Genomic DNA, 54,871 nt, shown 5'->3' with positions numbered 1-54,871 from the left:
TCGTGAAAGCCGAACGTCGAGGCCCAGAACCGCGCCTTCTCTTCGATGAGGCGCCAGCGCGGGGTCTCTTCCGGAAGCAGATCTTTGACGCCCTTGATGCCTTTGATCATCGTCGATCCTCACCATACGCAAAACGTCGGGACTATAGCGGCGCATTCTGAGCCAAGTCAACGGAGCGGCCTTGCGCCTCAGACAGTCGGGGGGTATAGTTCGGCCCTCGTGATTGTCAGCAGCCTCGTGAGGTCTTCGGGTCGATGAGTCAGGATCAATCCAGCCGGCGCGTGATCGCCGTGGCGCCCATGCCACCGGAGAAATCCGCCTATGCCCTGGCGCGGTACAGCCGCTCGCCCGACTCCATCGAGAGCAGCATCAAGTGGGTCCACGGCCACTCGTCGGAAAAATTCTGGGACCAGTTTTATTTCGATTACGGCCATGCGTCGATCGCCGACCTCGGCCACGTCATCATCTGTTTTGAAAACATTTCCGAACTCGCCGCCATCCGCCTCGAAGACGAACCGTTGTGGGACGGGCAGGCGAAATCGAGCCGCTATCAAAATTTTGCCTCGGGCAGCTGGTATATCCCGGACTCCCTGCGCGGGACGGAGACCGAAGGCACCTACGAAGGGATCTTGCGGAGCCTGTCCGAGGTCTATCGTCTCCTGCATCCACAGCTGACCCAGTTTCTCACCGAGCGCGAACCGCGCCCCGAATCGATGAAGCCGGCCGATTACCAACGCACGATTGCTGCGCGGGCGTTCGACGTCACGCGCTATCTCCTGCCGTTGGCGGCGAAGACCAACGTCGGGCAGGTCGTGAGCATCAGGACGTTGGAAAAGCAGATCACGCGCCTGCTCTCTTCGCAATTGCCGGAGCTGCGCCTCATTGCCGACGACCTCAAGGATGCCTGCCAGCGCGCCCCCATGAACGTGTGGGGCGAGTTGAGCGGCCAGGCGGCGGGCATGACCGAGCCGATGGCTCCGACTCTCGCGCGCCATGCCAAGCCGAACGACTATCAATCCTCGGTGTATCAGGAGCTGGGCCGGTACGCGAAAGGGGCCCTCAAGGGAACGGGCCTGGATCAACCGTCAACCTGGGGCGAACAGGAATCGGTCGAGCTGATCGAAGGCCACGACCCGATCGATGAAATCGTCACGACATTACTCTATCGCGCGACGCACGCGCCGTATCGCAAGATCCTCGCCGTCGTTCGCGACTGGACCGACAAGCAGAAGCAGGATGCCATCGACGTCGGCATGAGTGCACGGGGTCCCTACGACGAACTGATCAAGGAATTCCGCAGCGGCTACGCCTTCACCTTCGACATCCTGATGGACATCGGCGGCTGGCGCGACATGCACCGGCACCGGCGCTGCCAGCAGATCCAGCAGAACTTCACGACGATCCACGGCTACGACGTGCCGCCGCCGTTGGTGCAGGCGGGCCTGGATTCAGAATACCGGCAGGCCATGGATGCCGTCCGCATCGACATCGAACAGCTCAAGAAGACCAGCGCTGAAGGGTCGCTCTATGCCATCCCCTTCGGGTTCAAAGTCCGCTGCCTCTTCAAGATGGACTATGCCGAGGCCGAATACATCGCCAAGCTTCGCTCAGGCGTGAAGGGCCACTGGTCCTATCGCACCGTCGCCTGGCTGATGAAACAGAAGCTGGCCGCGCGGTATCCGATGCTCGGAGACCGTATCCAGGCCACATCCCCCGATATCGAAGACACCTTGACCAGATAGATTCCGATACGCCATGCCCGATCATCAAACACCATGTGAAACAGCGCTCCTCGCCGGGCAATGGGACGTCGCCGAGCAAGAGGCCCTGGCCTGGGCCCGCCATCTTCCGACGGGGGTGGAAAAAGATCCCCGCCCGCATTTTGCGATGAACGCCGTGCATCTCGTGCGCGGACAGTTTGCCGAGGCCTGGCAGGCGCATGCGCGCTGTCTGCACGAAGCCGATGACATTGCCGAGGTCAAGCGGTGGGTGGAAGCCTTCGTCGGGCGGCAGCAGGAGAATGCCCACGCCCATCTGATCATGGGCCTGTTCCTCGCTCAATCCGGCGAGTCGGAACAATCCATGAAGTCCTACAAAGAAGCGGCGAAGCTCACCCCTGAGTCCGCCTACCCGCATTACTTTCTCGCGCAGATCCATGAGCGGGCGAATCATCTCGAAATGGCGATCAAAGAATATCGCGAAGCCGTGCGGCTCGCTCCGGAATACGCCCCGGCCCGCACCAATCTCGGCGTGGCCTATCAGGAGCAGGGCCGGCTCGAAATGGCCATCCCGCAATATCGCGAAGTCATCAAGCTCAATCCAGAAGATCATATCGCCCACGCCAATCTCGCCTGCGCTCTGGCGGAACAAGGCAAGATGGAACCGGCCGTGCAGTCGTATAAGACGGCGTTGAAACTGAATCCGAAAGATGCCGAAGTGCACTTCGCGTTGGGCGGGTTGTATGAAACGCGCGGGCGGTTGGATTTGGCCGAACGGTCTTATCGTGACGCGCAGGAAGCCAATCCCGAGTTCGGTTCGGCGCATTCGGCGCTCGGCTGGCTCGCGCTCAGAAAGCGGCAGTTCCAGGACGCGCAGGAATTATTCAGCCGCGCTCTGAAGTGCAACGACGAAGACCCCCGGGCCTACCACGGCATCGCCGAACTCTACGCCATCCGCGGCAAGCGCCAGAGCGCGATGGAAAACTACACCAAAGCCGTGAAGCACTACCGCGACCCAGAAATGCGCAATGCCATCATGAATCAGCTGTTCCAGGAAGGGCAGGTTCCGGATTAGCAGGACGCTGAAAAAGACCGCCAGCTGCGTTCTCGCATCGAAAGCATTCTCTACGTAGCTTCCTCCTCAACCCCAGGGTCGCAGCATAGAGTCTCCTCAGCGAAAGGATACGTCTTATGCCTGTACCAGATTTCCAGAGCTTTTTCAGACCAATGCTGGATCTTGCTGCGGATGGGAAGGAGCACTCGATTCAGGAGGCTCGCGAGTATATTGCTAAAATTATGGCTCTTTCAGAGGAAGACCTGAACGAGTTACTTCCAAGCGGAACTCAAAGGAAGTTCGATAATCGTGTCGCCTGGGCAAAGAGCTATTTTGTGCAGGCCAAGGTTCTCGATTCATCTCGCCGAGGGTATTTCAAAGTGACTCAGCGTGGACTGGATCTTCATAAGGTAGGGCATAAAAGAATAGACATAAGGATTCTCAACCAGTACCCGGAGTTTGTTGAATTTCATAAACCCAGGGCGGCAAAGGAAGAAGAGGTAGAGCCAACTAGTGAGACACCAGAAGAAACGCTCCAAAAGTCCTACGAAAGTATTCGGAGTGACCTAGCCAGTCAGATCGTCCAGAGAATTGCGAGTAACTCACCACAGTTCTTTGAGAGGCTTGTCGTCGATCTGATGGTTGCAATGGGCTATGGGGGATCTCGTGCCGATGCCGGGAGGTCTATCGGTGGTAGCGGAGATGAAGGCATTGACGGAATCATTAAGGAAGACCGACTTGGGCTTGACTTGGTGTACCTTCAAGCCAAGCGTTGGGAAGGTTCGGTTGGAAGGCCAGAAGTACAGAGGTTTGTCGGAGCACTTCACGGCAAGCGGGCAAAGAAGGGTGTATTTATAACGACTAGCAAGTTTTCAGATGACGCCAAGCGATATGTTGAAACTATAGATCCCAAAGTCATTTTGATCGATGGACGGATGCTTGCGGAATTGATGATTGATCAAGGATTGGGAACAACTACGACTGCGACTTTCGAAATAAAACGGATCGACTCAGATTATTTTACGGAAGAATAAATTAAATGCGGGGTCTTGTGCCTACGCCAAAAATTGCTTTTAAGATCTTCGACATCCCTGCCAGTCGGGCCCGTTTTCAGGCCAGGCCGAGCGAGCGCATGAACCCTTCGACCGTGGTGGTGTAGTCGCTGGGGAGGCCCAGCTCTTTATTCAGCTCGCCGTGCTTCATATCCACCGGTAGCACCACGACTCGCCCGCCTAATTTGACGACCTTCGACGCAAATGGTTGGGCTTGTGGGCAGGCGTCGCTGCGCTGTGTGGGGCAGACCAGCAACATCGGCGCTGGTGCGGTCGTCAGCCGGTGGTAGGGCGACGCCTCACTCCAGAACTTGCTGTCCTTGCCGAATGCACGATCATAAATCCTGTGATGTTTTCCCTGCATGATCTCGACGAGGTCGAAGACGGCGCTGTCGAGCATGATAGTACCAAGCCAGGCTGCGCCGCCGCACGATGCGCCTTTGTCGTCGATGATCCGGCGCTGCATCAAGGGACTCAGGTGCCAGAGGTTGCGTCGTACCCTTAAGGGAGATAGAGTAGCACCCATCAGTTATTAAGGGCTCTCAATGGTCGCAGCAGGAGGAGGAGACATCATGAAGGCAGTATATGTTGCAATGTTGATGGGCATGTTGTCGGGCTGTGCGACGACCCCTTCCGGGCATTGGGAACAGGCGGGGCGAACTGAGGCGGAAACCCAGGCCGACTTTGCCCATTGCGAACAAGTGGCTTATTTGGACTCCCAACGCAACAAGAGTGACGAGCCCTTCAAGGGACCGATCATCGAAAAGAATTGCATGCAACGCATGGGCTACACATACATCAATAACCCGAAGTAAATCTGGGTGGTCTGTTCTTCTTTCTGAATTCCAGCGGCTGCTCAAAATTTCCGCCAGCAAGACCGCAAAGAACTATCGGTTAGTTTGCGGTTGCTCAAACAGGTGGTCAACGAGGCCGCAGGCGAGAAAATACCGGAGGCGTACCCTCAGGGGTACGTTGAGGATTTTTCGAGATGAGAACGAAGTTGGGCGCCTGTTTCAGCAACCGACTTAGAGTTCGCGGATGGCGCCCTGCAGGACTGTGATCTGGGTGACCGGATCGCCGGAGGATTTCAGTTCAGTGCGGATCTGATCTTTGAGGTATGAGGAATAGCCGACGCGGTCGACGAGGAGATCGAGGAAGCGCTCGGCGGGCAGCAGGCTCTGGGTCCGGAGTTCTTCGACCGTATCGTCGCTGACCGGAATGTAGGTGCTTCCGATGTGGAAGACCACGTTGTAGTAACGATTTTTGCCGATGCGTTCGAAGCGTAAGCCCTTCATTGCCGTTTCCCTTCCCTCATGCGAGGGGCCCATTCTAGACAAGTCGAGGCGTGGAAGACAAGGGTAGGCGCTGCCTTTCCAGCTAGGCGCTTTTGGCCTTCTTCCCGAAGTATTCCTGGCGGCTCACCGACACGTCCGTGACGAACATCACGCCGGAGTGCTTTTCAAACAGCGGCCGGAGGCCGGAGAGGATCGGCTCGACCTTGTCTTCGGGGACGACGGTCATGATCATCTCAAGACTTTCCTGCTCACTGAACATGAAATGGGCTTCACGGATGCCGTGATGCCCCTTGCCGGACAAATTGCCGATGATGGTATAGCCGGACGCTTTGACGCGATCCAGCAACTCGGTCACGAAGGCCTCGTGTTCTCCCGCGACGATCACGCGGATTTCCTTCATCGGATGCAATGTCAACGCGCCCATCTGTGCACTCCTTTCCTGGCTCTGTCCATGTGAATTCGTCCGTTACTGATCGCCGTCGAGTCGAACCCATTCGCCCGTGGGGCGATACCGATACCATAGTTGGTCATCGGGGTCGAGGGCGACAAGATGCACCCACTCGTTATGATAATAGTGCCGCAGAATTTCGTGCCGCTCGATCAGCTTGTCGATGCGTTCGCGGGGCGCCTCTACGATGCTCAGGAGCCGCATCGGTTCGTGGTAGGGCACATCGCCGTTCATCACGGTTTGTCTGGCCAATCCAAGACGGAGGTCGCTCCAGGGGCCCGACATGATCCCGATCCGCCCCACGACGTTATGGTAGATCTTGCTGCCGCTGCCGTACACGTCGTTGTCCACCGCGGAAAAATAATGCTCCATGTTGATCCATTGCGCCACGACTTGCGGGCCGGTCATCAACACTTCTAGGAGACGGCCGTTCGAATCCTGACGCGCATCGTAGGATTGCAGGAACACCCGCCCTTCGAGATTGAGCCCCTTGGTCAATTCCCGTCGTCCGATCACAAACGCGGTGTTGCTGGAGAGGCCCCATTCGGGCCGGACCTGACTCCAGTCCACGCTCCGTTTCCGTACGTGCGATTCAGCAGCCTGCTCGTCCAGCGGTTGCTGATTCTCGGGGAAACGCGCACAGCGTTCCTGACTCGTGAGGATGGAGGCTTCCTTGAGATCTTCCTGCAACCGGGCCAGGTCGGCGCGATGCGTGGGAGGCACATCTTCCAGATCGAACAGTCGGACCTCATCCGTTGTCGTATCCATCTGGCCGGCCAGAAAGTGCGTGTCGGACGGAATCACCAGTTTAATTTTGACCAGCCGCTCGCGCACGCGCGGGTTGTTCGCCATCATCGCCAGGACCCGGGCATTGGGCTTTCCTTCGTTGCCGCCGCAGGCGCCGCAATCCAGCGCCGACTCATAGGGATTGTTCTCGGACGTGCTGCCGTGCGCGCAGATCATAACCAGCCGGGCCAGGTTGGTCGTCAGGCCCATCATCCGGAGCGCCGTGTCGACGGTGAGCGCCTGTTCGTCGAGGGTAAACCCGGTCCGGGTGATCCGTTCTTTTTGACGGGAGGCTGCGCGCGCGGTGAGGTCGTATTGGCGGCGCAGGATGTCGACGAGGGGACGCAGCAGCTCGGGTGTCAGGTCGGCGGGCTTCGCCGCGTCCACGAGGGCCGAGTCCAGGTCGGCCTGGCCGTTCAGCGCTTGTTGGCGCAGGGCTTCGACAAGAGCCGGGGTGATGCGCGAGCTGCGCAATCCTGCATGCTCATGCAGCACTTTTCTGACGACGGCGTGGTGCTCGGCCGCCAGCATTTCCGCGGTCTCGGCCGGGGCCATCTTGTCCACGGTCAGCGTCGTGGCGATGGCCGGCACAAACAGGCGCCGCAACCAGGAGGTCCAGCGCTGATAGAGCGACGGCAGGAGGGTCTTGCCGAAGATCGGGAGGCCGTAGAACCAGCCGAGCGATTCCACCATGACGTAGGGGGTCACGACGTTTTCTTTCAAGTCGTGCAGCAGCGTATGGCCCGCATGGACCCACTTGGTGCGGGCTTCGTGCTTCGAGACCTTGTGGTCGAGGTAACTCCGGGGAATCTCCCGCACCTCGTTCTTCGCGCGCATGATGACGGGGAACTGTTCGGTGTCGTGTTCCTTTCCCCAGGCGCGATAGCGAATGAAGGCCGCGAAGAATCCGGCGAAGCCGTAGGTCTCGTGGGGGCCGGTGGATTCCAGGTGCCGGCGGAACGGCTCGGAGCGCACGTCGATACAATAGACCGATTGCGAATAGGGGCGACTCGTGCCCGGCTGATCCGCCGGCAGGGTGCGCTGCTGCGCCGGAGTCCGCAACTGGGCGAGCAGGCGCTGCTGGTAGGCGGTTTCCAACGCTGTGAGCCACACCGGTCCATGATTCGCTTCGGGAAACGACTCCATCCAGTCGAAGAGCTGCTTCAGCGCGGCGTGCGGCGTCTCGGCCAGAACGGAAGGATCCAGTTCCAGCGCGCGCGCCAACGCCACGAGCCGCTTGGCGGCGCCGCGGCGCGCGGCAATTTCCTGCCGCGGGACCACCTCGACCGCGTACCGCTCCATCACACGACCCCAGCCGTTGCCCTTGTGATGCCGGAGCCGGTCCACTTCCTCCGCATACAAGGCCGGCAGCCGGCCGGCGACCCGCTGGCGGCGCAAGTAGTATTCGTCGGGGTGCTCGCGCATATAGGCGACGACGGCGTCGTAACGGCCGTCGATGCCGAGTTCGTCGCGGCAGGTTTTCTGGACCAGCTCGCTGGCGTACCAGAGGCGGATGGCGAGAAATTTTACGAGGCCGACCGGGTAGGCTTTCTGCCAGGGATAATCCCGCTCTTCTGCGCGCCACTTGATGAAGCCGGCCCAGCCCGGCAGCGCGGTCAATTGCAGCGATAAATAATCCTGGCGCAGCGCTGACGGAATGCCGAGCCGGTCGAGACTCTGGAGCAACGCGTCTTCGGGATAGTCGGGCAGTTGCGCGATCTTTCTGCGGCTGTCCGCGATGCCGCAGGGCGACCACTCCTGCGCCGCCAGGTCTTTCCAGGCGTGATACAGCCCTTTCTCCCGTCCCGGCATCGGCCAGGTGGCATGGCCTTCGTCCAGGAAGGCCTCGCACCATTTTATGAGTTCGTGGTTGATCTGCTGGACGATCTGCGTCCCGAAGGTGTCGTCGCACCAATGCGACAGCGTGAGCCACCGGCCCAGCGCCGCCTGGTCCCCCTCCACGATGAGATGAATCCGTTTGCGGAGATCGGGGAATGCCCACTCGGAAGACAGGCTGGCTGCGACGACGTCGATCACGGCTTGCGCCGGATCGTGGAGCTGATCATCCAGCGGTTCCGCCGCAGGCGCACAGAGTCCCTCCGTCAGGCAGGCGCGCAGCACCTCGCCCTGCGTAATCGGGCGCGAGGCGATCGTGACCTCCCGGTTCAAGACGAGCGGCTGCAAGGCGGCGTCGAGATGGGCGAGCTGGATCCGGCCCGATTTCAGATACTCGCGATAGAGCGTGCCGGGGAGATAACTATGTCCTCCCATGAATTGCTTGCCGCGCCGGGCGGTCTCTTCAAACGGGAGATACTCGAGGCTATGGAGGGGATTGTGGTGGACGAAGGTCCGCATCGGCCAGTACTGCGCAATCACTTCGCCAGCGAGCTGGACCACGCCGCGCAGCTCCATCCGTTTGGATTCGATGTCGATCGACGGGTTTATCGGTTCCATACGAGCGATCCTGAGTGGGCGCCGGCCGGAGGCGTTGTCCGGTCCGGTCCGAAGAGGCTGATCGGCATCACGCCCAGGGCGAGCAGGGTCAAGACGAGAATGATCAGGGACACCAGTTCGGTCTGGAGTAAATCGGCATGCCGTAAATCGCTCCGCCGTGCTCCGAACAGCAGCCCCTGCACGAGAGCGAGGATGTACCAGGATGCCGCGAGCCAGGCACAGATGAGGACGATGATGCCGGCGGAAAACGCCGCCGTCGACGAGAGCAGCAAGCCCATGAAGCCCGCGAAGACGCCGAACGGCGGCAAGCCCATGGCCGCGAGAGCCAGAAGCGACAGCAGCACGGCGTATTGCGGCATGGTCGAGGCCAGTCCGCTGATGGCCTGCGGATCCACGTCGTCGCCGTAGCGCGTGCGGATGATCTGCCAGGCAACCAGGAGCCCGCACATGACGAGACCGACGGCGCCGACGAAGAGCGCGGCGCGCGGCGTGGCCGAGCGCGAGGTCACCAGACACCACCAGAGCATCGAAAAGAACGAGAGACTGCTGTAGGCCAGCAGGAGTCGTACGCGCGACTGAGCCAGCGCCTTGATCGCGCCATAGAGGGTGCCGGCGAGGGCCAGGAAGCTCATCATCCAGACGACAGCCTCCGGTAGGGTCGCCGCAAGCGGGGCCAGGCTATGTAGGCCGAGTGCCGGGAAGAGCAGGACCATGAACGACGGCAAATTGCCGGGCAGGCGGGTCAGCGCGGTGAGATGTCCATCGTGAAAGGGCACGACGGGCAGGAGAATCGTACAAGCCAGCAGCGCCGCCATCGACGACAGCGGCGGGGCGGCGACCAGCGTCAGCAACAGGCAGAGGGCGCCGAGGGTGTAGGCCCCGAGGCCCCACCAGGAGATGGGCCAGAGGGGCGTGTGATGGCGATAGAGCAACACAATGACGAAGCCATGGATGGCCATCAGGAACAGTTTGTCGACGACGGGCTGACTGGTCAGCGCGCCGATTCCCAGGCTCAGAAATAGCAGAGTCAGGACCCAGGAGGTCCGATGGTCCGGGTGATGCGGTTGGCCCAGGAGCGACATCCCGGCGGCGAGCGGCAGCAAAAAAAGCAGGAGCAGGCCTTCGGGCGGGGTGGTCAGAAATCCGGCGAATCCCGCGAGGGAAGCCAGGCTGACGGCGCAGACGCCGACCGACCAGGCCATGAGCCGGTGGGGGTGTGCCCAGAGCGCCGGGGTCAATGCCGCGCCCAGCAGGGGGACGCCCGTCACGATCCAAGGGATGAGGGTCGCGTCGATCATCGAGACCACCCGCGTTCGCGTTTGTCGAAGCGATGGACGACGCGCATGACCGTCCGTCCAAGCAGGTGATAGAGTTCGTCGGCGTACAAGCGGTTCATGAACAGGACATACAATCCGTTTCGTCCGCCCTGACTCCAGCGCGAAATCCACTTCGGCATCCGGATCGTCCGGCCGTGAGCCTGCATGTAGAGATAGCACCAGCTGAGGACGGTCATGATCGTCGCCATGAGCACCAGGCTCTCGAAGAGCCACTTGGGCAGATGGGCGGCTTGAAAGTAGGACGCGACTTCGGCCGGATCGGGATAGAGGAAGGCGGTGAACGATTCGACGGCAAACAAATAGACGAAGACGACGAACAGCAGCGTGACGAGCATGGCCGAGGACACTTTCCAGGAGGCGATCGCGCGTAACCGTGTCAGCGTCAAAATGGCCTGTGACGAGGTCAGCCAAATGAAGAAGAGAAAGATGACCGTGCCCTGCGATTCGAGCAGCGGGATGCGCAGGACTCCGTGGGTGACCAGCAAAATGACCAGGGGAATCACGAGCGTCGTGACGAATCCGGTCGACCAGGTGAGCGGAGAGAAGTTTTCTTCCTCCTCTTGCTGATCAACATGGGGGACGTGCGGCTCCTGCCGGGCTTTATGAATGACGTTCCCGCAATTCAAGAAGACCGTCGCCTTGAAGAGCCCGTGGGCGATCAGATGGAACACCGCCAGCGAGAAGGCGCCCAATCCGCACTCCATGATCATGTAGCCCATCTGGCCGATGGTCGAGAAGCCGAGCGTCTTCTTGATGTCGTTCTGCGCCAGCATCATGGTGGCGCCCAGCACCGCGGTCAGCGTCCCCACGACGAAGGCCACATGGAGCGTCGTCGAGCTGAGCCCGAAGAGCGGCGCCAGCCGGTTGATCAGGAAGCCGCCCGCATTGATGATCCCCGCGTGGAGCAGGGCATGCACGGGCGTCGGCGCATAGAGCGATCGGGGCAGCCAGAAGTGAAGCGGAAACTGCGCGGATTTTCCCATGGCTCCGACGAAGATGAGCAGGGTGACGGCCGTCGCGGCGCTGATGTCCATCCCGGGCCAGAGCGAGAGCGCGACCGGCCTTTCAATGGCCCGCGCGAAGAGTTCTTGAAATTCCAGCGTGCCGTAGACGCGATACGCCAGGACGATTCCCGCCAGAAAGGCGGCATCGGCGACGCGCAACAGCGTAAACGTGTTGAAGGCGCCTTTGAGCGTGGCCGCATGCTCATGATTGTGTGCGAGGAGATAGAGCAGATAGCTCAAGATCTGCCAAAAGAGAAAGAGCATCATCAGATTGGCGCTGGAAACCATGCAGATCAGCACAAAATCCGTGAAGCAGATCAGGGCCAGATACCGGCGCATGTGGCGATCCTGATACATGTAGCCGGTCGAGTAGACAAAGATCAGGGTGCTCACGCCCGCGATCAACGTCATCATAATGGCGCTCAGCCGATCGATGTAGAAACCGATCGGGAAAATGAGTGAGGCCATCGACCCCGGATCGTAGAATCGAATGGAAATGGGCCCCTGCACGGCGACGACATAGAGGGTTCCGATGGCGCCGCAACAGGCCGCTCCGATCGGATAGGCGGCGATCTTCGCCCGCAGATCGCGCGTCTCGTCGGGACCGATCAACACGATCAGCGCAGCCGCGAGCAACAACAATGGGATCAGAAGCACGAACGACACGGGCACTCCCTCACACCGGAACGTGTTGATTTCTGGTCAGCCTCCGCGCCGACCTGCTATCGGGCGGTCACAGATCGTTTCAGCGGCTCTCGCGCGGGCTCATCATTAGTACGTTGTCTAGACGATCGTCAAGCACTGCGTCGGCCCGAATCCTTTTCGGCGGACCGGTCGTCGTTCGAAGGCGTTCTTCCCGCGGCGCTTCCGGGGTATCGAAGGCGCTATCGTTCCGAGCGATGGTCGAGACGGCGAGCGGTCTGTGCGATGGTCAGGCCGAGGCGATCGTAGAGCGCGTCCACGTACAGCCGATTCATGAAGAGGACATACAGCCGGATTCGCACGTTTTCGATCCAGGGCGGCATCCAGACCGATCGGCCATGGGCCTGCAGGTAGAGATAGCACCAGCTGAGGACGGTCATGACCGTCGCCAGCAGGATCATGAGGTCAAAGAGCCAGCCGGGCAGCGCGGCGGCTTTGAAATACGATGCGACCTCGTTCGGATCCGGATACAGGAAGGCCGTGAAGGACTCGACGGCGAAGAGATATATGAACACCACAAAGAGCAGCGTGACGAGCATGGCGGCCGACACTTCCCAGGAGGGCACCGCGCGCAGGCGGGTGAGCGTCAGAATGGCTTGCGAGGAGGTGATCCAAATAAAGAAGAGGAAGATGACCGTGCCTTGGGATTCCAGCAAGGGAATGCGCAGGACGCCGTGGGTGATAAGCAGAATCAACAGGGGAATCATCAGCGTGGTCAGGAATCCGGTCGACCAGGTAAGGGGAGAAAACGTCTGTTCCTCCTCCTGCCGGTCGGCATGCGGGAAATGCGCTTCCTGCCTCGCTTTGTGGATCACGTTGCCGCTATTGAGGAACATCGTGGCCTTGAACAGGCCGTGGGCGATCAGGTGAAAGACGGCGAGTGAAAATGCGCCCAGCCCGCACTCCATGATCATGTAGCCCATCTGACCGACCGTCGAGTAGCCGAGGGTCTTCTTGATGTCGTTCTGCGTCAGCATCATCGTGGCACCCACCACCGCGGTCAGCGTGCCCACGACGAAGGCCACATGCAACGTTGGCGAACTGAGTCCGAAGAGGGGCGCCAGCCGGTTGATCAGGAAGCCACCGGCGTTGATGATGCCGGCATGGAGCAGAGCCGTCGCGGGCGTGGGGGCATAGAGATAGTGAGGCAGCCAGATATGCAGGGGGAATTGCGCGGATTTGCTCATTCCGCCGATGAACAGGAGCAGCGTCACCGCCGTGGCGCCGCTTATGTCGAGCCCCGGCAGGGGAGAGAGCATCACGGCCGATTCGGCGGCTCTGGCGAACAGCGCCGGGAACTCCAGGGTTCCATAGAGGGCATGGGCCAGGACGATTCCCGCAAGAAACGCCACGTCTCCGATCCGTAACAACGTGAAGGTCTTGAAGGCGCCCTCCAACGTCCCCGGATGGGTATGGTTATGGGCCAGGAGATACAGCAGGTAACTCAAGAGTTGCCAGAACAGAAACAGCATCATGAGATTGGCGCTGGAGACCAGGCAGAGCAGGACGAAGAGCGCCAGACCGATGAGGGTCAGGTACCGCGGTTCGTGCGGGTCCTGGTACATGTAGTCGATGGAATAGGCGTAGATGACCGTGCCGACGCCCGAGATCAGCACCATCATGACGGCGCTGAGCCGGTCGATATAGAAACCGATCGGAAAGGTGAGTGAAGCCACAGAGGCGGGGTCGTAGAAGCGGACGCTGATCGGCCCCTGAGTCGCCACGAGGTAGAGAGTGGCGACCGCGCCACAAAATGCCGCACCGATCGGGAAGATGGCGAGCTGGATCCGTGCACGACGCGACGCGTCATCACCCACGGCGACGATCAGCGCCGTGAGGAGCGGAAGCAGCGGGATCAATAAGGCATACACATGGACCTCACGGGCTCAGAGAACACAAAAGCCAACCGCGCACCTCGACGAACGGTCGACGTTGCACGGTTGGCTTGTACTGCGTCCGGCCCGAAACGTGCCGGTCACCCTACCGCCTCTGCTTTTTCGACGCGATGGTCCGGCCTATCCCAGGTCAACGCGGTCGACAGGAAACACCATCGGACGCATTCCTGCCCCTTTATCCGGTATCTGTCCCTGGGTAGTCAAGGCATCGGGTACATTGTCCACCCCACCCTAGGCCTTCGGGCCTACGCATCATGCCGTTCGGCCCAACGGGGCGGCTTTATCCTTGTGGCCGCCTCAGCGGCCCCTCTATAATCGGTCTCTACCATCTGGCTGGAAGGGCTGCGTGATGAACAAGGGACTGACCAAAGGCGAGATCGAAGCGGCGATCCGTAATGCCATCATCAAGTTCGAACAGGACTTCATGGGGCGCGGTCCGGAGGATGTGCGGGCCTATATCGTGCGGGATCTCGTTGTCGTTCGCCTGAAGGGCGTCCTGACGCCGGCCGAGCGGCAGCTTGCCAAAAGCGCAGAAGGCGTCGACATGGTCAAACGAATCAGACAAACGCTCATCGCCCAGGGCCGCGATCGGCTCGTCGAGCAGGTCACCGACATCACCGGGGCGAAGGCGCTGGCACTTTTTACCGATATCGATGTCCAGATCGGTGAGAAAGTCCTCGTCTTTACGGTGGATCGTGACTTGGAAGGTCTTGGTCGGTAATGGCTCGCCGTGCGTTGGAAACCCTTTCGTTCGATAACTCCTATGCGCGTCTGCCTGAATCGTTCCATGCCAAACTGAACCCTACGCCGTTTTCGACGGCTTCCTATCTCATCAGCTTCAATCGTGCGGCAGCGGAACTGATCGACCTGGATCCGGCAGAGGCGTTGCGTCCGGAATTCGCCGGGGTCTTCGGCGGGAGCCTGCTGGTACCGGGGATGGAGCCGTTGGCGATGCTCTATTCCGGCCATCAATTCGGCACTTATGTTCCGCAGCTCGGCGACGGCCGCGCGATCCTCTTGGGCGAAGTCCGGAATGAGCGGGGCGAGAAATGGGATCTGCAACTCAAGGGCGCGGGGATGACGCCCTTTTCACGCGACGGCGACGGCCGCGCCGTGCTGCGTTCCACGATTCGCGAATATCTCTGCAGCGAGGCCATGCACGGGCTTGGTATTCCGACCACGCGGGCGCTCTGCGTCGTCGGCAGCGACCATCAGGTCTATCGGGAACAGGTGGAGACCGGCGCGATTGTGCTGCGCATGGCGCCCTCGCACGTCCGGTTCGGCTCGTTCGAAGTTTTTTACTATCGGAAGCAGCACGAGCAATTGAAAGTCCTGGCCGACTATGTGATCGCCCAGCACTATCCCCATCTGGTCGACGCTTCCGACAAGTACGCGCGGTTCTTTACTGAGGTGGTCGAGCGGACAGCAAGGTTGATCGCCCAATGGCAGGCCGTCGGCTGGGCTCATGGCGTGATGAATACCGACAACATGTCGATCCTCGGGATTACGCTCGACTACGGACCCTTCGGCTTTATCGACGACTACGATCCCGGCTTCATCTGCAACCACTCCGACCACAACGGCCGCTATGCGTTCAACCAACAGCCCTATATCGGTCTCTGGAATCTGAGCTGTCTCGCGCAAGCGTTGCTGCCCTTGGCCGGGAAGGACGCGCTGAAAGCCGCCTTAGACTCCTACACGCCGCTCTGCGAGCGCCGGTATATGGAGCTGATGCAGCAGAAGGTCGGATTGATCCAGGAGCAGGACGACGATGCGGCCTTGATTCAGGATCTGCTGGGCCTCATGCAGCAGAGTCATGTCGATTACACCAACTGTTTCCGTGCCCTGGGTGCATTTTCATCGGCCGCGGGCTCGCTCAACGAACCGCTCCGCGATGTCTTTCTGGACCGTGCGGCCTTCGATGCCTGGGCCGCGCGCTATGCCGGGCGGTTGCGGATAGAGCAGAGCCGGGACGAGGAGCGGCACACGCGGATGAACCGGGTCAATCCCAAATATATCCTGCGCAACTATCTCGCCCAGACCGCCATCGAGAAGGCGCAGCAGAAAGACTATTCGGAAGTCGATCGCCTGCTGGCGCTGTTGCAAGATCCCTACAGCGACCAGCCCGGAATGGACGCCTATGCCGCCGCGCCCCCCAACTGGGGCAAGCATTTATCGGTGAGTTGCTCGTCCTGAGGGGGGGCTGCCGGGGCACTCTTTATGCTCTAGCTAGAAGCTGTGTTCGAATGGGGGCTGCTCGACTCACTGGACCGGTGGGTTCATAGGGCGGCCTCCCGCCGCGCAAGGAACATGAGCGTGAAATTTCAGACGACGTCACAGATCAGCAGGAGCTTGCTCGTCTCAGTCTGGTTCCTGATGGTGCTCGCCGCCTGCGCGCAGGACGGGGGCGGCTCAACTTCACCGGCTCCTTCGGTTCCCCCGCCTCCCGTAACCGGGAATCCTGCAACCGTCACGCTTGCGAGTCCGGCGCAGAATGCCACGGTCCCGGTCGGTCCCGTTACCGTCTCATTCGCGACGCAGTTCTTCATGATCGGCACGCCCGGTCAGACCCATCTGCATTTCTACCTCGACAGTGATCTGGTGCCCTACCGGTTCTATGACGGTGCAGGGATCAATGACGGCAACGGCGTGCTCTACAACGGGGTCCATACGCACTTCGTCCATTGGAAATCAGCGACGTCTTTCGAGATCTTCGGCTTATCCTCGGCGAGCCATACGGTTCGGGTCATCCTTGCCGATCCAAGTAACAGTGAGCTGACGAATGCCGAAGCGACGAAAACACTCACCTTCTCAGTCAGTCAACCGCCGGTCGGTGATTTGACTCTTCTGCCCGTCCTGCCGGGGCTGAATTTTCCCGTTGGCCTCTCGCTGGCTCCTGACGGACGGGTCTTTTTCAACGAACGCCTGACGGGGAAGATTCGTATCATCAATCCGCAATGGCAGCTCGTGCCGACGGAGTTTTGCCAGATCGCGATCACCACGAGCGGGGAGCAGGGTCTGCTCGGTCTGACCCTCGATCCGGACTTTGCGACGAACCATTTTGTGTACGCTTATCATTCAGTCTCCGGCCCTTTGCGCAATCGAGTGGTCCGTTACACCGAGTCCGCCGGATCCTGCACGAATCAGCAGATCATTCTCGACAATCTGCCGGCCAGTACGAATCACAATGGCGGGATCATCCAGTTCGGGCCGGATGGCAAGCTCTACGTGGTCATCGGCGATGCGGAGAATACGGCGAATGCTCCGAATCTGACGTCGCTGGCAGGAAAAGTTCTGCGTGTAAACCCCGACGGGTCGGCTCCGTCCGACAACCCGTTCTTCTCAGACCCGAACGCCAATGCGAAGAAGGTCTTCAGCCTCGGTCATCGCAATAGCTACGGATTCACCTTTCATCCCCACACCGGCCATCTGTGGGAAACCGAGAACGGCCCCGGTGATAACGACGAAATCAATCGCGTCGTGGCGGGGGGAAACTTCGGCTGGCCGACGGTCGGAGGAATTGCCAACAATCCGAGCTTCCTCAATCCGATCCTGGCCTACACACCGACGATCGCCCCGACCGGGATCATCGCCATACCCGAAGACTCCACAGTCTATCCTGCGCCCTATAGGAATAATCTGTTGTTCACTGCCTGGAATGATGGACGGATCCGCCGTGTGGTCTTGAGCGGGGCCGATCTCACGCAGTTGGGCAGCACCAGTACGGCCTACAACGGCGGCCTGGGTGGGCTCCTCAGCATGATGCTGGGGGCCGACGGGTCTGTCTACGTCTCCAACGCCGGGGGCATCTTCAAAGTCGTTCCCCAATAACCCTTCGCGCGAGTCTTTCTCGCGAACATCGGCCACACGAGGGGTCTGCCCACGGAGGCAGGTCTTGGTGTACAGTGCCGCCCATGCGACGAGACAAGATCGGTGGATTGGATGTCTGTATCACCGGCGGGCCCGACGGGCAGGGCGGCGGCAGCGGGCCCGTCGTCATTTTATTGCACGGCTTCGGTGCGCCGGGGGACGACCTCGTTCCGTTGGCCGATGCCCTGAATGTGCCGGCCGGTACGAGGTTTGTGTTTCCCGAAGGCCCGCTCTCGTTGAGCTTCGGACCCGGCAATGCGCGAGCCTGGTGGCTGATCGATATGGCGCGCATTGCCCAGGATCGAGCGGCCGGACGGGTGCGCGATCTGTCGCAGGATATTCCCAAAGGCCTCGCGCCGGTGCGTGAGACGATGCTGAGTTTTTTGAAAGAGATCGAGCAAAAGTTCGACGCCGATCCGAAGAAGACCGTGCTCGGCGGATTCTCTCAAGGTGCCATGCTCTCGTGCGACCTCATCCTTCACACCGACCGGCCCTATGCCGGACTTGTCCAACTGTCCGGCAACATCCTGGCACAGCCGATCTGGGGGCCGCTCCTGCCGAAGCGCAAAGGCCTGCCGGTCTTTCAAAGCCACGGGGTGCAGGACGAGATTCTGCCCTACGTTGGGGCGGAACGATTGCGAGACCAGCTGGCCCATGCGGGCCTGTCTGTTGAATGGCACAATTTCCGTGGAGGCCATGAGATTCCGAGAATAGTGCTGCAACGGTTGGGGCTCTTCATCACCAAGGCGGTCACTTCTTCATGAGCGGCCTACACTCGTTCGAACTTGCAGGCCCTGACGGCAAGCTGATTCGCGGCGATCGCGCGATGGGGAAGGATCGGCAGATTCTCTTCATCACGGGATTTCTCTCCAAGCGCTGGGGGAACAAGAGCAAGGCTTTGGCGCAGTGGTGTCAGGAACAGGGTTGGGGATTTTGTTGTTACGATGTGCGAGGATTCGGCGATTCGGAGGGAACGTTTACGGACTACACCCTGTCCGATTGGGTTGCCGATGCACGGACGATTCTCACTACACTCAAAGGCGGTCCACCCGTTACGATCGTTGGCAATTCTCTGGGAAGCTGGATCGCCTGGCTGATTGCGCAAGAGTTCGAACTCGTCGACCGGCTCATTCTCATCGCCCCGGCGTTCAATATGATGGGTGTTCGCGCCACGCAGATTGCGCCGGAGCGACGGCAGGCCTGGCAGAACACCGGCTGGATGCCCTGGGATGATGATCCGTTGCACAAAGATTGGCCGCTGGCATGGAAGTGGGTCGAGGAAAGCGAAGCCTATTGGCGGACCACGTTCAACCGGCTCAGGCCGGTACAGACGACGATCCTGCACGGATTACAGGATACGGTGATCCTGCCAGACGGGAGCCGGGAGTTCGCCCGTCTCCTGTTGGCCAAAGCCCCGACCTATCCGATCGACTTGAACTTGATTCCCGGCGACCATCGGCTGAGCAGCCCCGAGCATGTGAACCTGTGCCGGCGTCTTGTATTGGGCGCCCCGTAAGAGAACCATCACGCGCGAGGGGCGAGACTTGCGGGAAACGCGCGACAAGTTGAGTCAGGTTTTGCTCGTCTCGCGAGACCTGCCCGTCTCGCACGTTCATGCCGCTAACTAGGAGGACGACATGCTGACCCTGATCCATAAAGAGTGCGGCGGACCGGCGCTGGATGAATCACCCGTCGGCGAAGTCTGCGCGATCCCCGTCAATCAGTTTCCCTTTCCCTGCTTTACCTGTCTGGAAGAAATCGTCGACGAATCGGAAGTCCGGCTATCGCAAGAACTGGGAATATGAAGCGATGAACCTGATTCGCGACCTATTACTTAACGAGGTCCTTCCGAGGCTTTGCGCAGTGCTCCGCGCAGCGGCTCGGAGTGGAGATTCTTGACCTCATGTCGGATGACGATGTCGGTCGGGCTGACAGGGCGGTCGTAATAGTTCTTACTCCATTCGTCTCGGGCTGTCAGGACTGCGCCTTCTAATGAAACCCCGGCGAAGAGTCCTTTTGCCCGTACGAAGGACAAGAGATCCGCGCTCAAATTGGGGGTCGTTGCGCCGGCTACGCCGGCCCCTACTGGCCCCACCGCGACCGAGCCGTCCGCCCCGAGCTTGAAGGTCCCGCTCAAGAGCGAATCGACGCCTCGCTGGGTCAGAACCAGCAGCACGACTTCGGACGCCTGCGCCCCGAACTGAAAGCCGAAACTGCCTGCTCCCATGGTAAAGAAGGCGGGTTCGCTCCAATCGCCGGTTTTCCCGTCTTTGGCCAGAAAGACCCCGCTGCCTCCGGCTCCTCCGAGAAAGAACGCGGCTTTCAGAAACTGCGGCACGATAAATACCCCTTTCGCATCTTTGACGTGATCGCGAAACCAGGTCATGTTGGAGTCTGCGACAAAATTTTCGAGGGTTATTCGAGATTGATCCACAAGGTTCCGCGGCTCGCGGTCATCCGCCGCCTTCGCGATTGGAGCGATGAGCGGCAACAGTACGAGCAGCAGCAAGGCCACAAGTCGATGACTGTTTGCCACAGAGGGAGAAACGCGACCATTCATGACGGGACCTCCTTCTTCAAAGGAATGCACCAGGATTATCGGGAGCCATTCTCTCTTGGCCCACCAGAGATCGGCGTTGCATAGTTGTTCTATACAAACAGATACAGGAGCCTTCCATCAAGGCGGACATCGGGGCCCGGTTGTGCATGGTGCCGCGCTTTTGTTATCGTGAACGCTTCATCGTGACAATTTAGAAGGAGAACGGACGTTCCATGGCCACGACCAACGACAAACAAGTCATTTTCTCTCTCGTCAATGTCGGCAAGGTGTTCCCGCCGAAGAAGCAGGTGTTGCGCGAGATTTATCTCGGTTTCTACTACGGCGCGAAGATCGGTGTGCTTGGTTTGAACGGGTCGGGCAAAAGCTCCCTGCTCAAGATCATTGCCGGCGTGGATCCCAATTACACCGGGGAGATCACCCGCTCGAAAGGCTACAGCATCGGCTTGCTCGAACAGGAGCCGCAGCTTGACCCAAACAAGACGGTCAAGGAAGTCGTCGAAGAGGGGAAGGCCGAGCTGGTGGCGTTGCTCAAGGAATATGAAGACGTCAGCAATAAGATGGGTGAGGCCTCTCCCGATCAACTGGAAAAGCTGATCGACAAGCAGGCGCAGATCCAGGAAAAGATCGAGGCAGCCAACGGTTGGGAATTGGAAAACGAACTTGACGTCGCCATGGACGCGCTCCGCTGTCCGCCGGCGGATGCGAAGGTCGGGGTGCTCTCAGGCGGTGAGAAGCGCCGCGTGGCGCTCTGTCGTCTCATGATTCAGGAGCCGGATATTCTGTTACTCGACGAGCCGACGAACCACCTCGATGCCGAATCCGTGCAATGGCTGGAGCAGCATCTGCAGCAATACAAGGGCACGGTCATCGCCGTGACGCACGATCGCTACTTCCTCGACAACGTGGCCGGCTGGATTCTGGAGCTTGATCGCGGACACGGGATTCCCTTCCAGGGCAATTACACCTCCTGGCTGGAGCAGAAGAAGGACCGGTTGGAGAAGGAAGAGAAGGCCGAATCGAAGCGGCAGAAAACCCTTGAACACGAGTTGGAATGGATTCGTATGTCGCCCAAGGCGCGGCAGTCGAAGGGGAAGGCGCGTTTGAACCGGTATGAGGAACTCGTCAATCAGAAGCAGGACCAGGTCGCGGACGATCTCGAAATCTACATTCCGCCGGGACCGCGCTTGGGCGATGTGGTCATCGAAGCCAATGGGATCGGCAAGGCGTTCGGCGACAAGGTGCTCTATGAAAATGTGAATTTCAGTTTGCCCAAGGGCGGCATTGTCGGCGTGATCGGCCCGAACGGCGCCGGCAAGACGACCATGTTCAAGATGATTCTCGGCAAAGAGAAACCGGATTCCGGGACGATCAAGATCGGCGACACGGTGAAGCTCGGCTACGTGGATCAAGATCGCAGCCTCGACGGCAACAAGACCGTGTACGAAATCATTTCCGACGGCCAGGACACGATTAAGCTCGGAAAAGTCGAAGTGAATGCCCGGGGCTATTGCGGACGATTCAACTTTGCCGGGACCGATCAGCAGAAGAAGGTGAAGGAACTCTCCGGCGGCGAGCGCAATCGCGTGCATCTGGCCCGCATGCTGAAAGAAGGGGCCAATCTCATTATCCTCGACGAGCCGACGAACGATCTCGATGTGAATACCTTGCGTGCGTTGGAAGAAGGGTTGGAGAGTTTCGCCGGCTGCGCGGTCGTTAGCAGTCACGATCGATGGTTTCTCGACCGTTTGGCGACACATATTCTGGCCTTCGAGGGCGACAGCAAAGTGGTGTGGTTCGAGGGGAACTACAGCGACTACGAAGCGGACCGCAAGCGGCGTCTGGGCAAAGAAGCCGACCAACCGCACCGGATCCGGTATCGCAAGCTGACCAGGAATTAATCTCGGCTCCCATCCGAACGGCCGGTGAGTCCGTATTGCTAGAAGGATGGTTCGCTCTACGCACAATCATATGGTCTTGAGGTCGACGGGGCGATGAATACCCCGTCGGCCTTTGTCACTCTTCTCCTCCTTGGACTTGCGGGTTGTGTTTCGGTCATGCCAAGTCCCTCCGTACCGGTGGTTGCTTCACCCACCCACGCCAATCAGACACTCGACCAGGAAGCCCAGCGTGACGGGCGATTCGTCGGCTTGGCCATTTCCGGCGGGGGCAGCCGGGCCGCCGTGTTCGGCGGGGCGCTGCTCCTGGAGTTACGCCGGATCGGGTTGTTGCAACAGGTCGATGTGCTCTCCGCCGTCTCCGGCGGGGCGCTGCCCGCGGCCTCCTATGCGCTCGATGGCTATCGCGCGGTCGATTTTTCGAACGGCTTTTTGGAGCGGATGGGGCACGACTTTCAGAGCGAAATGCGCGGTCGCTTCTTGTCGCCGGGTAACCTGCTCGCATACTGGTTCACGGATGCGACAAAGTCGGACACCGTCGTGCATGTACTGGACGACCAGCTGTTTCACGGTGCGACCTATGCCGACTTGAATCCTGCTCGGCCGAAACTCCTCCTGAATGCCACCGATGCTCTCACGGGCGAGCCCTTCGTGATTTCCGACGAGAGCTTTGCCGGGCTTGCGTTACCATTACCGTCCTTCAGTGTGGCTCGGGCGGTATATATGTCGGCCGCGTATCCTGGCGTGTTCAATCCGGTCCCGTTGTATGGCAATACATCCTCGTCCGACTCGGCCACGCGTCCCGCCGTCTTAGCCTATGACGGCGGTCCCGTCGACAATCTGGGGGTGAAGACGCTGGTGAACCTTCTGCGGAACGCCGATCAGGGCGCGCCGATCGCCGCGAGATTTCCCGGGGGCTGTCTGATCATTTCCGCGGATGCCACACCGCGCATCGCCGGCGAGCAGGATCAACCCTTGTCCGCGTCCACCGTTTTGCTGAAAAGTCAGCGCCGTGAAGTGTTGGAGGGTGTCGGGATCGTTGCGGCTCAACAGGACCACCGGATGTTCAGCACGTTTCCTGTGAATGGAAGCCAGAGCGCCTGCACGTTCTGGCATCTCGCGCTGCGGCAGTTGCCGGACACCGATCCGCTGGGCGCCCGGGTGACCAGAATTAAGACGAGTTTCGGATTGGAGTCGACGGATCGAGACGCCCTCATCCGTGCCGCCCATCACCTGATCGAGCAAGGGATCCAGACCCTCCATGACGAGGGTGCTGGTCCGGCATTCTTGCGCGATATCAGCAATCAAACCGCGACGAATCGGTAGGACCATGCCGTCACGTCATGTGGTCGTGATCGGGAGCACGGGTTATCTGGGGTCCCGGCTCATCCCGAAATTGATCGAACGCGGTCATCCCGTCACGGCCATTGTGCGACCCGGGTCGCGCGCACGTACGCTAACGGGTTGTCGGATCGTCCAAGCCGATCCACTCGATGCGGCTTGTCTTCAGCCCCATCTCCATGCCGGCGATACGGTCGTGCAACTTGTGGGTGTGCCAAAGCCGGCTCCGTGGAAAGGTCCGCAATTCAGGGCCGTCGATCTGGTGGCCGGCCGGGCCTCGATCGATGCCGCGCAGGTGGCTCCTGTCGATCACTTCGTCTATGTCAGCGTCGCGCAGCCGGCGCCGATCATGAAAGACTACATTGCGGTCCGGCGCGAGTGCGAAGACCGGCTGCGGGCCAGCCGCCTGCGCGCGACAATCCTCAGGCCCTGGTATATCCTGGGCCCCGGCCACTGGTGGCCCCTGGCGCTGCACCCGGTGTATCGACTGATGGAGATGATCCCCTCAACATGCGAGGCCGCACGGCGGTTGGGTCTGGTCAGCATGGATGATATGCTCGCGGCGCTTCTTTGGGCGATCGAATATCCGCCTGAATCGATTCGGGTGATCGAGGTGTCCGAGATCCGTCGACTAGGAGGCATTTCTTGAAGCCGCTTGTATGGATTACCGGCGCGGGCGGATTGGTCGGGAGCTATCTTCTGCGGACTGCCGACCGGTGGGCGCCCCACTGGGATGTCCGCGGCCTGACGAGACAGGATGTGGATCTCACGGACGAGATGGCAGTTCGCCGCCTCTGGCAGGAGCATCAGCCGGTGGCGGTGATCCACTGTGCGGCGATCAGCCGCCCCGCTGTCTGCGAGCAAGATCCCGGGTTGGCCAGGAAAGTGAACGTCGATGCCACAGCGTTTCTCGTCTCGCTCGCGGGAGACCGGCCCCTGCTGTTCTTTTCGAGCGATCAAGTATTCGACGGCCGGCAAGGCTGGTATGTCGAAACGGACCGGATCAATCCGATCAACCGGTATGGCGAAACCAAAGCCGCCGCGGAGGAGATTGTCCTGGGCAATCCCCGGCACACCGTGATTCGTTTGGCGCTGACGGCCGGGACCTCGGCGACCGGCGATCGGAGTTTTGTGGAAGACATGCGGCGAAGCGCCGGACGCGATCAACGCCTCACGCTCTTTACCGACGAATTTCGCAGCCCGGTGCCGGCCGGGGCTGTCGCGCGGGTGATCTGGGAGCTGGTCGCGCAGAAGCCCTCCGGTCTCTATCATCTTGGAGGAGCGGAACGGCTGTCGCGAATGGAGATCGGCGAGGCGCTGGCGGTGAGCTATCCCGAGCTGGCGTCGCGCCTTCAGCCGGGATCGGTGGCCGCGTATCACGGGCCGTCGCGGCCACCGGATCTGTCGATGCGCTGTGAGAAGCTCCAGCGGCTTCTCTCGTTTCCGATTCCCGGATTCCGTTCATGGCTGATGAGTCGCACATCTCCGGATACGGATGTGTGGGACTATCCGCTGACGTAGGCACGCGTCTTTTCGTGAGGTCTCAATGTCTCATGATCCACTTACGTTGCTCCTTTGGGCCTGGATCGCGATGGCGGGCTGGATGGCTCTGTGGTGGCTGGTCGAGCGCGTCCGGCGTAATGCCTCGCTTGCGGATGTCGGGTGGTGCTTCGGTCTGGTCGCGGTCGTGGCGGGGTACGGATGGTTGGCGACCGGTGAGAGTGAGCGGAAGCTTCTGCTGGTCGTCATGGCATCGGGTTATGGTTTGCGTCTGGGTTGGTACATCCTCTCTAATCGGGTGATCGGAAAAACCGAAGATCAGCGCTATCAACGGTTGCGCCGTGACTGGCGTTTGTCAGAGCCGCTCAGAATGTTCGGATACTTTCAGCTGCAAGCGGCCGCCGTCGTGCTGTTCTCCCTTCCCTTTCTGGCCGTGATGCAGAACCCTCGACCGCCGTTCGGCTTGTGGGAGTTGGCCGGCGTGATCGTGTGGCTGATCGGGATTACCGGGGAGTCCCTTGCGGATCTGCAGCTCGCCCGGTTTCGCTCAAAACCGTGGAATCACGATCGTGTTTGCCGCGACGGACTCTGGTTCTTCTCACGCCATCCGAACTACTTTTTCGAATGGGTGCACTGGTGGGCCTATGTGGTGATGGCGATCGGCAGCCCCGGTTGGCTTCTGGCCTGGATCGGTCCGCTGGTGATGGGAGTGGCGCTGGTCAGGATCACCGGTATTCCCTGGGCGGAGGAACAGGCCATTCGAACGCGCGGCAATGATTATCGTCGCTATCAGGAAACCACGAACGCCTTCATTCCCTGGTGGCCGAAGACGGGTCAGTCTTCCTCTGCGCCATTCAAAAACTGATCGAGCCGGCTCTTTGCCGCTTCATCGATGTGGGACACTTTCCATCCGGCCGTTTTCCCGTCCGACCAGCAGACGGTCGCCATATTCACAATCATGTATTTGTAGACATCGCGATCCGGCAGCGCCAGGTAGACCGTCGTTTCCGATCCGGGAGGAAGAGGTTGTTTGGTGCTGGCGCGCCAGCCGGTTTCCGAGAGATCCCAGACCTTCCCCTGTTCGAGCGTGCCGTTCCAGAAATATAAGAATGTGCATTGAGTGGGGACGCGGTCTGCGCTGCGCACACTGTACGTCTTGACCATGAATGCCTCCTCGCCAGAGTGGATCCTGTTCTGCATCATGGTCTGAGTGTACTCGCAGAACGGCGCCCCAGCGTGCCTCGAAAGGGGGGGAGTGGGAGCCTCTGAAGGGGGGAGAGTATTGCTGCAGACCGGTTAGGGGCTGGTATGTAATTGGGCCAGCCGGGCCCGGGCGATTTCTGCCTGTTTGCTGGAGGGATAGAGGCGGATCACGTCATCATAGAGCTGCTTGGCGTGCGGCAGGTTCATCTGCCGTTCTTCGAACTCGGCGGTTTCCAACAGTTCTTTCGCTTTATCTCCAGAACAGCTCAGCAACAGGCTGCAGCAGAGGGCACAGAGCAGGAAGCGGGTCACCGTCATCGTGGTCCTTTCTCATCGCATCCTATTGAGTCGCGGCGGACTTGTTGTTGTGCGACGGCTGATGATTCTACGAGGTCGATGCCGTAACGCGGTGGGGCGATATCTTCACTGTGGCATTGGGGGCAGCGACTGGGCCTGGTGAGCCGCCGCCGGTCACGAAAGACGAAGTCACAATCCTGACAGCGTGACGGTTCCAGGATGAAGCAACGGGTTTTGTCACGGGCGATGGATTTCACGACGTGTTCGAGATGATCCTCGACCTGCCGTTCGGGAATACCGAGCATCTGGGCCAGCTGGTGGGTCGCCAGGCGCGTGCCGATCAACAGTTCAATCATGCGCTGGCGAGGTGTGCGTGGAGGAACGAGCATGGGGTTATCGTAGGCGAGTCGGCGGTGGAGTTAAAGCGGAATCTTGCCGATGCGAAAGTTGTTCTCTTGGTGAACTGTTACTTTGAGTCTCCCCCAGAGAGAGGACCTCGCTTTCTGTAGCTGCTGGTTCCTACTCGACGATCAGAAGCACCTCTTGAAACCCTGGACGCGATCTATCTCGGCGGGGATGCTGCGGCATCTGGCTCATCGGCCAATCGCAAGGTCAGCGTCGTCTCTTCCCGGCAGGTGTTAGCTCCTAGGCCGCAGTTGACGGTGATTGTCTTTTTGGCGATCACATCGGAGTCACGTACCGGGGTCCAGCCTCCGATCTCGTAGCCTTGCCTACCCGGAGTCCATATGAATGTCCTGAAGCGCGTGACATTGAAAGCTGAGCGCCATCCCCCAGCTTTGCTCACACCGTGCCCCTCACTGCCTTGTACACCTTGTGATGCAAACAACTCCTTTAATTTTTCCGGTGTACTGCCGCTTGAACAGTGGGTCTCTGCCACTTCCTCTGTTTGCCCTGGAAGAATAACGAGTTTCACGGCAAATGGCTCGGGGTCCAGTTTGATCGAGCCTCCGTTCACATGGAAGGTTGTTTTGCCGGTGCCCTGAATGCGGATTTCGCACGAGGCCGGCTGAGTCATTGTGCGAGTTGTGTATTGCATCACGCCTTCCCCAACCCATTCGCCATCGTTCTCTCTGCGCCGAAGGGGGACTGTCGCCTCGACCTGGGCATCGAATCCATTCGAACTCATTTGCATGCCGAATCCACTCACAATATTCAAAGGCTCCTGAACGATGTGCGACTTGAATTCAAGGACATACGCAGAAGGGGCCAATTCCCATTCTCCGTCCTTCGCTTCGCCGACTCCCGCCCGGGAGACCGCCGTCAGCCTAAATCCACTGTGCTGAACCTTTGTAGCCGGGGCCTGGTAGGTGAACGTCGCCGACCTGTTGCTCTCCGATTTGTCCTCCCTCGGCGACACACGACCATTGCCCTCCCTGGGCCGCTCCCTCGCCTCCTTGAACTTCGCCGGAACGACGTTCGATCCCTTTTTGGTGCGCAGTTCCGTCTTCACCGGAGTCGACTCGCTTGGAACAAACTTTCTTGTCTTGGTCGGCGGGGTGAAGGTAATCTCCACGCAGGTATTGGCTGTGGTCCATTCACCTTCAGCAGTCAAGTAGAACGGCCCGGAGAATATCGTCACGGCCAGCAGCAACATGTTCATGGCTTCACTTTGGGCCGTGCCCGCCAGAGCAGAGTCCCATTCCGAGACCGACCAATTGGAAAACTGCGACGGCATTCCTCCCGCTCCCCGATCAGGCACAAACCGGACATGTTGGTGCTGATGAGCAAACGATGTTGGCCTATTCGTCCCTCCGCTCCCGATCACCAGCGACGCGTCAAGATCGACGTACTGGAGCTTCGCATCATCGTCAACGCGGCCTTTCAAGGTGGCGTGAATGCTTCGAGCGTTGTACTCCGTTCGGATGCTCCCGGAATAGTTGATCGTCTGGTCTACGACCATGGAAAATTCATAGTCGCCCTCGACAACATAGGCCCCTTCCTCGCCGGGGTCCGGTGAGGGGCATTTCTTGGCGTAGCCGCCATTGATGAGCGAGAAACCTTTGCGGTCGCCGGCCGTTTGCGGAGTGTTTCCTTCCTCAACTCTCCATTCCCGTGACTTCCTGCCCACCGCATCGGGAGGGATGGGGATGTTCATTGAGCCTTTCGTGATGGTATACCCCTCCCGTTCACCTCCTGGCCCCGTAGCTTGCGCGAGTTGGAAGGACCCATGGGAAGGTCCTGAGGCGAGCACGAGGCGAGGCGGGTTGGTCTCTTCCATGCTGCTCTTGCGCGCAGACGCTGGTGAGGGACAATCGGCGACAGTCGGGCCGAGTTGTGCTTTGAAGTTGTCGAACAACTGCTGATCTAAGGATCGCGCAACCGACTCGGCCCGTGTGCCGAGCGATTGCTTGAGTGACTGTCCTTCTTTCCCGACAAACAGCTGTGCACTGCCGAGGCCTTGGACGATTTTGGTCAAGGCATCGCACGGGCCTTTGATGCTGTTGAATAGTTGCAGCAACTCCGGGTTAACCGGCGTCTTCTTCCACTCGCCCTTTTCATTCGGCTGCGGTTCGAGCGGAGGCAACTGGATTGGCGGTGGGCCCTGTTCTGCCGGTTTTGCAATGGACACAGTCGGTGCGGCCGGTGCCGTATAGACTTTCTTGGGATCGTACTCAGGCGGATTCGAGGACGGCAGGTGCTTGTCACCGCCGCCGCAACTGGCGGTCAACAGCGCGACGCTTACAAGGAGAAACGAGCGAGCTGGCATCGGGGACTCCCTTACAGGAATAGCCAATGGCTCGAATGGCCGCCATGCTAGCCCATGCGTTGGAATTCTTCAATACGGTCCGTAAGGGGAAACGCTCACGGATCTGCCTAATTTCTCCGTTGCTATTCGAGGCGGCCATTGCGTAGAATCCGTCCCGCTTGGTGTGAGGTATCGATGCGATACGTCCTGCTGCTCATCCTGATCGCGCTTCCCGTCAACGCCTACGCCGGTAACATCAAAGATACCGATCTCATCGCCAGTAACACGTTCTTTCTGCCTCCCAGCACGCACAAAACCGTCTTCGTTCAGGCCCGCAATTCATCCGACAATCAGGGTGTCTCATTTCACGATCTGGTATCGCGGTTGACCGCGAAAGGGTATGAGGTCGTGCAGGATTACAGCGCCGCACACTACATCGTGCTGGCGAATATCGTGTATTGCAACATTACGAAACCAGAGATGCCGGTGGAAGCCATGGTCGCGGGCGGTTACGGGTCTGGATTCGGCTCCAAGATGATGTCCGGCCTGCAAGGCCTGTCCGGCATGGCCAGCATGGCGGGACCGCAGGGCGCCATGGCCGGGGCTGCGGCGTCAATGGGGCTGAATGCCATCGAGGGCATCGGCAGTGCGGTCGGGAGTTTGTTCAGTTCCTCCTCCTCTCCGAAGATGCCGGACGATGTGAATTACGCCTGCATCGCGGATATTCAGATTACCGAGCAGGGCCAGGGCGATTCAGCTCCGGCCCCGGCAAAATCCGGAGCGGGGCAGCAGCCAGGTGTGTATCAAACCCGGCTCGCGGCCGATGTGCACCAAAAGAAGTTCGATGAGGCGGAAGCGACGCCTCTGTTGCAACAGAAGCTGAGCGCCGCCGTGGCGGGGAATTTCTAATGAGCTGTTCGTCTGATCGCCTCACGCTTTCCGTTTCACGCCTGACGACGATCCTGTTCCTTCTCCTGCTATCGACCGGCTGTTCCAACATCATCCGTTCCGGCCTCATGAACAGCAACACCATCTTCCTGGATCCGAATACCAACCGGACGGTCTATACGCAGCTCCGTAACGCGTCAGAAAATCAGCAGGTGACGTTGAATGAGCTGAATGCCAAGTTGACGGCGAAGGGGTATCAGCTGGTCAAGGATCCGGAGCAGGCGAACTATTGGATCCAGGCCAAAGTCATTTACTGCCACAAAGCAGCAGACGGGGTCACACCGGAAAGCGTGGCGAAAGCCGGGGCCGGCGCCGGCATCAGCAGCGGCGGTACGACGATGGCCTCTGCCGGTGATATGTCTGGAGGTGGAATGGGTGCGGGCATGATGGGTATGGGTGGAATGGGCGGCATGCCGGACATCAACGCCATGATGAGGCAGGCCATGGCCGGGGGGGGCGGCTTTCCCGGTATGCAGATGCAACAGGCTCCGAAAGAGGATGGCATCACGTATTTGTGCGTGACGGATGTCCAAATTACTGATCGCAAGCTCGGGAAGACGATCGGTGCTCCGGTCGGAGGCCAGCATGCGAGCAGCCCCAAAGTGCAGCAGATGCGTATGGTGGGTCACGTCCGACAAAAGGACCTCGACATTCCTGAGGCCACGCCGATTATTCAGGACAAGGTCAACACCGGTATTGCCGGACTGTTCTAGCCGGTCTTCGCTCCCATCCGTTCCGATCCTCTGCGTGCGCTCCTCTGATCCTGTTATACTGACTTCATTCGAGATTCATTCACTCCTCTCAAAGGCGGTCACGCGATGAGCGCTCCCACGTGGGATGATTTCGCTGAGCTCGCGCTGAAGCGCATCACGTCATCAGGCGCCGAATACGGCGACATCCGCATCGTGCACAGCTCTATGCAAAGTATCAGGGGTGAGGATCGCCGGATCGCGTCGATTCGGGATTCCGATGACGTCGGGTTCGGCGTGCGCATCCTCTATCATGGAGGCTGGGGGTTCGCGGCCAGTTCGATTCTCTCCCTCGAAGAAGTGCCGCGAGTCACTGACCTGGCGATAGAAATCGCCCGAGGGTCCGCGTCGGTCGCGATCGAAAAGGTTATCCTGGCCAAAGAGCCGGTCCATCGCGAGCGGGTTGTCACCCCGGTTCGAATCGATCCCTTCACGGTTCCGCTTCGGCAAAAGACGGAGTTGCTTCTCGCGACCATGGAGTCGCTTCAAGCGCAGTCCGAAGTCGTCCGGAGCAGTGCCGAGCTCTGGGCGAGGCGGGACTGCAAGCTCTTTGCGTCGACTGAAGGGACGCGACTGGAATTCGATCTCCTCGCGTCGAGCGGAGACTGTACGGCGACGGCCCTCCACGACGGGAGATTCGCGAGTCGATCCTTCAATACGCCGCAACTGCGGCGCGGCTATGAATTGATCGAAGAGGCCGGCTTCCTTGGGCACGCGCCGCGCGTGGCGCGCGAAGCGGTCGAGAAGGTGCGAGCGCCGGCCGTGGAGGCAGGCCTGTACGACCTGGTGCTCGACCCCGAACACCTCTCATTGACCATGCATGAATCCTGCGGCCATCCGAGCGAGCTGGATCGGGCGCTCGGGTATGAAGCGAACTATGCCGGGACCAGTTTTCTGACGACCGATAAATTGGGTACGTTCCGGTATGGGTCGCCGCAGGTCAATCTGGTGGCGGATAACACGGAGCCGGAGACCTTGGCGGCCACCGGGTACGATGACGACGGAGTGGCCTGCCAGAAATGGGACATTGTGCGCGAGGGACGCTTCGTCGGTTACTGCACGAATCGGGAAGTCGCGCCGAAGATCGGCGACGCCCGCTCGCGCGGGTCGAATCGTGCCGACAGTTGGGGGACTGTCCCGATCGTGCGCATCGCCAATATCGGGCTGGAGCCAGGCGAGGCGACTGTCGATACGCTCATTGCGGATGTGAAGCGCGGGATCTATATCGAAGGCCACGGCTCCTACAGCATCGATCAGCGGCGCTATAATTTTCAGTTCGGCGGGGATGCCTTCTGGCTGATCGAGAATGGCAGGCGGACCCACATGCTGCGCGACGTGATCTACCACGGTATCACGCCGGAATTTTGGAATAGTTGTGACGGGGTGGCCGACCGGTCGCATCGCCAACGCTACGGTTTTATCACCTGCGGCAAGGGCCAGCCCGGCCAGTCCGGCTGGATGACCCACGCCGCTTCGCATGCCCGTTTCCGCAACATCCGGGTGATTCGTGGCGAGGGACGATCATGACTGTCACCGGCGCCAAGCCTTGGCCGAAGATGACCACCCGCGAGGAGTTTCAGTTTATCGCCGAACTGGTGCTTAAATGTTCGACGGCGGACCACACTCTGGTGACATTGCATGATCAGGATGGCGGCACGACGCGATTCGCGAACAACCAGGTGATCCAAAACGTCAACACGCGCCGGGGAGGCGTGACGGTGACGGTAGCATTCGGTGCCAGGCAGGGCACGGCGACGACGACGGATTTCACGGCCGGTTCGCTGCGCGAGACCGTTAAACGGGCTGAAGCCATCGCGCGCGTGTCTCCCGAAGATCCGGAGTATCTGCCGCCGGTCGGACCGCAGGCATGTGTGGCCTGTCCCACGGCGCGCAGCGAGACGCTCAAAGCCGGACCATCCTTGCGGCTGGAATATGCGAACGAAGCGATCGGTCAATGCCGTATGGAGAATATGTCGGCTGCGGGCATTGTCTCTTCATCCCGCGCGTCGGTCGGGGTGGCGGCGGACACCGGACTCCTTGCGTTTGAAGAGCGTACGGAAGCGCGATTCAGTATTACCGTGCAAGCCGGTGACGCGACCGGGTGGGCCTCGGCTGCGCACCGATCCATCGATCGGCTGAAAGTGCAGGAACGCACGCTGTCCGCGATTCACAAAGCCACCGTGGGGGCCGAGCCGCAGGAGCTGCCTCCCGGCCGCTATCGAGTCATCCTCGAGCCGGCGGCGGTGGCCGGCCTGTGGTCGTGGATCATCTGGATGCTGGACGCGAAGTCGTACCTGAAAGGCACGAGTCCTTTTGCCGGAAAACTGCAGAAGCGGATTCTGGATAAACGCCTCTCGTTGGAGAATTGTCCGGGGCACGCCGATCTGCTCGGTGGCGGCTTTACTGCCGAAGGGCTACCGTCCATGGCGTCGGCATGGATTCGTCAAGGCCTCCTGCAGCAACTGTTCTACGACCGGTTTACGGCCCAGGCACAACAGATCGCACCGATCCCGACTATCGAGGCGCCGCGCCTTTCGATGGAGGGGGCGTCGGCAAGTTCTTTGGCGCAACTCATCAAATCAACCGACCGGGCGATCCTTGTCACCAACTTCTGGTATCTCCGCACGGTCAATCCGACCGATCTGACATTAACCGGCATGACCCGGGACGGAACGTTCCTCGTAGAGAAGGGGGAGATCGTGTCTGCCGTGAAGAACTTCCGGTTTCATGAGAGTCCTCTGCGGGCGTTCCAACACGTTGAGTCTTGGACGACACCGATGGAAGCGGTGACCTCTGAAACGGGAAAGATGCTCGTGCCCGCCGTGGTCCTGCCGGAGTTTCATTTCTCCAGCGTCACGAGATTCTAGGCCTCAGTCGCTCTGATTGTGACGCGCGCTCACGCACCTTGTTTGGGAAAATGATTGACTCACCCTCCCGGTCGGAGTAGACAAGTACGTAGTGGCTCGGAGATATGGCTCTGTCCATGTTCGAGCCTGCACGATGTTCGAATCCCTCCAGTCAGATCGTCGCAACCCGCTCCACGATGTACTGCGGTCTGGATGGTGAAGTTGATAGAGGAGGTTCCGTCATGTCCCGTCGATTTAGCGACCAACCCATTAACCTGATCGCACGCATTCCTTCTCCTGCTCAGATGTCCGCCGCGCGCCCGAAGCAGCGGTCCTTCATCCAACTGGTGATGGAGTCCGGAGCAACCTGTGCGCGCGGAATTGCCGACATGGTGGCGCAACTTCACCGGTTGGGTCGATCGACCGGCGCACCCATGAAGCGCCAGCCGGCCGGGCCTGTCTCACTGGACCAGTCCGGTGGACCAGAGGGCGCGAAGCCTCAGCCTGCTACGGGGACGGTGTATCTGTCCGACGATCGCTTGGCCAGATGGAATGCCCTTCTGGATGCGACGGTCCCGCATATTGAATCAGCGGAGAGGCTGCCGGAGTCCATGCCAGTCCAAGCCGTGACATCAGCACCGCGTGATGAAGTGGTCGCATTGCGCCTGGAGTTGTTGGCTCATCAGCAAGAGGTGGCCCGCCTATCGGTTCAGTTACAAGAATTGAAGGCGATGGTAGGGTCGCAACAGCAGGTCTTGGTCTATATAGGGCAAGAGTTGGAAGCGCAGCAGCAGCCGATGGCCATGGCCGCGGCCCAGGCTGCTCCGTCTGCGAAGAAATCCCGTGTGATGCGGGCGAAGTCCGGCGGGAAAGAGCTGTCTGCTTCACGGAAAGTATCACGCGAGCCGTCACTCAATTTGTAACCCGTTCAGATGGGGACGCGTAAAGCCTCGCGCCCGTCGTCGATAGTGGGTGCTATCCGATCACCTGTTTGGTCCTCGGGTCGACACGATTGATGCATTCGTAGATGAAAGTCGACATGCGGGTCTTCTTCACAACATACAGCCCTCTATCCTCCAATCCACGACGAAGCCTGGTTAGCGGTCCGGCCCGTTCTCATCGACTGATCAGGGGACTGATTCATGCCGTGAGTCTGTGTCTAGCCATGGTTCTTTCGCCTGCTGTGGCCGGCGCGGCTGCCGATACGGTCCCGCTCTTTACGAATCTCGGGACACTTCACCACCCTATTACGACGACCTCGGAACAGGCACAGCACTATTTCGATCAGGGCTTGCGCCTGGTCTACGCGTTCAATCATGAAGAGGCGATTCGTTCGTTCGAGGAGGCGGCTCGGCTCGACCCGACTGCCGCGATGGCCTATTGGGGGATTGCGCTGGCCTTGGGGCCGAATATCAATGCGCCGATGGCCAAGGCCGATGAACGGCGGGCATGGGAGGCGCTGCAGAAAGCCCGGACGCAGGCCGGCCGTGTCAGTTCCGCCGAGCAACGATACATTGAGGCGCTTGGTAAACGATACAGCGCCAAAGGCGGCTCCCGTGTCGCGCTCGATAAGGCCTATGCCTCGGCGATGCGGACTGTCCGGCAGCAGTCGCCGGATGATCCGGATGCCGGAGTCCTCTTTGCCGAGGCGTTGATGGATCTGCGGCCGTGGGATTTCTGGATGTCTGACGGACGTCCGCATCCTGGAACCGACGAGATGGTGTCGACGCTGGAAGCGGTCCTCGCCAGATATCCCGATCACCCCGGCGCCTGCCATTACTACATCCATGTCGTCGAAGCGTCGCCGAAGCCGGAGCGGGCTCTGGCCTGTGCTGAACGGTTGGCCGGCCTCATGCCGGGGGCCGGACACCTGGTGCATATGCCGGCGCATATCTATCTTCGCCTCGGCAAGTATCATGAGGCGGCAGAAGGAAACGCCCACGCGGTCCATGTCGACAAAGACTACCTGGCAGGACGGGCGCTGAGCGGAGACTATGCGGATGGCTACTTCACGCACAATCTGCATTTTCTCTGGGCCTCACTGATGATGGAAGGGCGACAGGCTGAGGCGCTGAAGACCGCCCGAGAATTGACGGGGACCATTACCGAAGCGGAAGCGCGGAAGGAAAGGTGGAAAGAATTCTATCTTCCGGCGCCGGTATTTTCGCTGATCCGTTTCGGCCGGTGGGAGGATCTGCTGCGCGAGCCGGTCCCACCGAAGGGATTACGGGTGCAAGAAGGTATGTGGCGGCTGGGGCGGGGACTTGCCTCGGCGGCAGTAGGCAGAGTTCCGGGGGCCGAAGGCGAGCATTTTGCGCTGGCTGGCCTGGCGAAGCAGTTCCGCCGCGACCGGAGTTCCGAGGACAAGACCGCGCGGACCATGTTAAAAATTGCAGAGCGGCTGCTGGCGGGAGACATTGCCGCACGCCGCCAGAAGTATGACGAGGCCATCAGGATTCTGCGTGAAGGGGTGGCACTGGAAGAATCTCTGGCCTACACGGAGCCTCCCTATTGGCCGATTCCCGTACGCCACTATCTGGGGGCGACGTTGCTGACGGCCGGCCGGCCGGCAGAAGCCGAACAGGTCTACCGGGAGGATCTTCGGCGTCACCCGCAGAACGGGTGGAGTCTCTGGGGATTGACCCAGAGTCTCCGCGCCCAGCATAAAGGGGGCGACGCGGACACGATCGACGGGCAGTTCAAGTCGGCCTGGACCTATGCCGACATCACGCTGACGGCATCACGATTTTGATCAGAGTAGTCTGAAGCGGAGGAGCGAGGCGATTTATTGTGGGCGTATGATCGACGGGCAGGTCAAGGCGGCCTGGACCTATCGGACCCCTGCCGATGTCACACTGACAGCATCACGAGTTTAATCGAGACAGTCTGGAGCGGAGGAGCGATGCGATTCATAGTGGGTGTAATGGGGCCGGCCAAGGCGAAGAAGAAAGATCTGGATAACGCGCGGGTACTCGGCGAATTTATCGCCCGGCGCGGCTGGGTGGTGCTTACCGGAGGACGCGACCTGGGTGTCATGGATGCCGCCTGTGAGGGAGCGAAGCGAGTCGGCGGGAGCCTGACGGTGGGAATTTTGCCCACGGCGAAGGACCGGGTGTCGTGTCATGTCGATGTGCCGATCATTACGGAAATGGGCAGCGGCCGTAACAACATCAACGTGCTCACGAGTGATGTGGTGGTGGCGTGCGGTCTAAGTGGATCTGGCACGGTGTCTGAAGTCGCGTTGGCGGTGAAAGCCGGGAAGCCCGTGATTCTTGTGGACGCCGCTCCGGCCGATGTGGCGTTCTTCCGCAAGCTGGGCAAACGCCTCGTCTCTGCAGCCGGCTCTCCGGAAGAGGCGATCGAGCTCATTATGAAGCAAATGGGCGGCAGGAAGCGCCGGTCTCATTCGGAAGAGCCGACGGAATACGGCGATCTGGCATTGTGAGTGTCCGTTAGGGAGCGAGAACGCCGGAGAGGTCGCCTTTTTCTACCAGCACCCCGCTATTCTCGAAGGGGAGCCGGCCCTCTTTCAGATGCAGCACGCCGCTGATCTCGTAACTCAGGGCCTGAACTTTTCGTAACCCGAGAACCTGTCGCACGACATCGAGGGTAGAGGTCGTCGTTTCAATCGACACGACGCTATCGCTCAGACGCGGGACGGTGAACGCCTGGTTCCCGAGACCGCGGGCCAACCGCTTTCCATTTAAATCCAATCGGATGTCCATGCCGGTCACCTGGAGCTCGTAGTCGTTCGGATTCCGGACGCGCAGATCGATTTTGAGCCGCTGCTCGAATGGCGTGCTATCCAGAGGGGTGATATTGCTGACCAGCACGTCCGGTATTTCCCCCTTCGCGAACCAGGAGGCGCAACCGGACAGTGCGGTGAGGGTCGCAACGAAGAGCAGAAGCTTCGAGAAATGCATGGGAATATCATACCCGAAAATCCATCGGAAGCCGAGCGCCGTAGTAGACTGTAAGAGTTTCGCGTCAGCCCCGACTGACCACAGAGGAGGGTCTTCGCAATGACAAGACGGAATTTTGGACAAGCAGCATTGGCAGGGATGGTCCTGGTGATGGGACTGGGCCTTAGTCTGATCCAACCGGACCGCTCGGCCGCGACCGCTCAGGCCAAGGCCTATTTTGCCGGCGGGTGCTTCTGGTGCATGGAGGAAGCCTTTGAGAAAGTCGACGGTGTCCTCTCGGCGGTATCCGGCTACATGGACGGAACCCTGGCCAATCCGACCTATGAGCAGGTGTCAGCCGGCGGGACCGGGCACGCGGAGTCGGTTGAGGTGACCTACGATCCCGCCAAAGTGAGTTACGAGAAGCTCTTGGATGCGTTCTGGCGCAATGTGGATCCGCTGACTCCGAACGCGCAATTCTGTGACCATGGCAATCAGTATCGGGCCGCGATATTTCCCTCGACTCCCGAGGAGCAGAAATTGGTGGAGGCTTCGAGAAAGCGGCTTGAAGAGTCGAAAAAATTTCACAGCCCGATCGTGACGCAGATCGTGGCGGCCACGGCGTTTTATCCGGCCGAAGAGTATCACCAGGATTTCTACAAAAAAAATCCCGTGCGCTATAAGTTCTATAAATTCAATTGCGGCCGGACCCAACGGCTGGAAGAGGTTTGGGGGAAGCCCTAGGCGATGCCTGTACGTCAGCCCGATACGCTCGAACGACTGATCAAGGGAATTGCGGTGTTGAACGGACTCCATGCGGTCGATCATGTCCTGCGCGGTGATTTCCATTGGCCAATCGATGACCAGTCGATCGGCTTCATCGTCGTGATCGCCTCGATCTATCTCGTGTTAGGGCTGGGATTGATCGGTTACCGGCGAGGAACAGTGGGGCCGAGATTCTGGGCCGGTATCGGGTTGGGTGGATTGGCCTTTGGCTGGCTCTCGCATTTCAGCCCTTTCACGGACCAGCCTGTAGCCGTGATTTTTCATGCCTATCACGCTCCTGTGATGGGCGGGATCGCCGTGGCGCTTCTCATACTGTTGATGCTCGTGGTGCTGGTGGCGACCGTCCAGGCCTTTGTCTATTGGGGCATGGCCAAGAGTGACGGGGCAAGAGTCCTGCCGTAGTTCTCTTGCCGAGAAATGGTCACGATTGTTCGATCTGCGCATCCTCGTCGCAGGATCCATTGAGATAAAGCCTGAATGTCTTCAGTGAGTTGTGAATCGATCTGGACGGCACGGCTCTTGAGGAGATACTTCGGTAACCCGAGTCCACCCCTGCTGAATGGGTCGGCCAGGTTGCTGCGTGACTACTCCAATCTCCATACAGCGGTTTCGCCCCTCCGTTGCGTTTCTGCGCAACGCGGGGATTCTTGTGTTGGCCATGGCGATGGTCGGGGCGATCCCTGTTCCTACGAAGTCGGATTTCGACGGGCGCCCGCGATATGACACACAGGAAATCCGTCGGGCGATCGCGTTCTACGCGAAACGGTACCGACTCGATCCGGCGCTCTTGCGTGCGGTCATTAAGACGGAGTCTGATTTTCGTCCGGACGCGGTCTCTCGGAAGGGAGCGGTCGGGCTCATGCAATTGACTCCCGAGACTGCTGCCACCTTACGCGTGGGAGACCTCCACGATCCCATTCAGAACATCGGTGGTGGCGCGAAACAGCTGCGGCATCTGCTGAATCTCTACGACGGGGATCTTTCGCTGACGCTGGCCGCCTACAATGCCGGGGTACATCGGGTGAAGGGAGGCCGGATTCCACGTATTCGCGAAACCCGGCACTATGTGCGCAAAGTGCTCAAGTACTACGAAAGGTATCGATCCAGAAGTCCCCAAGCGACTCCGGCGGATCATTCAGCCAAGCCCCCTTCAATATCGCTGCCCTCTCCATCGTAGGAGACCGTTCGGAAATCCGGGGGGAAGAATTTCCGCTGCTCCGAGTGATCAAACGTAAGAGGTATCGGTGAGGTCGGAGCCCTCCCAGAGTGATGTCAAGGGGGTGTTATCGTGCTTTCATCACCAATGTCCGCAGCCGCTCCCGCTGGGCCATGGTAATGTCGATGAACTCCAGTCCGAACTCCTTGTGGTCGATCCAGCGAATGAGGGCCTGATTGATGCGTAGCGGCCATTGATGATCGGGCAGGAAAAGAGACAGTCGCAGAATCATTCCGATCTCGAGTGGAATCGACGAACTCGCGCGACAGCCGCTCGCGGAGATGTCCAGTAGCGTGGCCTCACCCTCGAAGTCGTCTTCGCCGAAGAAGAACAGACGGCAGGAGAGCAGCATCCGCCTTCCTCGTCGATCCTTGTGGTGATCGCTTGCCGGGTCCGGGTGCGCAGGCGGTTGTGGTCGTAATTCCATAACCCTCATGTCCTCTCAGAAATTCCTCACGCCTTGACTGTACCGCGTGTTCTGTCTTTCCGCCTTCCCCAGATGGTGTAGTTCGGACGGGGGGCAACGCCTCCGGAAAGATCCTGACGTCACAGAGAATGTCTAACAGAGGCCCACACGAATGCAAGTACAAACGACTAAGAAGTAACTAGAGTCCCATCAAGGGTGGCGGTGTGGCGGGATCCCGACAAGCAGTTGACCTTCGCCGAGGTCTCTGCGAAAAAGATCGGATTGGAATGTGAGAGAGGAGGAGCAGCGATGAAGCGAACAGGGAATCGCAGGATGGCGCAGCTCGGACCGTCGGAAATCCGAGCCATGACTCAGGCCTGTGTGAACGCCAAGGGGGTGAACATGGCCCAAGGGGTCTGTGACACGCCCGTCCCTCTGCCGGTCTTGGAGGGTGCCAAGCGCGCCATGGATCAGGGATTCAATACCTATACGCGATTCGACGGTCTCGCTGAATTGCGGCAGGCGCTGGCCACGAAGCTGGCTCGCTACAATGGCATTCAGGCCGATCCTGAACGCCACATCACGGTGAGTGCCGGGGCGACGGGCTCGTTTCATTGCGCGTGCGCCGCCCTGTTGAACCCCGGTGATGAGGTCATTCTCTTCGAACCCTACTACCAGTACCATGCGACGGCGCTGAAGTCGGTCGATACTGTTCCTGTGCCGGTGCGGATGCAACCACCTGATTGGACCTTCTCGCTCGCCGAGGTGGAAAGGGCCGTCACGAACCGCACCAGAGCGATTGTGGTGAATAGCCCCGGCAATCCATCGGGGAAAGTGTTTTCGCGTGCGGAGCTGGAAGGGATTGCCGAGATCGCGACGCGCCACGACTTGTTCGTCTTCACCGACGAAATCTACGAGTACGTTTTGTATGATGGCCGACAACACGTGAGCCTCGCGACCCTGCCTGATATGGCCGAGCGGACGATCACAATCGGAGGCTACTCCAAGACATTCAGCATTACCGGGTGGCGCATCGGTTACAGCGTCGCGGCGGAGCGATGGGCGCATCTCATCGGGGCGATGAATGATCTGTTGTATGTCTGTGCGCCTGCGCCGTTGCAAATGGGTGTGGCGGCCGGCATTAACGAACTGCCGGATTCCTTCTACCGGGAGATGGCTTGGGAGTATCAACGGAAGCGGGATCGTTTTTGCGAGGCGCTCTCGCGGGCGGGGCTCACGCCGGCGATTCCCCAGGGCGCGTACTACGTACTGGCGGACGCGAGCCGGCTTCCAGGGAGCACTGGCAAGGCTCGCGCGATGGCGCTGCTGGAAATGGCTGGCGTGGCCGCCGTTCCTGGGGAAGCCTTCTTCACGGGGCCGGAAGGTGCGCGGTTTGTGCGTTTCAGCTATGCGAAAACCGAGTCTGATTTTGACGAGGCTTGCCGGCGTTTAGCGATGCTCCATCTGTAAGGCGGACCGGTTCTGATTTTCTTGAAGCGCTTGTCCATCGCGCCGCTGCATGGTAGATAGGGTGAAACATCGGGGAGTCTGTCTGTTTATGCATCTGATGCTATCTCGGAGTCCCGCGCTGATCGTGGGAATGCTGCTGCTGGCCGCGTGCAGTCATCCGCAAGCCTCACACCCTCTTACGAGCTCATCGCCTGCCGGATCGGCCGCGCATGATTCGGGCGATCGCCGCGTCCTCGCCGGCGAGTGGGACTACGAAGAGCTGGCGGTGGTGCTGCTCACGCTCGATGAGACGGGCAACGGGACCTACGGGTGGAAGAAGGGGCAGCTTCGAACCGTCGCTTTCAGGGGCTTGCATTGGGAGGGCACCTGGCTGCAGGAAGAGAATGACCGAGAGGGTAACTTCGTCGTGGAATTGAGCCCGGATCTTTCCGAGGGTGATGGCCGCTGGTGGTACACGCGCATCGGCGATGATCGAGCTCCGACGGCAAAAGGGGGGACCTTCCATCTCTCGCGAAAGACGTCCAGTGTAGCCGCCAGCGATACGCCTCCCGCTCCTTAATCTCTCGGGTTAATCGACTCAAACAGTGCCGAATAGTCCTCATCCCGGTGTCCCTCCTGGATGGCTTGCTCGAGGAGGGCGCGCACGCCTGCGAGGCCGGCCACGTTCAGTCCCTGATGCCGGGCTTCATCCGAAAACAAGTTCACGTCTTTGAGCAGATGGCTGGTTGGAAAGTTCGGCTTGTCGTACTGGCGTGTCAGCAGTCGGGGAAGCTTTTTCTCGAAGGCCGGCGCAAACAGCGCGCTGGATTTGAGAATGGCCATGAACTGGTCGACGGAGATTCCGGCTCGTTGGATAAGCCCTAGACTCAGGGCGAAGGCGGAAAGTTCCGCGGCGATCAGATGATTCAGCGCCAGTTTGAGCGCGGCGGCCTGTCCGACGGGCCCGATAAGGGATGGGGCCGGCGTTAAGGACAAGAACACCGGCTCCCAGCGACGGAGCTGGTCAGCTGTGCCCCCGCCCAAAACGAGTAAGGTGCCGGCCTTGGCCTCGGGGAGGCTGCCCAGGACAGGCGCTTCGAAGTAGTCTCCTCTGCCATCGGCCACCGCGCGTTGGAATGCACGGCTTTCATCCGGGCTGATGGTCCCCATTTGAATAATGGTTCGACCTCGGAGATCTACCGGTCCGGTGGGAGGGAACAGCACAGCGTGAATGGCGGTCGCATCGGTCAAGAAGAGCAACGTACAGTCCGTGGAGGCCACCGCGTCATCAACGGTCGCGGCTACCGTGATGCCCTGCGCGCGGAGGGGATCCGTCTTGGAAGCCGTGCGGTTATGGACCGTGACGGCATGTCCCGAGTTGTGCAGCCGTTCTGCAACGGCTCGTCCGAGTAAGCCAATCCCTACAATTGCTACGCGCATGAGGCCGTCGTCATTCCTTTGTCAGCGGGCTGATCTCGGGAGTTGTCGTACCTGGGCCGTGAGGTGATCGGGAAATCCCTGCACGGTTGCGATGAATCCCCCAAACCGGGGAAGCGGTTGGTTGTATCGGAGTGGCTGTCCCGCGCCATCGTGCGCTGATCCGCCGGCTTCTTCGAGCAAGAGCGTTCCGGCCGCCACATCCCACTCATTTTCCGGCTCGAAGGTGATGACGCCGTGAATCGTCCCACGGGCTGCCTGCGCCAGCGCCCAGGCGATGGAGCGCATCGGGCGACTCGTCATGTGCGACTCGATCGATTTGAAGCGTCCGACATGGAGTTCCCACGGACTGAGCGCGATCGTCAGCAGTTGGCCGGCCTCCGACTCGTGGCGTGGGGCCGGTGCGCCATTCAGATGGAGGCCCTGGCCGCGGATCGCGGTATAGAGCTCGTTGGTCGAGGGATTAAAGATCGCCGCCAGCACCGGCTGTGTGCCTTCCAGCAGCGCCACGGAGATGCAATATTCCGGCTCGTGCCGGATGAAGGCTTTGGTTCCGTCGATGGGATCGATGACCCAGACGCGGGGTTTGGTCAGCCGGGCGTCGGTATCGGGAGTTTCCTCAGACAGCCATCCGTCGTGCGGAAATTGTCCGAGCAGACGATCCATGAGAATGTCATTGACGGCATGGTCGGCCGAGGTGACCGGAGAATCGTCCGGTTTGGTATAGATCTGAAATCCCTCTGCGGCAAGCCGCAAGGCTTCGGCGCCGGCTTCGCGAATCGCGGCGGTGAGGACACGATATTCCTGTTCCCAAGGCATAGTGCAGAGTAGCAAGGTCGCGCTGAGATTGGAAGCCGGCTCATTCCATCGCTTGACCTCCCGGGAGAATCTGCGTACAAGCAGGGCACCTATGAAACTGGTCCAAAAACGTTCGAAGAAAACCGGGTTGCCGCCGGGGACGTTGGTCCACATCGGTGAAAAAAAATCCGACACGGTGACCATGACGGTCTTCGATTATGCCGGCGCGCGCTGCGATGAGCGGATTGTGACCGATCCGGAAGAGTTGCAGCCGCCCGCCGATGAGTCCGTCACCTGGGTGGATATCGGCGGGGTTCATAAACTCGACCTGGTCGAAGCCTTCGGAAAACAATTCTCGCTCCATCCCCTGCTGCTTGAAGACATTGCCAACACCGATCAACGTCCGAAGCTGGATGATTATGAGTCTTACCTGTTTCTGGTCATGAAGGTGTTGTCCGTCACGGAGACGCACGATTTACTGGTCGAGCAGGTGAGTTTCGTCATCGGACGGAATTTCGTCTTGTCATTTCAGGAGAACGGGACCGACGTCTTCAAGCCGGTGCGGGAACGGTTGCGCGGGGGCAAGGGCCGTCTGCGGCAGGGCGGCGCCGACTATCTGCTGTATGCCTTGGTGGATGCGATCGTCGACCAGTACTTTCTGGTCCTCGAATCTCTGGGCGAAAAAATTGAATTATTGCAAGAGAAAGTAGTGGCGGATCCGAGGCCGGACACGCTGAGGGAAGTTCACGCCCTCAAACGACAGCTGCTCTTCCTTCGCCGGGCGGTGTGGCCGCTGCGGGAAGCGACGAACGGCCTCTCCCGTTCCGATTGCCCCTATCTGCATGAACCGACCAAGGTCTTCTTCAGGGATGTGTATGATCATGTCGTGCAGATTGTCGATACGATCGAAACCTTGCGCGAGATGGTCTCGGCCAGCCTCGATATTTACTTGTCCAGCGTCAGTTACCGTCTCAATTCGGTCATGCGTGTGTTGACCGTCATCACAACGATCTTCATGCCGCTGAGCTTTATCGCGAGCATTTACGGTATGAACTTCGAGCACATGCCGGAGCTGAAATCGGAGTGGGGTTATCCGGCGGTGCTGGGAGCGATGGGGCTTATTGCCGCGGGGATGCTGATGGCGTTCCGCCAACGGCGCTGGCTCTAGCAGAGCCGTTGAAGCAGCCTGTTTGCGGGTCGCTGCCTACTCCTGGATTTCGACCCGATCCACAAAATAGTCGGTCTCTCCGAAGCAGGTCGTGGGGAGGTAGCGGTATTCCTTGTAGTGGAAGATCACGCGCTTGCCCAGCACTTTCTCGAGCTCGGCGGCGACCCGTTCGTCTCGGACGGTGAAGCTCCAAAGTACCGGAGCGACGCCCGGCACCGTCGTCATGGCCAGCTCGCCCTCATACGTTTTGCAGACCCATCCCTTTTGAGAGAATTTCTGAATATAACCCGCTCGACTCCCGTCGGAGTAACTCAGGTTGAAGGCGATGAGGAGATAGGCTGCACCGAGAAAGAGGACGATGGTCAGCAGGAATGTGGGACGCAAGAACTTCATGGGCTAGGTCCTCAGTTCATGACGGAATATCGGCGAACAGCCAGGGCGCTTCGGTTTTCCGCTTTTGTTCGTAGGCGGAAATGGCGGACTCGTGTTGCAGCGTCAGGCCGATCGAATCCAGCCCGCGATACAAACAGTCTTTGCGGAACGGATCAATCGCAAATGTGCAGATCTTGCCGGTTGGCGTGGTGACGGTTTGCTTGCCGAGATCCACCGTCAACTGGTAGCCGGGCGCGGCCAGGACCTCGTGCATCATCGCCAGGACCTCGTCGGCCGTGAGGACGACGGGCAGGATGCCGTTTTGAAAACAATTATTGTAGAAGATGTCCGCGAAGCTCGGCGCAATCACGCAACGGAATCCCTGATCGAGCAGGGCCCAGGGGGCGTGTTCGCGGGACGAGCCGCAGCCGAAGTTGTCGCGGGTCAATAGAATCGTGGCGCCTTGGTAGCGGGCTTGGTTCAGGAAAAACTGTGGATCCGGCGACCCGTCCTTCTGCTTCTTCCAGTCGAAGAACAATCCCTCGCGCAGCCCCGTGCGCTTGATCGTCTTCAAGTACTGCTTCGGAATGATCTGGTCCGTGTCGACGTTGACCCGGTCCAAGGGGGCGACTAAGCCGGTGAGCGTGGTAAAGGCTTGCATGATGTCCTCTAACTCCAATGACGAATATCGATAAAGTGTCCCTCGACGGCGGCGGCGACGGCCATGGCCGGGGATACCAGGTGCGTGCGTCCGCCTGCTCCCTGTCGCCCTTCGAAATTTCGATTACTGGTTGAGGCGCAGCGTTCCCCCGGCTTGAGCACATCGGCGTTCATCGCCAGGCACATGCTGCATCCGGCCTCCCGCCACTCGAACCCCGCTTCGCGGAAAATCTTGTCGAGTCCTTCCTGCTCCGCCTGCTGCTTCACGAGACCGGAGCCGGGCACCACCATCGCATGCACCGACTTGGCGACCTGCTTGCCTTTGGCCAGCGACGCGGCGAGACGCAAGTCTTCAATGCGCGAATTCGTGCAGGACCCGATAAATACCTTGTCGATTCTGATGTCCGCGATCGGCATGTTCGCGGCGAGTCCCATGTATTCCAGCGCGCGCTCGGTGGCCTTGCGGGTATTGTCGTCGGTCATCGTGGCTGGGTCCGGGACCCGCTGATCCACTCCGAGCACCATCCCGGGGCTGGTTCCCCAGCTGACTTGCGGGGCAATGTCCTCGGCGCGCATGACCAGCGTGGCGTCGTACGTCGCGTCGGGATCCGTCTTCAATTGTTCCCATGCCCGCACGGCCTGTTCGAACAGCGCGTCCTTCGGGGCCAAGGGACGCCCTTGAATATAGGCGGTGGTCTTTTCATCCGGAGCGACCATGCCGGCGCGGGCTCCGCCCTCGATCGACATGTTGCACAGGGTCATACGGCCTTCCATGCTCAAGGCGCGAATGGCTGATCCCGTATATTCGATGACATACCCGGTCCCGCCGGCCGTGCCGATCTTGCCGATGATGGCGAGAATGATGTCCTTGGCAGAGCAGCGATCTGAGAGGACGCCGTCGACGCGGATCTCCATCGTCTTAGGCCGCTTCTGAACCAGGCATTGCGTCGCCAGCACATGCTCGACTTCGCTGGTGCCGATGCCGAAGGCCAGAGCGCCGAACGCGCCGTGGGTGGAGGTGTGCGAATCGCCGCAGACGATCGTCGTGCCGGGGAGCGTAAATCCTTGTTCCGGGCCGATGACGTGGACGACCCCCTGACGGATGTCGTTCATCCCGAACAACGTAATATTGAAGTCCCGGCAGTTGTCTTCCAGTGTCTGGATTTGTTTGGCGCTGATGGCATCGGCAATACCGAGCCGGCGATCCGTCGTCGGGACATTGTGGTCCGGGACCGCGAGCGTCGCGGCTGGGCGTCGCGGACGGCGACCGGAGAGCTTTAACCCTTCGAAGGCCTGCGGCGAGGTGACTTCATGGACCAGCTGCCGATCGATATACAACAGTGTCGTCCCGTCCGGTTCCTCCCGTACGAGATGCGTGTCCCAAATCTTATCGAATAGTGTCTTGCCTGCCATGACGTGCTCCTCACTAACCGGTACCAGTGGAATGTAAAGGACCGTCATTATACATAGGGCTCAGGCGGCATGCCAGGGAGGGGCGCATGACATCGGTAGACTTCAGAATTTTCCAGGACTGCCGATACGGATTATGATGAGCGACCACACACTCAATCCCGATCATATCTCGATCCCTCGCTGGACCATTGCCCGGGATACCCGCTCGTTGGGCTGTGTGTTCTGCCATTCCATCATCGTGCGGGTGACAACCGATACCCGGCAAGTGGCATTCTGTAGCTGTCGGCTCGTCGAATACCGCTTGCTCCCGAAACCGACCCCCCGCAAGGCCAATTCCGCCAAGCCCTAATTCCCTCGCTTGTCTTGCCCGTTCAGACGTGATAGCAGCATGGCATGTCGACCGATGACGTGTCCCACCGCTTTTTGGTTACATGGTCACAGCTGCTCTTGGATAGCTTTCGGCGCTGGACCGGGCGGGACTTGCTGATCCGAACCGGCACCTCAGACGCGCAGGCGCAAGCGCTATTTGCCGCGCCCTTCGTGGTGGTATCGCATGACACACAGACCGATCCGATGTTGAATTACGGCAACCAGCAGGCTCTCGATCTGTGGGAGTTGTCGTGGGCACAATTGACGAGCACGCCCTCTCGCCTCACCGCGGAGGCCATGAACCGCGATGAGCGCGCCCGCATGTTGGCGTCGGCTGAGCGGCAGGGATATTATTCCGGCTATCGTGGAATCAGAATCTCTTCTACTGGTAAGCGGTTCCTGGTCAAAGACGTCACCGTGTGGAATGTCGTCGATGATCGGGGGATTCGAGCGGGCCAGGCCGCCACATTCGCTCGTTGGACAATGATGGAATAGTGTGGCTCAGCTGGACCGATTCCCGGGAATCGCATCGGCGGTGACGTGATGCGCGCGGTGGGAGGGGAACGGAACGGAATGCGCGGCTAGGTCCAGAGTTCGATGGGGCCGTGGTTGGCCAGACCGCGGAGCAAGTCCTGCTTGGAGATGATGCCGATCGGCTGCCGATTGGCATCGAGGATCGGCAATGCCCCGACCCGCTCGTCCATCATGACCCGGGCGATTTCCCGAATGTCGGTCGTGGGTGCCGCGGAAAGCACGCGAGGGCTCATGATTTCTGCCAACCGTCGATGGGCCGCGGTGCTCTGCACTCCGGCAATGACGAGATCGGGAGCGTGGCGGATCAGATCCCTGTCCGAGACCATTCCAACCAGCGTGCCATGGACTGAGGAAATCGGCAGATGGCGGAAGGATCGGCGTGTCATCAAGGTCCACGCTTCAACAAGGGTGGCGTCGGAGGGCAAGGTGATGACCGGGGTCGTCATCAAGTCTCTGGCCAGAATGGCCGGCTTTGGAGGCCGCGTCTGCTTGGTCTGTTCTTGATAGGCCTGCTGCGCCGCCAACTTCGTTCGATCCCCGGCCGGGTGGCGGGGATCCTCGCCGGCCTGGCTATCCACGGCGTCGACCAGCGGAGCTCGGGGCGTCACCGGTTTGACCGGATAGTTTTCGGCAATTCCAGTGATGGCTTGGACGACTGCCATGGAAGTCTCTCCTCGCCCGTAGTATCGGTGGACTGCGGGAAATACTTAAGCGGAGAAAGCTGAATAGTTGAGGAGGATGAGGATCGAGGTGGAGCTGGGGGGTTAGGCTTTGGGTGGAATGGGGCATTCCGCCACGAATTGGAAACGGGGTTGCGGTCGACCCTCGACCACCACGGTGTCAAGAAACATGACCAGCGGTCTCACCCAGAGCCCCTTTTTCCCATAGAGCGCGCGGTAGACGACGACCTCCTCTTCCGTTTCGGAGTGTTTTGCCACACCCACGACTTCGTAGTCGTTTCCCTTGTAGTGTCGATAGCGGCCTGGTTGGATCATGGTGTATCCTTTCGTGGATCGACTATAAAGGGAAGGTGTATGACAACTCAACGGACACATGACGTGATCGTGATCGGCGGCGGTTCAGCCGGTTATGCGGCGGCACGGACGGCCCGTGAGGCAGGAGCAGACGTGGCGATCGTTGATCAGGGCCCGCTCGGGGGACTCTGCATTCTGCGGGGCTGCATGCCGACGAAGACCATCTTGCGATCGGCTGAGATTGCCGCGGTGATGCGGCGAGCCCCTGAATTCGGCCTATCGCCGGTCGAGGTACGCGCCAGCCTCTCGGCCATTGTCGATCGAAAGAACCGCTTGGTCCGTGAGTTCGCCGACTACCGGATTCAGCAATTGCGCGATCCGGCCTTTGCGCTCTACGAAGCGCCGGCGACTTTTCTTTCACCCTATCGGCTGCAGGTCGGTTCGACGAGTCTGGCCGCGAAATCCTTTATCATTGCCACCGGATCGGTTCCGCGCGAGGTGGCGATTCCGGGTCTGACGGATGCGGGTTGTGTCACCAGCGACAGTCTGCTGGATCGACGGGAGCAGCCGGAATCGCTCATCGTACTGGGGGCCGGACCCGTCGGATTAGAGTTTGCCCAGTTCTTTGCGCGGATCGGCACACGGGTCACCCTCGTGCTGCGGGCATCTCATGTCCTGTCCCGTCTTGATGCCGACGTCGGGGTTGCACTCGGACAGGCACTCGCCGCCGAAGGCCTTCGTGTCATGACCGACACGCAGGCGCTCCGTGTACAGAGAGACGGAAAGAAGATGGCGGTGTCTGTCCTGCACAAAGGGGAGGAAGAGGTCCTGGTTGGCGATCTGGTGCTCAACGCGCTTGGCCGGGTCCCGAACATCGCCGGGCTGAATCTGTCGGCGGCCCACGTGACGGTCGATGCCGGTCGTGTGGTCGTGGATGACGGAATGCGGACATCGCAGCCCCACATCTTTGCCGTCGGGGACGTCACGAATCTCTATGATGTTGTGCACATCGCCATTCAACAGGGGGAGTTGGCGGGGTGGAATGCCTGCCATCCGTCCGATTCTCCCAGACGTTTCGACGATCGGTTAGTGGCGGAAGTCATCTTTACCGAGCCGCAAGTTGCTGCGGTGGGTCTGACGGAGAAATCCTGCCGTGCTCGCGGCCTCTCCTGCCTCACCGGGACCTATCCGTTTGCCGACCATGGAAAGGCCATGTGTCTCGGGAGCACACAAGGGTTTGTGAAATTGATGGCAGACCGCGCAAGCGGGACTGTCCTGGGTGCCGAGATTGTCGGGCCGGAATCCGGGGAGCTGATTCATGAGCTGATTGCGGTGATGTACTATCACGGGACCGTACAGGACCTTCTTCGAATCCCGCACTACCATCCGACGCTGGCCGAGATCGTGACCTATCCGGCCGAATCCATTGTTGAGCAGATGCGACGGTCATGAGTCTTCGAGTCTCACTACGCGTTGTCACGCTGGTGCTTGCGATGGCCTTGGCGAGTTCCTGCGAGCAACAAACCTGGGAGTCGGCGATGGCGGCGGGGCAGCGCGCGCTCCAGAAGGGGGATTACCCTGAGGCGGAGCATATCTTTGCCGCGGCCGTGAAAAAAGCCGAGTCTCAGTATGGACTCTTGGATCGGCATGTGGCCGTCGCGCTGTCGAGTGAGGCGCAAGCCTTCACGGCGCAGGGCAAGTATGTGGAAGCGGAACCGGCCTATCTTCAGGCCTTGAAGATTTACCAGGATGCGCATGGAGAGAATCATGTCGATGTGGCGGCGACGTTGAATAACCTCGGCGTCTTGCATCGGATGCACGGACAATATGCGGAGGCGGAACCATTACTCATGCGGGCGCTCGCGATCAAAGAGCGTCTCCATGGTCCGGACCATCCCGATGTCGCCCTTACCCTGCACAACCTGGGACTGGTCTATGTGTCGCAAGGGGTTCTGGAGAAGGCCGAACCGCTCTATCGGCGCGCGTTGGCCATTCGGGAGAAGGCGCTTGGAGAGACACACCGGGATGTGGAAAAGAGCCTGGGCGAGCTCATCGGCGTCTTGCAGAAATTGCATCGCGACGCCGACGCGACGCTGTTGGAGAAACGGCTGTCGGCGATCAAGCAACGGCGGAGTTGAAGTCCGGTTCCTGTCCAGTGTAGCGTACTCGTATGACGGTGCAGAGACATAAGACAGAGATCAATTGGCGAATGCAGGGCATGATCGCACGAGCGGTCGGTATCGTGGCCATTGCCCTCGGATTTGTATTTGGTATGCACGGACTCGACGATCCCGCCTCCCATTGGCTGCACACGGCGCTGGGCCTCCTCACCACCGGCATGCTGGCGCAAGGCTATGCCCTCTACTGCTCGATCAAACGCATGCAGCAACTGAATTCCCAATCATGATGCGTTACCGGTCAGCTCTTCGCACCGCTATCTGGGGGCTTGTCATGGCCCTCGTTCTCACGTGTACCGCGTGCGGCGGGCCCTGGCGTGACACCTATTTCAAGAAGGGCGTGGATCGACTGGCCCAGGACGATGTTCGTGAGAGGTTGGGCAATCCCCATACCACCAAGACGCCGGCGTTGGGAGGGGACAGTACCTGGACGTACCGGGTCCCGATGGGCGACAAAGAGTTGGAGTCGATCACCTCCCCTGGGATCAGCGGCGCGGGCGAATCGGTCGGTGCGCTCTTGGGAAAGCCGGGAGAGGGGCCGAAACCGACATTGTATTGTTATCGGTATACGCTGACGTTCAACGAGCAGAAAGTCCTCAAGTCCTGGAAGCGTGAGGAGTGCGTGCCAGGCACCCGCGAAACTCTGATGGCGCAATAACCGTGTGGGGCGGCGCCACGGACTAGAGGACTCCCGCCAATCGATTGATACTCAGTGTCGTCTGGCCAAAGAACAGCTGGAAGGCGTGGTAGTCCTTTTGCTGCACCTGCCGGGGGAGTGGGCCGTTGTCGCAATACAGCATGCCGATGGGTCGGGTTCCGACTCGGAGGGGTGCGACGATGGCCGATCCGGGGTTCCACGTTCGGAGAAATTTGGGATTGATGGGGTCCCCGAGAGGGACGGTGAAATCCTCGATCCACACGGCATCGGATCGCTTCATGAGCTGTAAAAAGTGCGGATGCTCCTTCGTCAGCGAGCCGGACAGACTGGCGATATAGGGAGCCGATTCTTCCACTCCGAGTAGCAAGCGCCCCACCAGATGATCAGTATTGTTCGGGTTCAGCAACGCCAGGGCCACCCGGGCAAAGCCGCCGTCCCGGTGCAGGGCATGCACCAGCGTGCTCAGGAGCGTGTTGATATCTTTCGCCTCGCGCAAGGCGGTTTGCAGCAATTGCAGCGTCTCGAGCGGATTCGTCTCAATCGCACTCGGCCCGCGTTTCTGTGGCGCCGCCGTGACGGCGGGAATTTCCACCGGAGGGGCTACGGGAATCGGGCAGCTGATTTCCGGTTCCGCGGGGTCTCCCCAGAGATCGAACGACAAGCCCGCGGAATGGACCAATTGCTTGCCCCGATCCAGTGCGCGCGCCAGGATTTCGCCGAACAAGTGAGATGGCAGACCGCTCCCTGTGAGGAGCCCCCGCTTGGTGGCCTCCATGATGGCTGGGGAGGGGGGACCAGTCATGACATCGATCAATGAAGAGCAGCCGATGACGAGGCCCTTGAACATCTCCTGACTGGAACCCCACCGCTCCTGGCTCTGATGCCCTTCGATTGAAAATAACTCCACGACAAAGGGTGGCAGCGCCCACATCTGCCCGAGAGCTTGCGCAATCCGGAGGCGGGGGACTCCATAGAGTTGCGTTTCTTCGATGATGCGCGCCGCGGGCGTCTTGGCTGTCAGGGGGATTTTGCGGTACGAGACATAGAGATCCTGAGCTTGACTGGCGATGGCAAGGTCACCGATGGAATAGAGCAAGGTGGCGCTAAAGAGCTGGCTCAACGATGGATACTCAAGTGCCATGCCCAGTTCATTGGCATGCACGGCTGCGACGAGGGCCCGAGCGATAACTCCGCTGACGATCTGTTGCTGATTCGGCCATTGATTGAGCTGTTCTACGAGTTGGGAGGCGGTGACGATGGAACGGACCGTATCCAACCCGAGCCAACTGACGGCGTGGGGGATCGAGGTAATGACTTGTTGCGGACTGTAGGCAATGCTATTTGAGATTTGCAGGACCCGGCAGGACAGGGCCGGATCACGACTGATAATCTGAGCGAGGCGATCGGCTCCGGTGAGTCCTCCGGCCAGACTGAGAATTTTCTGGCAGGTTTTCTCCAGGGCTGGTAAGCAAGGGCTAGCCTGGTTGAGGAGTGGCTGCAACGTACTGTGCAGACGGGGACGAAGGGATTCGGCAAGGGCCGACTCCGACGATGTGGACGACGATGACATGGGGCTCCTTCCCAAAAATCCCACAAGTTGTATCGGAGGAATGGCCCTGAATCTTAACCGGTACAGAAGAAAAGACAGAGGATGACTGGTATGCAGCTTGGCTGGATGACTGTTGATAGTTCCGTCGTCTTGGATGGACTCAAGTCGTTGATTCTGCTGGTGTCGGTCATTCTGATCCGGACGTTGGTCGTGCGGGGGATCTCGCGCAACCAGGCCTTGTCGATGGAGGACAAGCGTCGCTGGGTCGTGACGACCAGAAACTCGATGGTCTTCGTCATCCTGATAGGCTTCGTCGTTATCTGGGCGCATGAGCTCGAGGCCTTCGCCGTCTCGATTGTCGCGTTGGCGGCTGCGTTGGTCTTGGCGACGAAGGAGTTGATTCTCTGTTTGAGCGGAGCGGCGTTACGTGTGGGCGGCAAGGTGTACGGCGTTGGTGACCGCATTCAGATTGCCGGACACCGGGGGGTAGTGCTGGATCACGATCTGTTCGCCACAAAATTGTTGGAGATCGGCCCCGGCCAATCTGCACATTTGTATACCGGCCGCGTGACGGTGTTTCCGAATAGTCTTCTGTTTACGAATGCGCTCGTCAAAGAAAACCCGGGACAGGAATATGGCCTCTATACACTTGTCGTGCCCTTGAGGTCGGAGGGTGAATGGCAGCGAGCTGAGCAGGCGTTGTTGGGTGCGGCGAAGGCCGAGTGTGGGCCGTTTATGGAAGAAGCTGCGCGACAGATGAAACTGCTGGAACAGGCCAATCTCTTGGAAGCTCCCTCGCCGGAGCCCCGTATTACCATTCAGCTCCCCGAGCCGGGGAAGATTCAGTTGGTGCTCCGGTTCCCGGCTCCTGATCGGGGCCGCTCGCGAGTGGAGCAAGCCATTCTTCGCCGATACCTCGTCGAGATGAATCAGTCGTAGCTTGAAGCAATAGAAGGGCCCCGTCGATGAAACATCGCGAGGCCCTTCCGGAACTGCCGTACGCCAAGAGTTACTTCGGGAATGTCTTCGGGGCCGTGACCTGCTGCCAGCCTTCGCCGTTCAGTGATTTCAGTAACGCCACGATATCCTGTTGTTCCTGCTCGGTCAGTTCGAGTGGAATGATCGTGTTGTCCTGATGCGGGTTCTTGATGCCCCCCTGGTTATAAAACTGCACCACGTCTTCCAGCGTCTTGAACCGCCCATCGTGCATATAGGGGGCTGTTCTCGCGATCTCCCGCAGCGTCGGTGTCTTGAAGGCGCCGATGTCTTCCGGATTCTTCGTGACCATATAGCGGCCGAGATCCACGGTGTTGGTGTCCCAGCCGATGCCAAGATTATGGAA

At 59.8% G+C, this 54,871-nt stretch carries 59 protein-coding genes (2 of these 59 only partly in view); 35 read left to right on the top strand and 24 right to left on the bottom strand.

Annotated features, from left to right (window positions below; genetic code table 11):
• Positions 1–110, bottom strand: partial view of a histidine--tRNA ligase gene (gene hisS / locus Q7U39_15430; protein MDO9119353.1) — the 5' portion only. The gene continues 1,153 nt to the left of window position 1, outside the view; 110 of the gene's 1,263 nt are visible here — the first part of the coding sequence; it begins with the start codon at positions 108–110; its stop codon lies off the left edge, out of view.
• Between the two features lie 144 nt (positions 111–254).
• Between hisS and Q7U39_15425 the strand changes: the two genes are divergently transcribed.
• The 3 genes from Q7U39_15425 (at position 255) to Q7U39_15415 (ending at position 3,806) form a co-directional block, all read left to right on the top strand.
• Complete coding sequence (locus Q7U39_15425) at positions 255–1,742, top strand: FAD-dependent thymidylate synthase (GenBank protein ID MDO9119352.1); 1,488 nt, start codon at positions 255–257, stop codon at positions 1,740–1,742.
• 13 nt (positions 1,743–1,755) lie between these two features.
• Positions 1,756–2,793 (top strand): tetratricopeptide repeat protein, encoded by a 1,038-nt coding sequence (locus Q7U39_15420; protein ID MDO9119351.1) that lies wholly within the window; start codon positions 1,756–1,758, stop codon positions 2,791–2,793.
• 116 nt (positions 2,794–2,909) lie between these two features.
• The gene (locus Q7U39_15415) at positions 2,910–3,806 is read left to right on the top strand and encodes a restriction endonuclease (GenBank protein MDO9119350.1); all 897 of its coding nucleotides are present in this window, start codon (positions 2,910–2,912) and stop codon (positions 3,804–3,806) included.
• A 76-nt stretch (positions 3,807–3,882) separates the two neighbouring features.
• On the opposite strand, the gene Q7U39_15410 is transcribed toward Q7U39_15415, so the two are convergent.
• A complete protein-coding gene (locus Q7U39_15410; GenBank protein MDO9119349.1) occupies positions 3,883–4,290 on the bottom strand; it encodes a hypothetical protein in 408 nt (135 codons plus the stop codon).
• Positions 4,291–4,396: 106 nt separating this feature from the next.
• On the opposite strand from Q7U39_15410, the gene Q7U39_15405 reads away from it, so the two are divergent.
• A complete protein-coding gene (locus Q7U39_15405; protein ID MDO9119348.1) occupies positions 4,397–4,639 on the top strand; it encodes a hypothetical protein in 243 nt (80 codons plus the stop codon).
• Between the two features lie 210 nt (positions 4,640–4,849).
• On the opposite strand, the gene Q7U39_15400 is transcribed toward Q7U39_15405, so the two are convergent.
• The 6 genes from Q7U39_15400 to Q7U39_15375 form a co-directional block, all read right to left on the bottom strand.
• Positions 4,850–5,119, bottom strand: coding sequence for a hypothetical protein (locus tag Q7U39_15400; protein ID MDO9119347.1), 270 nt, complete (start codon positions 5,117–5,119; stop codon positions 4,850–4,852).
• Between the two features lie 82 nt (positions 5,120–5,201).
• On the bottom strand, positions 5,202–5,543 hold the full coding sequence (locus tag Q7U39_15395; protein ID MDO9119346.1) for a P-II family nitrogen regulator: 342 nt from the start codon (positions 5,541–5,543) through the stop codon (positions 5,202–5,204).
• A gap of 42 nt (positions 5,544–5,585) precedes the next feature.
• Positions 5,586–8,807 (bottom strand): DUF2309 domain-containing protein, encoded by a 3,222-nt coding sequence (locus Q7U39_15390; protein ID MDO9119345.1) that lies wholly within the window; start codon positions 8,805–8,807, stop codon positions 5,586–5,588.
• On the bottom strand, positions 8,795–10,105 hold the full coding sequence (locus tag Q7U39_15385; protein MDO9119344.1) for a proton-conducting transporter membrane subunit: 1,311 nt from the start codon (positions 10,103–10,105) through the stop codon (positions 8,795–8,797). The genes Q7U39_15390 and Q7U39_15385 overlap by 13 nt, the downstream gene beginning before the upstream one ends.
• Positions 10,102–11,814, bottom strand: a complete 1,713-nt coding sequence (locus Q7U39_15380) for a proton-conducting transporter membrane subunit (protein MDO9119343.1) — start codon at positions 11,812–11,814, stop codon at positions 10,102–10,104. The genes Q7U39_15385 and Q7U39_15380 overlap by 4 nt, the downstream gene beginning before the upstream one ends.
• A gap of 218 nt (positions 11,815–12,032) precedes the next feature.
• Positions 12,033–13,721 carry a proton-conducting transporter membrane subunit gene (locus Q7U39_15375; protein ID MDO9119342.1) on the bottom strand — a complete coding sequence of 563 codons (1,689 nt, stop codon included), beginning with the start codon at positions 13,719–13,721 and terminating at the stop codon, positions 12,033–12,035.
• 373 nt (positions 13,722–14,094) lie between these two features.
• Between Q7U39_15375 and Q7U39_15370 the strand changes: the two genes are divergently transcribed.
• The 6 genes from Q7U39_15370 (at position 14,095) to Q7U39_15345 (ending at position 19,420) form a co-directional block, all read left to right on the top strand.
• Positions 14,095–14,466, top strand: a complete 372-nt coding sequence (locus tag Q7U39_15370) for a DUF2294 domain-containing protein (protein MDO9119341.1) — start codon at positions 14,095–14,097, stop codon at positions 14,464–14,466.
• The gene (locus tag Q7U39_15365; protein ID MDO9119340.1) at positions 14,466–15,941 is read left to right on the top strand and encodes a YdiU family protein; all 1,476 of its coding nucleotides are present in this window, start codon (positions 14,466–14,468) and stop codon (positions 15,939–15,941) included. The genes Q7U39_15370 and Q7U39_15365 overlap by 1 nt, the downstream gene beginning before the upstream one ends.
• 120 nt (positions 15,942–16,061) lie before the next feature.
• Positions 16,062–17,576, top strand: coding sequence for a PQQ-dependent sugar dehydrogenase (locus tag Q7U39_15360; protein ID MDO9119339.1), 1,515 nt, complete (start codon positions 16,062–16,064; stop codon positions 17,574–17,576).
• An 83-nt stretch (positions 17,577–17,659) separates the two neighbouring features.
• Positions 17,660–18,379: a hypothetical protein gene (locus Q7U39_15355; GenBank protein ID MDO9119338.1), complete on the top strand. Its 720-nt coding sequence runs from the start codon at positions 17,660–17,662 to the stop codon at positions 18,377–18,379.
• Positions 18,376–19,131 (top strand): alpha/beta fold hydrolase, encoded by a 756-nt coding sequence (locus Q7U39_15350; protein ID MDO9119337.1) that lies wholly within the window; start codon positions 18,376–18,378, stop codon positions 19,129–19,131. Before Q7U39_15355 ends, Q7U39_15350 begins: the two co-directional genes overlap by 4 nt.
• 121 nt (positions 19,132–19,252) lie before the next feature.
• A complete protein-coding gene (locus tag Q7U39_15345) occupies positions 19,253–19,420 on the top strand; it encodes a hypothetical protein (GenBank protein MDO9119336.1) in 168 nt (55 codons plus the stop codon).
• A 29-nt stretch (positions 19,421–19,449) separates the two neighbouring features.
• Here Q7U39_15345 and Q7U39_15340 read toward each other — a convergent pair whose 3' ends face one another.
• Positions 19,450–20,175: a lipid-binding SYLF domain-containing protein gene (locus Q7U39_15340; protein ID MDO9119335.1), complete on the bottom strand. Its 726-nt coding sequence runs from the start codon at positions 20,173–20,175 to the stop codon at positions 19,450–19,452.
• Between the two features lie 212 nt (positions 20,176–20,387).
• Here Q7U39_15340 and ettA point away from each other — a divergent pair, with 212 nt between their 5' ends.
• From ettA to Q7U39_15315, 5 genes are all read left to right on the top strand, one after another.
• Positions 20,388–22,073, top strand: a complete 1,686-nt coding sequence (gene ettA, locus Q7U39_15335; protein ID MDO9119334.1) for an energy-dependent translational throttle protein EttA — start codon at positions 20,388–20,390, stop codon at positions 22,071–22,073.
• Between the two features lie 156 nt (positions 22,074–22,229).
• Positions 22,230–23,396: a patatin-like phospholipase family protein gene (locus Q7U39_15330; protein MDO9119333.1), complete on the top strand. Its 1,167-nt coding sequence runs from the start codon at positions 22,230–22,232 to the stop codon at positions 23,394–23,396.
• 4 nt (positions 23,397–23,400) lie between these two features.
• The gene (locus tag Q7U39_15325; protein MDO9119332.1) at positions 23,401–24,060 is read left to right on the top strand and encodes an NAD(P)H-binding protein; all 660 of its coding nucleotides are present in this window, start codon (positions 23,401–23,403) and stop codon (positions 24,058–24,060) included.
• Positions 24,057–24,932: an SDR family oxidoreductase gene (locus Q7U39_15320; GenBank protein ID MDO9119331.1), complete on the top strand. Its 876-nt coding sequence runs from the start codon at positions 24,057–24,059 to the stop codon at positions 24,930–24,932. The genes Q7U39_15325 and Q7U39_15320 overlap by 4 nt, the downstream gene beginning before the upstream one ends.
• Positions 24,933–24,957: 25 nt before the next feature.
• Positions 24,958–25,776 carry a DUF1295 domain-containing protein gene (locus Q7U39_15315; GenBank protein ID MDO9119330.1) on the top strand — a complete coding sequence of 273 codons (819 nt, stop codon included), beginning with the start codon at positions 24,958–24,960 and terminating at the stop codon, positions 25,774–25,776.
• Here Q7U39_15315 and Q7U39_15310 read toward each other — a convergent pair.
• The 4 genes from Q7U39_15310 to Q7U39_15295 all read right to left on the bottom strand — a co-directional run bounded on the left by Q7U39_15310 (position 25,746) and on the right by Q7U39_15295 (position 29,139).
• A complete protein-coding gene (locus Q7U39_15310; GenBank protein MDO9119329.1) occupies positions 25,746–26,075 on the bottom strand; it encodes a PilZ domain-containing protein in 330 nt (109 codons plus the stop codon). The genes Q7U39_15315 and Q7U39_15310 overlap by 31 nt on opposite strands.
• 132 nt (positions 26,076–26,207) lie before the next feature.
• Positions 26,208–26,432: a hypothetical protein gene (locus tag Q7U39_15305; protein MDO9119328.1), complete on the bottom strand. Its 225-nt coding sequence runs from the start codon at positions 26,430–26,432 to the stop codon at positions 26,208–26,210.
• Positions 26,429–26,800, bottom strand: a complete 372-nt coding sequence (locus Q7U39_15300) for a hypothetical protein (protein MDO9119327.1) — start codon at positions 26,798–26,800, stop codon at positions 26,429–26,431. Before Q7U39_15300 ends, Q7U39_15305 begins: the two co-directional genes overlap by 4 nt.
• Before the next feature lie 173 nt (positions 26,801–26,973).
• A complete protein-coding gene (locus tag Q7U39_15295; protein ID MDO9119326.1) occupies positions 26,974–29,139 on the bottom strand; it encodes a hypothetical protein in 2,166 nt (721 codons plus the stop codon).
• Positions 29,140–29,313: 174 nt separating this feature from the next.
• Here Q7U39_15295 and traT (Q7U39_15290) point away from each other — a divergent pair, with 174 nt between their 5' ends.
• From traT (Q7U39_15290) to Q7U39_15260, 7 genes are all read left to right on the top strand, one after another.
• Positions 29,314–30,027 (top strand): complement resistance protein TraT, encoded by a 714-nt coding sequence (gene traT / locus Q7U39_15290; protein ID MDO9119325.1) that lies wholly within the window; start codon positions 29,314–29,316, stop codon positions 30,025–30,027.
• The gene (traT, locus tag Q7U39_15285; protein MDO9119324.1) at positions 30,027–30,779 is read left to right on the top strand and encodes a complement resistance protein TraT; all 753 of its coding nucleotides are present in this window, start codon (positions 30,027–30,029) and stop codon (positions 30,777–30,779) included. The genes traT (Q7U39_15290) and traT (Q7U39_15285) overlap by 1 nt, the downstream gene beginning before the upstream one ends.
• Positions 30,780–30,884: 105 nt before the next feature.
• The gene (locus Q7U39_15280) at positions 30,885–32,342 is read left to right on the top strand and encodes a TldD/PmbA family protein (protein MDO9119323.1); all 1,458 of its coding nucleotides are present in this window, start codon (positions 30,885–30,887) and stop codon (positions 32,340–32,342) included.
• Complete coding sequence (locus tag Q7U39_15275) at positions 32,339–33,682, top strand: TldD/PmbA family protein (protein MDO9119322.1); 1,344 nt, start codon at positions 32,339–32,341, stop codon at positions 33,680–33,682. The genes Q7U39_15280 and Q7U39_15275 overlap by 4 nt, the downstream gene beginning before the upstream one ends.
• Before the next feature lie 221 nt (positions 33,683–33,903).
• The gene (locus Q7U39_15270; protein MDO9119321.1) at positions 33,904–34,584 is read left to right on the top strand and encodes a hypothetical protein; all 681 of its coding nucleotides are present in this window, start codon (positions 33,904–33,906) and stop codon (positions 34,582–34,584) included.
• A gap of 224 nt (positions 34,585–34,808) precedes the next feature.
• Positions 34,809–36,413 carry a tetratricopeptide repeat protein gene (locus Q7U39_15265; protein MDO9119320.1) on the top strand — a complete coding sequence of 535 codons (1,605 nt, stop codon included), beginning with the start codon at positions 34,809–34,811 and terminating at the stop codon, positions 36,411–36,413.
• 150 nt (positions 36,414–36,563) lie between these two features.
• A complete protein-coding gene (locus tag Q7U39_15260) occupies positions 36,564–37,106 on the top strand; it encodes a hypothetical protein (GenBank protein MDO9119319.1) in 543 nt (180 codons plus the stop codon).
• Between the two features lie 7 nt (positions 37,107–37,113).
• Here Q7U39_15260 and Q7U39_15255 read toward each other — a convergent pair whose 3' ends face one another.
• Complete coding sequence (locus tag Q7U39_15255) at positions 37,114–37,584, bottom strand: LEA type 2 family protein (protein MDO9119318.1); 471 nt, start codon at positions 37,582–37,584, stop codon at positions 37,114–37,116.
• Positions 37,585–37,683: 99 nt separating this feature from the next.
• On the opposite strand from Q7U39_15255, the gene msrA reads away from it, so the two are divergent.
• The 3 genes from msrA (at position 37,684) to Q7U39_15240 (ending at position 39,526) form a co-directional block, all read left to right on the top strand.
• The gene (gene msrA / locus Q7U39_15250) at positions 37,684–38,307 is read left to right on the top strand and encodes a peptide-methionine (S)-S-oxide reductase MsrA (GenBank protein MDO9119317.1); all 624 of its coding nucleotides are present in this window, start codon (positions 37,684–37,686) and stop codon (positions 38,305–38,307) included.
• A gap of 3 nt (positions 38,308–38,310) precedes the next feature.
• Positions 38,311–38,751 (top strand): hypothetical protein, encoded by a 441-nt coding sequence (locus Q7U39_15245; protein ID MDO9119316.1) that lies wholly within the window; start codon positions 38,311–38,313, stop codon positions 38,749–38,751.
• A gap of 178 nt (positions 38,752–38,929) precedes the next feature.
• A complete protein-coding gene (locus Q7U39_15240) occupies positions 38,930–39,526 on the top strand; it encodes a lytic transglycosylase domain-containing protein (GenBank protein MDO9119315.1) in 597 nt (198 codons plus the stop codon).
• 106 nt (positions 39,527–39,632) lie between these two features.
• On the opposite strand, the gene Q7U39_15235 is transcribed toward Q7U39_15240, so the two are convergent.
• Positions 39,633–39,992, bottom strand: a complete 360-nt coding sequence (locus Q7U39_15235) for a PilZ domain-containing protein (GenBank protein ID MDO9119314.1) — start codon at positions 39,990–39,992, stop codon at positions 39,633–39,635.
• 288 nt (positions 39,993–40,280) lie between these two features.
• Here Q7U39_15235 and Q7U39_15230 point away from each other — a divergent pair, with 288 nt between their 5' ends.
• A complete protein-coding gene (locus tag Q7U39_15230) occupies positions 40,281–41,441 on the top strand; it encodes an aminotransferase class I/II-fold pyridoxal phosphate-dependent enzyme (GenBank protein ID MDO9119313.1) in 1,161 nt (386 codons plus the stop codon).
• 88 nt (positions 41,442–41,529) lie between these two features.
• On the top strand, positions 41,530–42,000 hold the full coding sequence (locus Q7U39_15225) for a hypothetical protein (GenBank protein MDO9119312.1): 471 nt from the start codon (positions 41,530–41,532) through the stop codon (positions 41,998–42,000).
• On the opposite strand, the gene Q7U39_15220 is transcribed toward Q7U39_15225, so the two are convergent.
• Positions 41,997–42,860, bottom strand: a complete 864-nt coding sequence (locus Q7U39_15220; protein ID MDO9119311.1) for an NAD(P)-dependent oxidoreductase — start codon at positions 42,858–42,860, stop codon at positions 41,997–41,999. The genes Q7U39_15225 and Q7U39_15220 overlap by 4 nt on opposite strands.
• Positions 42,861–42,881: 21 nt before the next feature.
• Complete coding sequence (locus Q7U39_15215; GenBank protein ID MDO9119310.1) at positions 42,882–43,676, bottom strand: 3'(2'),5'-bisphosphate nucleotidase CysQ; 795 nt, start codon at positions 43,674–43,676, stop codon at positions 42,882–42,884.
• A gap of 91 nt (positions 43,677–43,767) precedes the next feature.
• Here Q7U39_15215 and corA point away from each other — a divergent pair, with 91 nt between their 5' ends.
• Positions 43,768–44,823, top strand: a complete 1,056-nt coding sequence (corA, locus tag Q7U39_15210; GenBank protein ID MDO9119309.1) for a magnesium/cobalt transporter CorA — start codon at positions 43,768–43,770, stop codon at positions 44,821–44,823.
• 36 nt (positions 44,824–44,859) lie between these two features.
• Here corA and Q7U39_15205 read toward each other — a convergent pair whose 3' ends face one another.
• Genes Q7U39_15205 through leuC form a run of 3 tightly spaced genes read right to left on the bottom strand, consistent with a single transcriptional unit; the run spans position 44,860 to position 47,268 of the window.
• Positions 44,860–45,216, bottom strand: a complete 357-nt coding sequence (locus tag Q7U39_15205; protein ID MDO9119308.1) for a hypothetical protein — start codon at positions 45,214–45,216, stop codon at positions 44,860–44,862.
• Between the two features lie 16 nt (positions 45,217–45,232).
• Complete coding sequence (leuD, locus tag Q7U39_15200; GenBank protein MDO9119307.1) at positions 45,233–45,856, bottom strand: 3-isopropylmalate dehydratase small subunit; 624 nt, start codon at positions 45,854–45,856, stop codon at positions 45,233–45,235.
• Between the two features lie 8 nt (positions 45,857–45,864).
• A complete protein-coding gene (gene leuC, locus Q7U39_15195; protein MDO9119306.1) occupies positions 45,865–47,268 on the bottom strand; it encodes a 3-isopropylmalate dehydratase large subunit in 1,404 nt (467 codons plus the stop codon).
• Between the two features lie 133 nt (positions 47,269–47,401).
• Between leuC and Q7U39_15190 the strand changes: the two genes are divergently transcribed.
• Together Q7U39_15190 and Q7U39_15185 are read left to right on the top strand one after the other, a co-directional pair.
• Positions 47,402–47,617 (top strand): hypothetical protein, encoded by a 216-nt coding sequence (locus tag Q7U39_15190; GenBank protein MDO9119305.1) that lies wholly within the window; start codon positions 47,402–47,404, stop codon positions 47,615–47,617.
• Between the two features lie 44 nt (positions 47,618–47,661).
• Positions 47,662–48,132 carry an MEKHLA domain-containing protein gene (locus Q7U39_15185; GenBank protein MDO9119304.1) on the top strand — a complete coding sequence of 157 codons (471 nt, stop codon included), beginning with the start codon at positions 47,662–47,664 and terminating at the stop codon, positions 48,130–48,132.
• Positions 48,133–48,218: 86 nt separating this feature from the next.
• Here the strand turns inward: Q7U39_15185 and Q7U39_15180 are convergent, their stop codons facing one another.
• Both Q7U39_15180 and Q7U39_15175 read right to left on the bottom strand, forming a co-directional pair.
• Positions 48,219–48,833 (bottom strand): CBS domain-containing protein, encoded by a 615-nt coding sequence (locus Q7U39_15180; protein ID MDO9119303.1) that lies wholly within the window; start codon positions 48,831–48,833, stop codon positions 48,219–48,221.
• Between the two features lie 102 nt (positions 48,834–48,935).
• The gene (locus Q7U39_15175; GenBank protein ID MDO9119302.1) at positions 48,936–49,166 is read right to left on the bottom strand and encodes a DUF1653 domain-containing protein; all 231 of its coding nucleotides are present in this window, start codon (positions 49,164–49,166) and stop codon (positions 48,936–48,938) included.
• Between the two features lie 39 nt (positions 49,167–49,205).
• On the opposite strand from Q7U39_15175, the gene Q7U39_15170 reads away from it, so the two are divergent.
• Genes Q7U39_15170 through Q7U39_15155 form a run of 4 tightly spaced genes read left to right on the top strand, consistent with a single transcriptional unit; the run spans position 49,206 to position 51,980 of the window.
• Positions 49,206–50,597 carry an FAD-dependent oxidoreductase gene (locus tag Q7U39_15170; protein ID MDO9119301.1) on the top strand — a complete coding sequence of 464 codons (1,392 nt, stop codon included), beginning with the start codon at positions 49,206–49,208 and terminating at the stop codon, positions 50,595–50,597.
• Positions 50,594–51,283, top strand: coding sequence for a tetratricopeptide repeat protein (locus tag Q7U39_15165; protein MDO9119300.1), 690 nt, complete (start codon positions 50,594–50,596; stop codon positions 51,281–51,283). Before Q7U39_15170 ends, Q7U39_15165 begins: the two co-directional genes overlap by 4 nt.
• A 32-nt stretch (positions 51,284–51,315) precedes the next feature.
• Positions 51,316–51,552, top strand: coding sequence for a hypothetical protein (locus Q7U39_15160; protein ID MDO9119299.1), 237 nt, complete (start codon positions 51,316–51,318; stop codon positions 51,550–51,552).
• Between the two features lie 44 nt (positions 51,553–51,596).
• On the top strand, positions 51,597–51,980 hold the full coding sequence (locus Q7U39_15155) for a hypothetical protein (GenBank protein MDO9119298.1): 384 nt from the start codon (positions 51,597–51,599) through the stop codon (positions 51,978–51,980).
• Between the two features lie 22 nt (positions 51,981–52,002).
• On the opposite strand, the gene Q7U39_15150 is transcribed toward Q7U39_15155, so the two are convergent.
• Positions 52,003–53,550: an HDOD domain-containing protein gene (locus Q7U39_15150; protein ID MDO9119297.1), complete on the bottom strand. Its 1,548-nt coding sequence runs from the start codon at positions 53,548–53,550 to the stop codon at positions 52,003–52,005.
• A 105-nt stretch (positions 53,551–53,655) separates the two neighbouring features.
• Between Q7U39_15150 and Q7U39_15145 the strand changes: the two genes are divergently transcribed.
• On the top strand, positions 53,656–54,468 hold the full coding sequence (locus tag Q7U39_15145; protein MDO9119296.1) for a mechanosensitive ion channel: 813 nt from the start codon (positions 53,656–53,658) through the stop codon (positions 54,466–54,468).
• A gap of 70 nt (positions 54,469–54,538) precedes the next feature.
• Here the strand turns inward: Q7U39_15145 and Q7U39_15140 are convergent, their stop codons facing one another.
• A protein-coding gene (locus Q7U39_15140) for a cytochrome c peroxidase (protein MDO9119295.1) crosses the window boundary here: on the bottom strand, positions 54,539–54,871 show its 3' portion. The gene runs 741 nt beyond the window's last position; the window shows 333 of its 1,074 coding nt (coding positions 742–1,074); its start codon lies off the right edge, out of view; the stop codon is at positions 54,539–54,541.

The organism is Nitrospira sp. (assembly GCA_030653545.1).
Taxonomy (GTDB): domain Bacteria; phylum Nitrospirota; class Nitrospiria; order Nitrospirales; family Nitrospiraceae; genus Nitrospira_D.
Note: the sequence above shows the minus strand (reverse complement) of the source record. Positions and strands in the feature narration are given on the sequence as shown.

What these genes read in the sequence shown, in the direction of transcription:
- Q7U39_15340 (MDO9119335.1), bottom strand. Translation starts at nt 20,175, where the DNA reads ATGAATGGTCGCGTTTCTCCCTCTGTGGCAAACAGTCATCGACTTGTG.
- leuD (MDO9119307.1), bottom strand. Translation starts at nt 45,856, where the DNA reads ATGCAAGCCTTTACCACGCTCACCGGCTTAGTCGCCCCCTTGGACCGG.
- Q7U39_15260 (MDO9119319.1), top strand. Translation starts at nt 36,564, where the DNA reads ATGCGATTCATAGTGGGTGTAATGGGGCCGGCCAAGGCGAAGAAGAAA.
- Q7U39_15425 (MDO9119352.1), top strand. Translation starts at nt 255, where the DNA reads ATGAGTCAGGATCAATCCAGCCGGCGCGTGATCGCCGTGGCGCCCATG.
- Q7U39_15405 (MDO9119348.1), top strand. Translation starts at nt 4,397, where the DNA reads ATGAAGGCAGTATATGTTGCAATGTTGATGGGCATGTTGTCGGGCTGT.
- Q7U39_15235 (MDO9119314.1), bottom strand. Translation starts at nt 39,992, where the DNA reads ATGGAATTACGACCACAACCGCCTGCGCACCCGGACCCGGCAAGCGAT.
- ettA (MDO9119334.1), top strand. Translation starts at nt 20,388, where the DNA reads ATGGCCACGACCAACGACAAACAAGTCATTTTCTCTCTCGTCAATGTC.
- Q7U39_15415 (MDO9119350.1), top strand. Translation starts at nt 2,910, where the DNA reads ATGCCTGTACCAGATTTCCAGAGCTTTTTCAGACCAATGCTGGATCTT.
- Q7U39_15385 (MDO9119344.1), bottom strand. Translation starts at nt 10,105, where the DNA reads ATGATCGACGCGACCCTCATCCCTTGGATCGTGACGGGCGTCCCCCTG.
- msrA (MDO9119317.1), top strand. Translation starts at nt 37,684, where the DNA reads ATGACAAGACGGAATTTTGGACAAGCAGCATTGGCAGGGATGGTCCTG.
- Q7U39_15345 (MDO9119336.1), top strand. Translation starts at nt 19,253, where the DNA reads ATGCTGACCCTGATCCATAAAGAGTGCGGCGGACCGGCGCTGGATGAA.
- Q7U39_15390 (MDO9119345.1), bottom strand. Translation starts at nt 8,807, where the DNA reads ATGGAACCGATAAACCCGTCGATCGACATCGAATCCAAACGGATGGAG.
- Q7U39_15325 (MDO9119332.1), top strand. Translation starts at nt 23,401, where the DNA reads ATGCCGTCACGTCATGTGGTCGTGATCGGGAGCACGGGTTATCTGGGG.
- traT (MDO9119325.1), top strand. Translation starts at nt 29,314, where the DNA reads ATGCGATACGTCCTGCTGCTCATCCTGATCGCGCTTCCCGTCAACGCC.
- Q7U39_15230 (MDO9119313.1), top strand. Translation starts at nt 40,281, where the DNA reads ATGAAGCGAACAGGGAATCGCAGGATGGCGCAGCTCGGACCGTCGGAA.
- Q7U39_15275 (MDO9119322.1), top strand. Translation starts at nt 32,339, where the DNA reads ATGACTGTCACCGGCGCCAAGCCTTGGCCGAAGATGACCACCCGCGAG.
- Q7U39_15145 (MDO9119296.1), top strand. Translation starts at nt 53,656, where the DNA reads ATGACTGTTGATAGTTCCGTCGTCTTGGATGGACTCAAGTCGTTGATT.
- Q7U39_15365 (MDO9119340.1), top strand. Translation starts at nt 14,466, where the DNA reads ATGGCTCGCCGTGCGTTGGAAACCCTTTCGTTCGATAACTCCTATGCG.
- Q7U39_15350 (MDO9119337.1), top strand. Translation starts at nt 18,376, where the DNA reads ATGAGCGGCCTACACTCGTTCGAACTTGCAGGCCCTGACGGCAAGCTG.
- Q7U39_15295 (MDO9119326.1), bottom strand. Translation starts at nt 29,139, where the DNA reads ATGCCAGCTCGCTCGTTTCTCCTTGTAAGCGTCGCGCTGTTGACCGCC.
- traT (MDO9119324.1), top strand. Translation starts at nt 30,027, where the DNA reads ATGAGCTGTTCGTCTGATCGCCTCACGCTTTCCGTTTCACGCCTGACG.
- Q7U39_15410 (MDO9119349.1), bottom strand. Translation starts at nt 4,290, where the DNA reads ATGCAGCGCCGGATCATCGACGACAAAGGCGCATCGTGCGGCGGCGCA.
- Q7U39_15315 (MDO9119330.1), top strand. Translation starts at nt 24,958, where the DNA reads ATGTCTCATGATCCACTTACGTTGCTCCTTTGGGCCTGGATCGCGATG.
- Q7U39_15190 (MDO9119305.1), top strand. Translation starts at nt 47,402, where the DNA reads ATGATGAGCGACCACACACTCAATCCCGATCATATCTCGATCCCTCGC.
- Q7U39_15160 (MDO9119299.1), top strand. Translation starts at nt 51,316, where the DNA reads ATGACGGTGCAGAGACATAAGACAGAGATCAATTGGCGAATGCAGGGC.
- Q7U39_15330 (MDO9119333.1), top strand. Translation starts at nt 22,230, where the DNA reads ATGCCAAGTCCCTCCGTACCGGTGGTTGCTTCACCCACCCACGCCAAT.
- Q7U39_15255 (MDO9119318.1), bottom strand. Translation starts at nt 37,584, where the DNA reads ATGCATTTCTCGAAGCTTCTGCTCTTCGTTGCGACCCTCACCGCACTG.
- Q7U39_15280 (MDO9119323.1), top strand. Translation starts at nt 30,885, where the DNA reads ATGAGCGCTCCCACGTGGGATGATTTCGCTGAGCTCGCGCTGAAGCGC.
- Q7U39_15155 (MDO9119298.1), top strand. Translation starts at nt 51,597, where the DNA reads ATGGCCCTCGTTCTCACGTGTACCGCGTGCGGCGGGCCCTGGCGTGAC.
- Q7U39_15310 (MDO9119329.1), bottom strand. Translation starts at nt 26,075, where the DNA reads ATGGTCAAGACGTACAGTGTGCGCAGCGCAGACCGCGTCCCCACTCAA.
- Q7U39_15355 (MDO9119338.1), top strand. Translation starts at nt 17,660, where the DNA reads ATGCGACGAGACAAGATCGGTGGATTGGATGTCTGTATCACCGGCGGG.
- Q7U39_15300 (MDO9119327.1), bottom strand. Translation starts at nt 26,800, where the DNA reads ATGCTCGTTCCTCCACGCACACCTCGCCAGCGCATGATTGAACTGTTG.
- Q7U39_15175 (MDO9119302.1), bottom strand. Translation starts at nt 49,166, where the DNA reads ATGATCCAACCAGGCCGCTATCGACACTACAAGGGAAACGACTACGAA.
- Q7U39_15270 (MDO9119321.1), top strand. Translation starts at nt 33,904, where the DNA reads ATGTCCCGTCGATTTAGCGACCAACCCATTAACCTGATCGCACGCATT.
- Q7U39_15400 (MDO9119347.1), bottom strand. Translation starts at nt 5,119, where the DNA reads ATGAAGGGCTTACGCTTCGAACGCATCGGCAAAAATCGTTACTACAAC.
- Q7U39_15420 (MDO9119351.1), top strand. Translation starts at nt 1,756, where the DNA reads ATGCCCGATCATCAAACACCATGTGAAACAGCGCTCCTCGCCGGGCAA.
- Q7U39_15305 (MDO9119328.1), bottom strand. Translation starts at nt 26,432, where the DNA reads ATGACGGTGACCCGCTTCCTGCTCTGTGCCCTCTGCTGCAGCCTGTTG.
- corA (MDO9119309.1), top strand. Translation starts at nt 43,768, where the DNA reads ATGAAACTGGTCCAAAAACGTTCGAAGAAAACCGGGTTGCCGCCGGGG.
- Q7U39_15185 (MDO9119304.1), top strand. Translation starts at nt 47,662, where the DNA reads ATGTCGACCGATGACGTGTCCCACCGCTTTTTGGTTACATGGTCACAG.
- Q7U39_15150 (MDO9119297.1), bottom strand. Translation starts at nt 53,550, where the DNA reads ATGTCATCGTCGTCCACATCGTCGGAGTCGGCCCTTGCCGAATCCCTT.
- Q7U39_15220 (MDO9119311.1), bottom strand. Translation starts at nt 42,860, where the DNA reads ATGCGCGTAGCAATTGTAGGGATTGGCTTACTCGGACGAGCCGTTGCA.
- Q7U39_15215 (MDO9119310.1), bottom strand. Translation starts at nt 43,676, where the DNA reads ATGCCTTGGGAACAGGAATATCGTGTCCTCACCGCCGCGATTCGCGAA.
- Q7U39_15180 (MDO9119303.1), bottom strand. Translation starts at nt 48,833, where the DNA reads ATGGCAGTCGTCCAAGCCATCACTGGAATTGCCGAAAACTATCCGGTC.
- Q7U39_15395 (MDO9119346.1), bottom strand. Translation starts at nt 5,543, where the DNA reads ATGGGCGCGTTGACATTGCATCCGATGAAGGAAATCCGCGTGATCGTC.
- Q7U39_15170 (MDO9119301.1), top strand. Translation starts at nt 49,206, where the DNA reads ATGACAACTCAACGGACACATGACGTGATCGTGATCGGCGGCGGTTCA.
- Q7U39_15370 (MDO9119341.1), top strand. Translation starts at nt 14,095, where the DNA reads ATGAACAAGGGACTGACCAAAGGCGAGATCGAAGCGGCGATCCGTAAT.
- leuC (MDO9119306.1), bottom strand. Translation starts at nt 47,268, where the DNA reads ATGGCAGGCAAGACACTATTCGATAAGATTTGGGACACGCATCTCGTA.
- Q7U39_15225 (MDO9119312.1), top strand. Translation starts at nt 41,530, where the DNA reads ATGCATCTGATGCTATCTCGGAGTCCCGCGCTGATCGTGGGAATGCTG.
- Q7U39_15205 (MDO9119308.1), bottom strand. Translation starts at nt 45,216, where the DNA reads ATGAAGTTCTTGCGTCCCACATTCCTGCTGACCATCGTCCTCTTTCTC.
- Q7U39_15165 (MDO9119300.1), top strand. Translation starts at nt 50,594, where the DNA reads ATGAGTCTTCGAGTCTCACTACGCGTTGTCACGCTGGTGCTTGCGATG.
- Q7U39_15245 (MDO9119316.1), top strand. Translation starts at nt 38,311, where the DNA reads ATGCCTGTACGTCAGCCCGATACGCTCGAACGACTGATCAAGGGAATT.